This is a genomic window from Pseudomonas sp. DL, from assembly GCF_047199225.1.
GTDB lineage: Bacteria > Pseudomonadota > Gammaproteobacteria > Pseudomonadales > Pseudomonadaceae > Pseudomonas > Pseudomonas aeruginosa.
In genome coordinates this window covers 4,882,165-4,939,835 of the sequence record NZ_CP178323.1, presented here as the reverse complement: position 1 = coordinate 4,939,835, position 57,671 = coordinate 4,882,165, and the positions used below count along the sequence as shown (strand labels likewise).

At 65.9% G+C, this 57,671-nt stretch carries 49 protein-coding genes and 1 pseudogene (2 of these 50 only partly in view); 38 read left to right on the top strand and 12 right to left on the bottom strand.

Going from position 1 to position 57,671, the window contains the following annotated elements; genetic code table 11:
* Positions 1–7: the beginning of a type II secretion system minor pseudopilin GspI gene (gene gspI, locus ACI766_RS23110; protein ID WP_003085347.1), read on the bottom strand. Its footprint begins 368 nt before the window's first position; the window shows 7 of its 375 coding nt (coding positions 1–7); the start codon lies at positions 5–7; the stop codon falls past the left edge of the window.
* A gap of 233 nt (positions 8–240) precedes the next feature.
* Between gspI and gspG the strand changes: the two genes are divergently transcribed.
* From gspG to ACI766_RS23000, 22 genes are all read left to right on the top strand, one after another.
* Positions 241–690 (top strand): type II secretion system major pseudopilin GspG, encoded by a 450-nt coding sequence (gene gspG, locus ACI766_RS23105; protein ID WP_003085349.1) that lies wholly within the window; start codon positions 241–243, stop codon positions 688–690.
* Between the two features lie 7 nt (positions 691–697).
* A complete protein-coding gene (gspK, locus tag ACI766_RS23100) occupies positions 698–1,663 on the top strand; it encodes a type II secretion system minor pseudopilin GspK (RefSeq protein WP_003106847.1) in 966 nt (321 codons plus the stop codon).
* Positions 1,660–2,871: a type II secretion system protein GspL gene (gspL, locus tag ACI766_RS23095; RefSeq protein ID WP_016253830.1), complete on the top strand. Its 1,212-nt coding sequence runs from the start codon at positions 1,660–1,662 to the stop codon at positions 2,869–2,871. Before gspK ends, gspL begins: the two co-directional genes overlap by 4 nt.
* Positions 2,858–3,451, top strand: coding sequence for a type II secretion system protein M (locus ACI766_RS23090; protein WP_003123065.1), 594 nt, complete (start codon positions 2,858–2,860; stop codon positions 3,449–3,451). Before gspL ends, ACI766_RS23090 begins: the two co-directional genes overlap by 14 nt.
* The gene (gspD, locus tag ACI766_RS23085) at positions 3,448–5,859 is read left to right on the top strand and encodes a type II secretion system secretin GspD (RefSeq protein WP_087823984.1); all 2,412 of its coding nucleotides are present in this window, start codon (positions 3,448–3,450) and stop codon (positions 5,857–5,859) included. The genes ACI766_RS23090 and gspD overlap by 4 nt, the downstream gene beginning before the upstream one ends.
* The gene (gspE, locus tag ACI766_RS23080) at positions 5,856–7,265 is read left to right on the top strand and encodes a type II secretion system ATPase GspE (protein WP_003112722.1); all 1,410 of its coding nucleotides are present in this window, start codon (positions 5,856–5,858) and stop codon (positions 7,263–7,265) included. Before gspD ends, gspE begins: the two co-directional genes overlap by 4 nt.
* Positions 7,265–8,479: a type II secretion system inner membrane protein GspF gene (gene gspF, locus ACI766_RS23075; RefSeq protein WP_003141142.1), complete on the top strand. Its 1,215-nt coding sequence runs from the start codon at positions 7,265–7,267 to the stop codon at positions 8,477–8,479. Before gspE ends, gspF begins: the two co-directional genes overlap by 1 nt.
* Before the next feature lie 512 nt (positions 8,480–8,991).
* Complete coding sequence (gene lapA, locus ACI766_RS23070; RefSeq protein ID WP_003112123.1) at positions 8,992–10,098, top strand: alkaline phosphatase LapA; 1,107 nt, start codon at positions 8,992–8,994, stop codon at positions 10,096–10,098.
* An 85-nt stretch (positions 10,099–10,183) separates the two neighbouring features.
* Positions 10,184–11,296 (top strand): substrate-binding domain-containing protein, encoded by a 1,113-nt coding sequence (locus ACI766_RS23065; RefSeq protein WP_003112720.1) that lies wholly within the window; start codon positions 10,184–10,186, stop codon positions 11,294–11,296.
* Positions 11,297–11,478: 182 nt separating this feature from the next.
* The gene (locus ACI766_RS23060) at positions 11,479–24,021 is read left to right on the top strand and encodes a filamentous hemagglutinin family protein (protein ID WP_087823989.1); all 12,543 of its coding nucleotides are present in this window, start codon (positions 11,479–11,481) and stop codon (positions 24,019–24,021) included.
* 390 nt (positions 24,022–24,411) lie between these two features.
* The gene (locus ACI766_RS23055) at positions 24,412–25,014 is read left to right on the top strand and encodes a transposase (RefSeq protein WP_003098455.1); all 603 of its coding nucleotides are present in this window, start codon (positions 24,412–24,414) and stop codon (positions 25,012–25,014) included.
* Positions 25,015–25,177: 163 nt separating this feature from the next.
* On the top strand, positions 25,178–26,812 hold the full coding sequence (locus tag ACI766_RS23050) for a ShlB/FhaC/HecB family hemolysin secretion/activation protein (protein WP_087823985.1): 1,635 nt from the start codon (positions 25,178–25,180) through the stop codon (positions 26,810–26,812).
* Positions 26,813–26,835: 23 nt separating this feature from the next.
* Positions 26,836–28,683 (top strand): DUF2341 domain-containing protein, encoded by a 1,848-nt coding sequence (locus tag ACI766_RS23045; protein ID WP_003085365.1) that lies wholly within the window; start codon positions 26,836–26,838, stop codon positions 28,681–28,683.
* 10 nt (positions 28,684–28,693) lie between these two features.
* The gene (locus ACI766_RS23040) at positions 28,694–29,113 is read left to right on the top strand and encodes an ExbD/TolR family protein (RefSeq protein WP_087823986.1); all 420 of its coding nucleotides are present in this window, start codon (positions 28,694–28,696) and stop codon (positions 29,111–29,113) included.
* Between the two features lie 8 nt (positions 29,114–29,121).
* A complete protein-coding gene (locus tag ACI766_RS23035; RefSeq protein WP_003098450.1) occupies positions 29,122–29,868 on the top strand; it encodes an energy transducer TonB in 747 nt (248 codons plus the stop codon).
* Positions 29,869–29,935: 67 nt separating this feature from the next.
* A complete protein-coding gene (locus ACI766_RS23030; RefSeq protein WP_003110840.1) occupies positions 29,936–31,642 on the top strand; it encodes a putative porin in 1,707 nt (568 codons plus the stop codon).
* A gap of 34 nt (positions 31,643–31,676) precedes the next feature.
* Complete coding sequence (locus ACI766_RS23025) at positions 31,677–32,339, top strand: hypothetical protein (RefSeq protein WP_015648138.1); 663 nt, start codon at positions 31,677–31,679, stop codon at positions 32,337–32,339.
* 28 nt (positions 32,340–32,367) lie between these two features.
* A complete protein-coding gene (locus tag ACI766_RS23020; RefSeq protein ID WP_003098446.1) occupies positions 32,368–32,847 on the top strand; it encodes a YbjN domain-containing protein in 480 nt (159 codons plus the stop codon).
* 4 nt (positions 32,848–32,851) lie between these two features.
* Positions 32,852–33,796: a peptidylprolyl isomerase gene (locus ACI766_RS23015; RefSeq protein WP_003120806.1), complete on the top strand. Its 945-nt coding sequence runs from the start codon at positions 32,852–32,854 to the stop codon at positions 33,794–33,796.
* Positions 33,796–34,221, top strand: coding sequence for a hypothetical protein (locus ACI766_RS23010; protein WP_003455027.1), 426 nt, complete (start codon positions 33,796–33,798; stop codon positions 34,219–34,221). Before ACI766_RS23015 ends, ACI766_RS23010 begins: the two co-directional genes overlap by 1 nt.
* Before the next feature lie 9 nt (positions 34,222–34,230).
* Complete coding sequence (locus ACI766_RS23005; RefSeq protein ID WP_087823987.1) at positions 34,231–35,217, top strand: LysR family transcriptional regulator; 987 nt, start codon at positions 34,231–34,233, stop codon at positions 35,215–35,217.
* A gap of 71 nt (positions 35,218–35,288) precedes the next feature.
* The gene (locus tag ACI766_RS23000; RefSeq protein WP_003163355.1) at positions 35,289–35,954 is read left to right on the top strand and encodes a helix-turn-helix transcriptional regulator; all 666 of its coding nucleotides are present in this window, start codon (positions 35,289–35,291) and stop codon (positions 35,952–35,954) included.
* On the opposite strand, the gene ACI766_RS22995 is transcribed toward ACI766_RS23000, so the two are convergent.
* The 8 genes from ACI766_RS22995 to ACI766_RS22960 all read right to left on the bottom strand — a co-directional run bounded on the left by ACI766_RS22995 (position 35,937) and on the right by ACI766_RS22960 (position 44,290).
* Complete coding sequence (locus ACI766_RS22995; protein ID WP_003163354.1) at positions 35,937–36,842, bottom strand: sterol desaturase family protein; 906 nt, start codon at positions 36,840–36,842, stop codon at positions 35,937–35,939. The genes ACI766_RS23000 and ACI766_RS22995 overlap by 18 nt on opposite strands.
* Positions 36,843–36,920: 78 nt before the next feature.
* Positions 36,921–38,237, bottom strand: coding sequence for an MFS transporter (locus ACI766_RS22990; protein ID WP_023086604.1), 1,317 nt, complete (start codon positions 38,235–38,237; stop codon positions 36,921–36,923).
* A gap of 70 nt (positions 38,238–38,307) precedes the next feature.
* Entirely contained in the window at positions 38,308–39,702 is a 1,395-nt protein-coding gene (locus tag ACI766_RS22985; protein ID WP_023086603.1) for an amidase, read from the bottom strand.
* A gap of 126 nt (positions 39,703–39,828) precedes the next feature.
* Complete coding sequence (locus tag ACI766_RS22980) at positions 39,829–40,449, bottom strand: CatB-related O-acetyltransferase (protein WP_003116522.1); 621 nt, start codon at positions 40,447–40,449, stop codon at positions 39,829–39,831.
* Positions 40,450–40,482: 33 nt separating this feature from the next.
* On the bottom strand, positions 40,483–41,385 hold the full coding sequence (gene migA, locus ACI766_RS22975; RefSeq protein ID WP_003098436.1) for an alpha-1,6-rhamnosyltransferase: 903 nt from the start codon (positions 41,383–41,385) through the stop codon (positions 40,483–40,485).
* Between the two features lie 254 nt (positions 41,386–41,639).
* Positions 41,640–42,278: a type B chloramphenicol O-acetyltransferase gene (catB, locus tag ACI766_RS22970; RefSeq protein WP_023086602.1), complete on the bottom strand. Its 639-nt coding sequence runs from the start codon at positions 42,276–42,278 to the stop codon at positions 41,640–41,642.
* Positions 42,279–42,370: 92 nt separating this feature from the next.
* Positions 42,371–43,150, bottom strand: a complete 780-nt coding sequence (gene toxR, locus ACI766_RS22965) for a toxA transcriptional regulator ToxR (protein WP_003120800.1) — start codon at positions 43,148–43,150, stop codon at positions 42,371–42,373.
* Between the two features lie 285 nt (positions 43,151–43,435).
* Positions 43,436–44,290, bottom strand: a complete 855-nt coding sequence (locus ACI766_RS22960) for a LysR family transcriptional regulator (protein ID WP_003098432.1) — start codon at positions 44,288–44,290, stop codon at positions 43,436–43,438.
* A 115-nt stretch (positions 44,291–44,405) separates the two neighbouring features.
* Between ACI766_RS22960 and ACI766_RS22955 the strand changes: the two genes are divergently transcribed.
* On the top strand, positions 44,406–44,702 hold the full coding sequence (locus ACI766_RS22955) for a putative quinol monooxygenase (RefSeq protein WP_003085421.1): 297 nt from the start codon (positions 44,406–44,408) through the stop codon (positions 44,700–44,702).
* Between the two features lie 44 nt (positions 44,703–44,746).
* A complete protein-coding gene (gloA, locus tag ACI766_RS22950; protein ID WP_023086601.1) occupies positions 44,747–45,142 on the top strand; it encodes a lactoylglutathione lyase in 396 nt (131 codons plus the stop codon).
* A gap of 43 nt (positions 45,143–45,185) precedes the next feature.
* On the opposite strand, the gene ACI766_RS22945 is transcribed toward gloA, so the two are convergent.
* Positions 45,186–45,692 (bottom strand): GNAT family N-acetyltransferase, encoded by a 507-nt coding sequence (locus tag ACI766_RS22945; protein ID WP_023086600.1) that lies wholly within the window; start codon positions 45,690–45,692, stop codon positions 45,186–45,188.
* Positions 45,693–45,751: 59 nt separating this feature from the next.
* Positions 45,752–46,009, bottom strand: coding sequence for a YjhX family toxin (locus ACI766_RS22940; protein ID WP_003085431.1), 258 nt, complete (start codon positions 46,007–46,009; stop codon positions 45,752–45,754).
* 339 nt (positions 46,010–46,348) lie between these two features.
* On the opposite strand from ACI766_RS22940, the gene ACI766_RS22935 reads away from it, so the two are divergent.
* Both ACI766_RS22935 and ACI766_RS22930 read left to right on the top strand, forming a co-directional pair.
* Entirely contained in the window at positions 46,349–46,642 is a 294-nt protein-coding gene (locus tag ACI766_RS22935; RefSeq protein WP_020750424.1) for a DUF2845 domain-containing protein, read from the top strand.
* A 231-nt stretch (positions 46,643–46,873) separates the two neighbouring features.
* The gene (locus ACI766_RS22930) at positions 46,874–47,350 is read left to right on the top strand and encodes a hypothetical protein (protein WP_025324727.1); all 477 of its coding nucleotides are present in this window, start codon (positions 46,874–46,876) and stop codon (positions 47,348–47,350) included.
* Between the two features lie 311 nt (positions 47,351–47,661).
* Here the strand turns inward: ACI766_RS22930 and ACI766_RS22925 are convergent, their stop codons facing one another.
* Positions 47,662–48,651, bottom strand: a complete 990-nt coding sequence (locus tag ACI766_RS22925) for an STM4504/CBY_0614 family protein (protein WP_412828471.1) — start codon at positions 48,649–48,651, stop codon at positions 47,662–47,664.
* A gap of 1,005 nt (positions 48,652–49,656) precedes the next feature.
* Here ACI766_RS22925 and ACI766_RS22920 point away from each other — a divergent pair.
* The 12 genes and pseudogenes from ACI766_RS22920 to ACI766_RS22865 form a co-directional block, all read left to right on the top strand.
* Entirely contained in the window at positions 49,657–49,872 is a 216-nt protein-coding gene (locus ACI766_RS22920) for a hypothetical protein (protein ID WP_023086597.1), read from the top strand.
* A pseudogene (locus ACI766_RS22915) lies at positions 49,869–49,952 on the top strand (hypothetical protein); the annotation flags it as partial. The gene ACI766_RS22920 and the pseudogene ACI766_RS22915, both read left to right, overlap by 4 nt.
* Positions 49,953–50,016: 64 nt before the next feature.
* Positions 50,017–50,301 (top strand): lysogeny maintenance protein PflM, encoded by a 285-nt coding sequence (gene pflM / locus ACI766_RS22910; protein ID WP_412828514.1) that lies wholly within the window; start codon positions 50,017–50,019, stop codon positions 50,299–50,301.
* 7 nt (positions 50,302–50,308) lie between these two features.
* Entirely contained in the window at positions 50,309–50,953 is a 645-nt protein-coding gene (locus tag ACI766_RS22905; protein ID WP_003133746.1) for a DNA cytosine methyltransferase, read from the top strand.
* 515 nt (positions 50,954–51,468) lie between these two features.
* Entirely contained in the window at positions 51,469–51,903 is a 435-nt protein-coding gene (locus ACI766_RS22900; protein ID WP_076939020.1) for a DNA-binding protein, read from the top strand.
* Positions 51,904–52,023: 120 nt separating this feature from the next.
* Positions 52,024–52,275, top strand: a complete 252-nt coding sequence (locus ACI766_RS22895) for a hypothetical protein (protein WP_003124954.1) — start codon at positions 52,024–52,026, stop codon at positions 52,273–52,275.
* A 13-nt stretch (positions 52,276–52,288) separates the two neighbouring features.
* Positions 52,289–52,507: a hypothetical protein gene (locus ACI766_RS22890; protein WP_019725828.1), complete on the top strand. Its 219-nt coding sequence runs from the start codon at positions 52,289–52,291 to the stop codon at positions 52,505–52,507.
* A gap of 109 nt (positions 52,508–52,616) precedes the next feature.
* Positions 52,617–53,759 (top strand): hypothetical protein, encoded by a 1,143-nt coding sequence (locus ACI766_RS22885; RefSeq protein ID WP_232001777.1) that lies wholly within the window; start codon positions 52,617–52,619, stop codon positions 53,757–53,759.
* Between the two features lie 9 nt (positions 53,760–53,768).
* On the top strand, positions 53,769–54,119 hold the full coding sequence (locus tag ACI766_RS22880; RefSeq protein WP_003159569.1) for a DUF2523 family protein: 351 nt from the start codon (positions 53,769–53,771) through the stop codon (positions 54,117–54,119).
* A 1-nt stretch (position 54,120) separates the two neighbouring features.
* Positions 54,121–55,383, top strand: a complete 1,263-nt coding sequence (locus tag ACI766_RS22875) for a zonular occludens toxin domain-containing protein (protein WP_412828470.1) — start codon at positions 54,121–54,123, stop codon at positions 55,381–55,383.
* Between the two features lie 258 nt (positions 55,384–55,641).
* The gene (locus ACI766_RS22870) at positions 55,642–56,934 is read left to right on the top strand and encodes a hypothetical protein (RefSeq protein WP_015503465.1); all 1,293 of its coding nucleotides are present in this window, start codon (positions 55,642–55,644) and stop codon (positions 56,932–56,934) included.
* Positions 56,934–57,671, top strand: partial view of a tyrosine-type recombinase/integrase gene (locus tag ACI766_RS22865; RefSeq protein ID WP_171959174.1) — the 5' portion only. The gene runs 258 nt beyond the window's last position; 738 of the gene's 996 nt are visible here — the first part of the coding sequence; its start codon is at positions 56,934–56,936; its stop codon lies off the right edge, out of view. The genes ACI766_RS22870 and ACI766_RS22865 overlap by 1 nt, the downstream gene beginning before the upstream one ends.

Here is a 57,671-nt window from a genome sequence, read left to right as displayed (position 1 = left end):
TGGACATCGCGGAAAGGTCGGCGAAAGGGGACTTCCAGGCTAGCCGGGAAATCTGACCGATCCCTGACAAAAGCTCGGGAGGGCGCCCCCGCGAGCCATCCCCGGCGCCTGCCGGAAAGCCCGGCTCCAGGGCCTTGCGGGCGCCTCCGGAAGAGCGGCGCACCCGAGGATTTTCAATATCGTTGACATATCTTCCTGAAACAATCCGCGGCGAATCGAACCATGCCGAGGAGTGTCGAGATGGATGTCGTGCAGTTCAGCTCCAGCCCGAAAGGACATCGGGGACAGCGGGGCTTCACCCTGATCGAGATCATGGTGGTGGTGGTGATCCTCGGCATCCTCGCCGCGATGGTGGTGCCCAAGGTGCTCGACCGTCCCGACCAGGCCCGCGCCACCGCGGCGCGCCAGGACATCTCCGGGCTGATGCAGGCGCTCAAGCTCTACCGCCTCGACCAGGGCCGCTATCCGAGCCAGGCGCAGGGCTTGAAGGTGCTCGCGGAGCGCCCTGCCGATGCCTCGGCGAGCAACTGGCGCTCGTACCTGGAGCGCCTGCCCAACGATCCCTGGGGCAAGCCCTACCAGTACCTGAATCCCGGCGTGAACGGTGAGATCGACGTGTTCTCCCTCGGCGCCGACGGGCAGCCGGGCGGCGAGGGCATCAACGCCGACATCGGCTCCTGGCAGCTCTGAGCGCGCCATGAACGGTCATCGCCAGCGCGGCATGGCGATCATCAGCGCGCTGCTGATCGTCACCGTGGTCGCGGTCATAGCCGCCGGCCTGATCGCCCGCCAGAGCGCATTCATCCGCGCCCTGGAAAGCGAGCAGCTACGCATCCAGGCCGGCTGGATGCTGCGCGGCGGCCTGGAATGGAGCCGCCAGTTGCTGCTCGAGGACAGCCGCCGCGACCCGCTGACCCGCCTCGACCAGCGCTGGGCGCAACCGATGCGTGGCTTGCGTCTGAGCAGCGCCGAATTGCCGTTCAACGGCCAACTGGAAGACGAGCAGGGCAAGTTCAACCTGCGCAACCTGTTGGTCGACCAACGCCCCGATCTCCAGGAGCGAGCGAACTTCGAACGCCTCGCCGGTCTGCTCGGCGTGCGCCCGAAGGAGACGCGGCTGATCGTCGAGCGGGTACTCGATTCCTATGCACGGCTGCCCGCCGAAGCGCCGCCGGCCGAGACGCAACCCGCAGGTTTCGACAGCGGCCGCGAGACTTCGCCGGGCGCCGTGTTGCGTGCGCTTCCGGCGCGCATGCCGGCGCTCAGGCGTCTCGACGACCTGGCGCGGCTGGGCATTCCGCCGGCGACCCTGGAACGCCTGCGACCCTACGTCACCATCCTGCCCGAAACCACCTGGATCAACGGCAACACCGCGCGCGCCGAAGTGCTCGCCGCCTGTGTCCCCGGCCTCGGGCTGGACCAGGCGCGGCGGGTGCTCGGCGAGCGCGACCGGGGCCGCTGGTTCCTCAATCGCGGCGACTTCGTCAACCGCCTGAACATGCCGCAATTGCAGGCGCAGTCGGTGAAGGTCGGGATCACCAGCGACTGGTTCCTGCTCACCGCCTATGCCCGGCGCGACCGGCAAGAGGTGCGCCTGCAAGCCCTGGTGCAGCGCAAGGCCGGTGAAAGCACGGCGGTCAACTGGATGAGGGTGGGCTCATGAAGGCCGCCTGGCGTTGCCTGCTGCCGCCGCTGAGCGAGTTCGCCGAGGCGGCGCCGCTGCATTGTTTGCGCCTGGATGCGCGCGGCGCGGTGCAGGAACGAATCGAGGTCTCGCTCGCGGAACTGGCGCGGCGGCGCCAGGGGTTGCCGGTGGCGCTGTTCCTGCATCCGCGCGATTGCCGCCTGGTCAGTCTCGAACTGCCGGCGCTGCCTGCGGCGAAGCTTGCCGCCGCGGTGAACTGTGCGGCCGAGGCGCTGGTCCTCGGCGATCCGGCGCAGCTACGCCTGGCCCACGGCCCGCGCGGCGCCGACGGGCGCCTGACCTTGGGGTGGCTGGAGGCGTCGGCGCTGGCCTCGCTGGAGCAGGCCGTACAGCGGCTGCGGCTCGACGTGCGGGAGGTGCAGGCCGCGCCGTTCCTCCTGCCGTTGCGCGATGACGCTTGGGTGGCCGGCGAGTGGGACGGCCATCTGCTGTTGCGCCGCTCGCTGAGCGACGCTGTGGTCCATCCCTTGCCGGAGCAGGGCCTCGCTGAGGTCCCGCAGGAGTTGCGGCTGTTCTGGCTGGGCGAGCGACCGGCGTGGCGCTCCGCAGCCCTGGAGCGGGCCGAGGCGCTGGACGAAGCGCTGCGCTGGAGCGGGCCCGCCAGTCCGTGGGGATTGGCGCTGAAAGCGCCGGCGACGAGCGCCGGCAACGGCACCTGGAAGATGCCCCTGTTCTGCGCTGCCCTGGCCTTGCTGGTGTGGGTCGCCGGTCTGAACCTGTACGCCGGGCAACTGGCCGAGCAGGGCCAGTCCTTGCAACGGCAGAGCAGTCAACGCGTGCAGCAGGCCTTCCCGGAACTGCCGGTGGTGCTCGATCCGCTGCGCCAGGCTCGCGAGCGACGCGACGCCTATCTGGCCGGCAAGGCCGATGGCGATGCCGCACCGGGACTGGCCGCGCTGCTGCATGGCGCCGGCGAGGCGATGCCGTTCCTCGCCGGGCGCCTGCAACGACTGGACTACCACGCCGGCGAACTGGACCTGGAGCTGCTGCCGGGACCGCCAGGCGGCGATGCCGCTGCCTGGCAGGGCGAGTTGGGCAAGCACGGGTTGCAGGCCGATGCCTCCGACAAGGGCTGGCAGGTGCGCGCCATGGAAGCGCCGCCAGCGCCGGCCGCTGGCGCGGCAGACAGTGGCACTGCCGAGGCGGCTGCCGATGAAGATGAATAAGCGCCTGGCGGGCCTGCTGAATACTCCGGCGCAGCGCTGGAGTCCCCTGCTGCTGCGATTGCAGGCCTACTGGCGGCAACTGGCGCCGCGCGAGCGCAAGATTCTCGCCGGCGGTGGCCTGGCGCTATGCCTGGCGCTGACCTGGCAAGTGTTCGTCGATCCGCCGCTGGCGCGGATCGAGCATTGGCAAGCCGAACTGCCGCGCCTGCGTGCGCAGGCTGCGGCGGTGGACGGCGTGTTGCGTGAGGTCGAGGCGTTGCGCGGTCCGACCCTGAGCGGTACGGCGGACGCCGAGGCGATCCGTCGCAGCCTGCGCGATCAGGGACTCGACGGTTTCCAACTGGACGCCCCGCAACCGGGCCAATGGCAACTGGACTTCGCCAGCGTGTCCGGCGAGGCCTTGCTGCGCTGGCTGGCGCGCAGCCCGGCAGCGTTGCGCCTGAGCGTCAGCGAGGCGCAGGTGACGCGTCTCGATGCTCCTTCCGAGGAGCGCTCCGGCTCTTCGAACGAGCCGTCCGGCGGGCTGGTGTCCGCCTCGATCCATTTGCAGTCGACTTCCGCTCCCAAGGATTCCCCATGAGGCAATCAGCTTTCCACCATGCCCGGCGTCGTTGGCCTGTACTGGGCGTGGCGCTGGGCGCGCTACTGGTCGCGGCGTGTAGCGAGACGCCGAAGGTCCCCGGCGTGCCCCCGGCCGACGAGGAAGTCGGTCGGCCGCTGAGCAGTGTCCGCTCCGGTGCGCCGTTGCGCAGCGCCGACGTCCGCGAGCGGCCCCAGGCCGAGCAGGCCCGCCGCGCGCTGAGTGCCGGACGCGGCGTGGCGCGCTCCGGTGGCGTGGCTCCGGTCTCAGCGACAGCGGCCGAACTCGGCGAGCAGCCGGTCAGCCTGAATTTCGTCGATACCGAGGTGGAAGCGGTGGTGCGCGCGCTGTCGCGCGCCACCGGCCGGCAGTTCCTGGTCGACCCGCGGGTGAAGGGCAAGCTGACCCTGGTTTCCGAAGGCCAGGTGCCGGCGCGCACCGCCTACCGCATGCTCACCAGCGCCCTGCGCATGCAGGGCTTCAGCGTGGTCGACGTCGACGGGGTCAGCCAGGTGGTGCCGGAGGCCGACGCCAAGCTGCTCGGCGGGCCGGTCTACGGCGCCGACCGGCCGGCGGCCAACGGCATGGTCACGCGGACCTTCCGCCTGCGCTACGAGAACGCGGTGAACCTGATCCCGGTACTGCGCCCGATCGTCGCGCAGAACAACCCGATCAATGCCTATCCGGGGAACAACACCGTGGTGGTCACCGACTACGCGGAAAACCTCGACCGGGTCGCCGGGATCATCGCCAGCATCGACATCCCCAGCGCCAGCGACACCGACGTGGTGCCGATCCAGAACGGCATCGCGGTGGACATCGCCAGCACCGTCTCCGAACTGCTCGACAGCCAGGGCAGCGGCGGCGCCGAGCAGGGCCAGAAGACCGTGGTGCTCGCCGACCCACGCTCCAACAGCATCGTGATCCGCTCGCCGAGCCCCGAGCGCACGCAATTGGCGCGCGACCTGATCGGCAAGCTGGACAGCGTGCAAAGCAATCCCGGCAACCTCCATGTGGTCTACTTGCGCAACGCCCAGGCGACCCGCCTGGCCCAGGCCCTGCGCGGGCTGATCACCGGCGACAGCGGCGGCGAGGGCAACGAGGGCGACCAGCAGCGCGCGCGCCTGAGCGGCGGCGGCATGCTCGGTAGCGGCAACAGCGGTACTGGTAGCCAGGGCTTGGGAACCAGCGGCAATACCACGGGCAGCGGTTCCAGCGGGTTGGGCGGCAGCAACCGCAGCGGCGGCGCCTATGGTGCGATGGGCAGCGGCCAGGGCGGCGCCGGACCCGGTGCGATGGGCGAGGAGAACTCGGCGTTCTCCGCCGGCGGGGTCACCGTACAGGCCGACGCCACCACCAACACCCTGCTGATTTCCGCACCCGAGCCGTTGTACCGCAACCTCCGCGAAGTCATCGACCTGCTCGACCAGCGCCGCGCCCAAGTGGTGATCGAAAGCCTGATCGTCGAGGTCAGCGAAGACGACTCCAGCGAGTTCGGCATCCAGTGGCAGGCCGGCAACCTCGGCGGCAACGGCGTGTTCGGCGGGGTCAACTTCGGCCAGTCGGCGCTGAACACGGCCGGCAAGAACACCATCGACGTGTTGCCCAAGGGGCTCAACATCGGCCTGGTGGATGGCACCGTGGACATCCCCGGGATCGGCAAGATCCTCGACCTCAAGGTGCTCGCCCGGGCGCTGAAGAGCCGCGGCGGCACCAACGTCCTGTCGACCCCGAACCTGCTGACCCTGGACAACGAGTCGGCGAGCATCATGGTCGGCCAGACCATACCCTTCGTCAGCGGCCAGTACGTCACCGACGGCGGCGGTACCAGCAACAACCCGTTCCAGACCATCCAGCGCGAGGACGTCGGCCTGAAGCTGAACATCCGTCCGCAGATCTCCGAGGGAGGAACGGTCAAGCTCGACGTCTACCAGGAGGTCAGCAGCGTCGACGAGCGCGCCAGCACCGCCGCCGGGGTGGTCACCAACAAGCGCGCGATCGATACCAGCATCCTCCTCGACGACGGCCAGATCATGGTCCTCGGCGGCCTGTTGCAAGACAACGTGCAGGACAACACCGACGGTGTTCCCGGACTCTCCAGCCTCCCCGGCGTCGGTTCGCTGTTCCGCTACCAGAAGCGCTCGCGGACCAAGACCAACCTGATGGTCTTCCTGCGTCCCTACATCGTCCGCGACGCCGCCGCCGGCCGCAGCATCACCCTCAACCGCTACGACTTCATCCGCCGCGCCCAGCAGCGCGTGCAGCCGCGCCAGGACTGGAGCATCGGCGACATGCAGGCTCCGGTGCTGCCGCCGGCGCAGCAGGGCATTCCGCAGGCCGCCTACGACTTGCGCCCGAGCCCGCGGCCGCTGCGCGCGGTACCGCTGGGCGAGGCGGCGCCGCTATGAGCCTGCTGCCCTACGCCTGGGCCAAGGCGCAGCGCGCCTTGCTGCGGCCGGGCGAGCATGGCGCGACCCTGCTGGTCAGCCCGCGCACGCCCGGCTGGGCGATCAGCGAGGTGCGCCAGCGGCATGCGCCGGCCAGCCTGGAGAGCGTCCGCGACGACGAGCTCGACACCCTGCTGGCCAGCGCCTACTCCGATACCGGCAGCGCCGCGGCGGTGGTCGGCGCGGCGGAGAGCGAGGTCGACCTCGACCGCCTGATGGACGATATCCCCGAGGTTACCGACCTGCTCGACACCCAGGATGGCGCGCCAGTGATCCGCATGATCAACGCGCTGCTGACCCAGGCCGCGCGCGATGAGGCCAGCGACATCCACATCGAGCCCTTCGAGACCCATTCGGTGGTGCGCTACCGCGTCGACGGCGCCCTGCGCGACGTGGTCGCGCCGCGCAAGGCGCTGCACGCGGCGCTGGTGTCGCGGATCAAGATCATGGCGCAGCTGGATATCGCCGAGAAACGCCTGCCCCAGGACGGCCGCATCGCCTTGCGGGTAGCCGGGCGGCCGATCGACATTCGCGTCTCCACCGTGCCCACCGGCCACGGCGAACGGGTGGTGATGCGCCTGCTGGACAAGCAGGCCGGACGCCTGAGGCTGGAGACCCTGGGCATGGCTCCCGGCGTGCTGGCGCCGCTGGACAACCTGATCCGCCAGCCGCACGGCATCGTGCTGGTCACCGGGCCCACCGGCAGCGGCAAGACCACCACCCTCTACGCCGCCCTGGCGCGGCTCGACGCCAGCACCAGCAACATCCTCACCGTCGAGGACCCGGTGGAGTACGACCTGCCGGGGATCAGCCAGATCCAGGTCAACGCGCGCATCGACATGACCTTCGCCGTAGCCCTGCGGGCGATCCTCCGGCAGGACCCGGACATCATCATGATCGGCGAGATCCGCGACCTGGAGACCGCGCAGATCGCCGTGCAGGCCTCGCTCACCGGGCACCTGGTGCTGGCCACGCTGCACACCAACGACGCGGTGTCGGCAGTGACGCGGCTGGTGGACATGGGCGTCGAGCCGTTCCTGCTCGCCTCGTCGATGCTTGGCGTACTCGCCCAGCGCCTGGTGCGGCGCCTGTGCACGCATTGCCGGGTCGAAGAGGACGGCGGCTGGCGCGCGGTCGGCTGCCCGGCTTGCAACCAGACCGGCTACAGCGGGCGCACCGGCATCCACGAACTGTTCGTGATCGACGACGAGATCCGCCGCCTGGTCCACCAGGGCCGCGCCGAGCAGGATCTCCGCGAAGCCGCCCGCGCCGCCGGCATGCGCAGCATGCGCGAGGACGGCGAGCGCTGGATCGCCAGCGGCTCCACCACCCTGGAGGAAATCCTCCGCGTGACCCGGGACGCCTGATGCAGACCTTCCGTTACGAAGCCGCCGACGCCCAGGGCCGGATCGAGACCGGCACCCTGGAGGCGGACAGCCAGCGTGGCGCCCTCGGCCAACTGCGCGCCCGCGGCCTGACCCCGCTGGAGGTCCGCGAGCAGGCTGGCGGCGGGACCGGGCAAGGGGCGGGCGCGCTGTTCGCCCCGCGCCTGTCCGACGGCGACCTGGCCTGGGCCACCCGCCAGCTGGCCAGCCTGCTGGCCGCCAGCCTGCCGCTGGAGGCGGCGCTGAGCGCCACCCTCGACCAGGCCGAGCGCAAGCACATCGCCCAGACCCTGAGCGCCGTGCGCAGCGACGTGCGCGGCGGCATGCGCCTGGCCGACGCCCTTGCCGCACGGCCGCGGGACTTCCCGGAAATCTACCGGGCGCTGGTGGCTGCGGGCGAGGAGTCCGGCGACCTGGCCCAGGTGATGGAGCGCCTGGCCGACTACATCGAGGAACGCAACGCCCTGCGCGGCAAGATCCTCACCGCGTTCATCTACCCGGCGGTGGTCGGCGTGGTCTCCATCGGCATCGTCATTTTCCTCCTCGGCTACGTGGTGCCGCAGGTGGTCAGCGCCTTCTCCCAGGCGCGCCAGGACCTGCCGGCGCTGACCCGGGCGATGCTCCAGGCCAGCGACTTCGTGCGCGCCTGGGGCTGGCTCTGCGCCGGCGCCATCGGCGGCGCTTACTGGGGCTGGCGCTTGTACCTGCGCGACCCGCAGGCGCGGCTCGGCTGGCACCGGCGAGTGCTGCGCCTGCCTCTGCTCGGACGCTTCGTGCTCGGGGTGAATACCGCGCGCTTCGCCTCCACCCTGGCGATCCTCGGCAGCGCTGGCGTACCGCTGCTGCGCGCGCTCGATGCGGCGCGCCAGACGCTGGCCAACGACTGCCTCGCGCAGGCGGTGGAGGAGGCCACCGCGCAGGTTCGCGAAGGTGTCTCGCTGGCCTCGGCGCTGCGCACGCGGCAGGTGTTCCCGCCGATCCTCACCCACCTGATCGCCAGCGGCGAGAAGACCGGTGCGCTGCCGCCGATGCTCGACCGCGCGGCGCAGACCCTGTCGCGCGACATCGAGCGCCGCGCCATGGGCATGACCGCGTTGCTCGAGCCGCTGATGATCGTGGTCATGGGCGGGGTGGTGCTGACCATCGTGATGGCGGTGCTGATGCCGATCATCGAGATGAACCAACTGGTCCAGTAGTCCGTGCCTGAACAAGCCCTTCCCGTGCTGGGCGATTAACCGCTCGCGGCTATCCGCCGTGGGGATGGGGCGTCTCAGCAATCTTCCGAAGAGAGGTATCGGCGGATAACGCCGCTGGCGTAATCCGCCCTACGGGTGGGCTTGTGCAAGCCGGCCTTCCTCTCGCTGTCATCAACCCGTGTGGCCCCTCGCCAGGGCTCGGGTGCATGTTTCAGCGAGGTTGCCCCGAGGGCGCGCCATGGCCGTCGCGGGCCGGCCGCCGGGAGGCGCTCGCGGAACCTCGCAGGTCCCGCGAAAAGGCCCGGCGCAGAGCCTGCGAACACCCGAGGAAAGGCTGCGAAAACAATTCGATGCTCCCGAGATTTTTTCCCCGATCTGTCACCGGAACTTGCGAGTTTTATCCCCAGCGGCCCCTTCGACCGGCTAGGGATGCAAAGCCCGGCAAGCACGGCGCCGCCTCATGCAAGACGACTTCCTCAACGTACCAACACCACGATGAAAGGAGATTCTTCATGTTCAAGCGCTCTCTGATCGCTGCCTCGCTGAGCGTGGCCGCCCTCGTATCCGCCCAAGCCATGGCCGTCACCGGCGGTGGCGCTTCCCTGCCGGCCGAGCTGTACAAAGGCTCCGCCGACAGCATCCTGCCGGCCAACTTCAGCTATGCCGTGACCGGCAGCGGCACCGGCAAGAACGCTTTCCTGACCAACAACTCCTCGCTGTTCGGCACCACCGGTACCGTTCACTATGCCGGTAGCGACTCGGTCCTCAGCGGTAGCGAACTGACCACCTACAACAGCAACTACAACGGCACCTACGGTCCGCTGATCCAGATCCCGTCGGTAGCCACCTCGGTCACCGTGCCCTATCGCAAGGACGGCAACACCACGCTCAACCTGACCAGCGCCCAACTCTGCGACGCCTTCTCCGGCGCCAAGACCACCTGGGGTCAACTGCTGGGCACCACCGACAGCACGCCGATCCGCATCGTCTACCGCACCGGTAGCAGCGGCACCACCGAACTGTTCACCCGCCACCTGAACTCGATCTGCCCGACTCGCTTCGCCACCAACTCGACCTTTACCAACGCCCGTCTGCCGGCCGGCGGTACGTTGCCGAGCAACTGGGTTGGCGTCGCCGCCACTTCCACCGTGGTGTCGACCGTCAAGGCAACCAACGGCTCCCTCGGCTATGTCAGCCCGGATGCGGTGAACATCAACAGCAACGCCGAGGTTTCCCGTGTGAACGGCAACCTGCCGACCCAGGCTAACGTTTCCACTGCCCTGGGCAGCGTGGCTCCGCCGGCCAACGCCGCCGACCGTGCGGACCCCAGCAAGTGGGTTCCGGTGTTCACCAATCCGAGCGCCGGCTACTCCATCGTCGGTTACACCAACTTCGTCTTCGGCCAGTGCTACAAGGACGCCAGCGTTTCCACCGACGTCCGCGCCTTCATCAACAAGCACTACGGTGGCACTACCACCAACGCCGCAGTTGCCGCCCATGGCTTCATCCCGCTGACTCCGGCCTGGAAGAGCGCCATCGTGAGCGCCTTCTACACCGGCACCAGCGAAAACCTGGCCATCGGCAACACCAACGTCTGCAACACCAAAGGCCGCCCGTAAGCGCTTCGCCTAGGCGAATCGATACGAGGACCGGCAGCCCTATGGCTGCCGGTCTTTTTTCTTGTGGGGAACCCAGGAGGTTTTCATGCTCAAGCCAATGTTTGGCGTCGTTGCTCTGACGCTCTTGACCAGTCATACAACGCTGGGCGCTACGGTGACCGGCGGTGGTGCTTCCATGCCGGCCAAGTTGTACAAAGGTTCTGCCGACAGCATCCTGCCAATCAACTTCAGCTATGCCGCAAGCGGCAGCGGCATTGGCAAGACCGCTTTCCTGATGAATAACCCCATGCTGCTTGGCGCTACTACCGGCACCGTCCACTACATTGGTAGTGACTCGATCTTGAGTAGCAGCGAACTGAGCGCCTATTCAACCAACTATAGAGGCGCATATGGTCCACTGATCCAGATTCCATTGGCGGGTACCGCAGTAACCATTCCTTACAAGAAGCCCGATATTACCGACCTGAACCTGACCAGTGCCCAGCTCTGCGATGCCTTTTCCGGCGCCAAGGTCACTTGGGGGCAACTATTGGGGAACCCCGCCGACCGTACGCCGATTCGTATCGTCTACCAGCGGGGCGGCAGTGGAGCCACCGAGTTGCTGACCCGCCACCTGAACTCGGTCTGCCCGACTCGCTTCGCCACCAACTCGATCTTCACGAACGCCCGTCTGCCGGCCGGCGGTGCGCTGCCGAGCAACTGGGTGGCAGTACAGCCTTATGAAAGTGTCAGGAATGCCGTCGACAATGTGTCAGGCTCGATCGGCTATGAGGGGCCTGATGGTGTGGACCTGAGCGACAATTCAAAGATCGCGCGAGTGAATGGCTTGCTCCCTACTCTAGCCAATCGCGTGATCGCTGTTCGTAGCGTGGCTCCGCCGGGTGTCGCTGCAGATCGCGCCGATCCGAGCAAGTGGATACCGGTCTTCGTCAACCCGAACGCAGGCTACTCCATCGTCGGCTATACCAACTTTGTCTTTGGCCAGTGCTACAAGGATGCCACTGTTGCCGCCGACCTGCGTGCCTTCCTTACCCAGCATTATGGCGGCACCACTACAAATAGAGCGGTAGCTGACCACCGTTTCGTACCCCTGGTCGCTTCCTGGAAGAGCGCCATCATGAGCGCCTTCATCACTGGTACCAGCGAAAACCTCGCGATCAACAATCCCTCCGTCTGCAACGGCAAAGGGCGTCCATGAGTGACCTGTCATGACGGTGGCTGAAATCCGGCTGCCGTCGTGTTTCCGTTCGCCCAGGCTCCTCGCTCCGCTCCATGAACTTTCCATGACAAGTCTTCGGCCCACCCTCCGCCAGGCCGTCTACCAGTAACGGGCGTCGTTGCGGGCGCCCGACCGACTTCATGCTCAAGGACCCCTTCGCCATGCCGTCCCGTTCGCCGTCGTCCGCCCGTTCCTCCCGCGCGCTTTACGCGCCGCGCCTGAAGCCGCTGGCCCAGGCCATCGCCCTGCTGCTGGTCGCAGGGGGCGCCCAGGCCGCCGGGCAGCCGTTCAGCGCCGCCTGGTTCGCCGCCAAGGGCGCGGCTCAGGGCGGCGCTGCCGGGGCGCCGCGACCGGGAGCGCAGTTGCCGGGGGCGCCGCCGCCGCTGGCGCAGCAGCAGCGGGTCAACCAGCAGTTGCAGCGTTCGATGGCCAACCTGAACAACACCGTCGCCGCCATTGCCGCCCAGCAGGCCGCCCAGGCCGCCGGACGCCAGGCGGCGCCGAACCTCCCGCAGGATGTTCCGGACGGGCTCGGCGAGGGCGGCCTCAAGGTCGACGCCTCGCTGCCGTTCGAGCAGGCCTGGCAGAACGCCAAGGGACCGGTGCAGACCCAGGCCGCCGGCAAGACCACGGTGAGCATCGAGCAGACCGCCGACAAGGCGGTGCTCAACTGGGAGACCTTCAACGTCGGCCGCAACACCACCGTGGACTTCCAGCAGCACGCCGACTGGGCGCTGCTCAACCGGGTCAACGACCCCAGCGCGCGGCCCAGCCAGATCCAGGGGCAGATCAAGGCCGACGGCACGGTGATGCTGGTCAACCGCAACGGCGTGGTGTTTTCCGGCAGCAGCCAGGTGGACGTGCGCAACCTGACGGTGGCGGCGGCGAACATCTCGGACGAACAGTTCCGTCAGCGCGGCCTCTACTACGACAACGCCGGCAGCCGTCCGACCTTCACCGACGCGGCCGGCGCCGTGCGCGTGGAGCAGGGGGCACAGTTGCGTACGGCAGCGCCGTCCGGCTCGACCAGGGGCGGCGGCTACGTCCTGCTGCTCGGCAGCGAGGTGGACAACGCCGGCAGCATCGTCACACCGAAGGGGCAGACGGTCCTGTCCGCCGGCGACAGCTTCGTCATCCGCCGTGGCCAGGGCACCGACGGCAACCTGACCTCCACCACCCGCGGTAACGAGGTGCTGCCGGGCTTCGCCGCCGACAGCAGTGCCGGCCGGGTGCGCAACAGCGGCCTGGTGCAGGCCGCCACCGGCGATATCAGCCTCAGCGGCCGCGAGGTGGAGCAGGCCGGCGTATTGCTTTCCAGCAGTTCGGTGGACAGCCGCGGCACCCTGCACCTGAAGGCCAGCGAGCGGATCACCCTGGCCGAAGGTGCCACCAGCGCCATCCTGGTGGATAGCAGCGGCAGCGCCGCCCTCGACAGCCAGCGCGAGGCCTTGCTCAAGCCGTTGAACGGCTCCAGTGCCGCCGTCAGTCGGGGCGACGACGACCGCCGCGACCTGTCGCGGGTGGAGATCGACTCCGCCGGCAGCGTCGATTTCCGCGACGGCTCCATCACCCTCGCCAGCGGTGGCCAGGTGGCGGTCAACGCTGGCCAGCGCGCGCTGCTGCGCGACGGCGCGGTGATCGATGTCTCCGGCGCGCAAGGCGTGCAGGTGGCCATGGAGACCAACAACATCAAGGTCAACGTGCGCGGCAACGAGCAGCGCGACGCCTCGGTCAACCGCGAGGGCGGCGGTCTGAACAGCCAGGACGTGTGGGTCGACGTGCGCGACCTGGTACGGGTGCCTGCCGGCACCAACGGCTATGCCAGCGACCGCTGGTACACCGCTGGCGGCCTGCTGGAGGTCGGTGGCTACCTGGGCACCCAGGGCCACTCGGCGGGCGAGTGGATGGCCCAGGGCGGCATCGTCAGTTTCACCGGCAACGACGTGGTGACCCAGGCCGGTTCACAGATCAACCTGTCCGGCGGAACCCTCGATGTGCAGGGCGGCTACATCCGCCAGACCTGGCTGAAGGGGTCGGACGGACGCCTCTACGAACTCGGCTCGGCGCCGGGTGACCTGCTCTACGACGGCATCTACCGCGGCTACGAGGCACACAGCGAGCGCTGGGACCAGACCCGTTATTTCTACAATCCGCTGATCGCGCCGACCCAGCGCTACGAGAACGGCTACAGCGTTGGCCGCGACGCCGGCAGTCTGGTGATCGGCAGCGCCAATGCGCGGCTCGACGGCCAGGTGGTCGGCGATACCTATCGCGGCGAGCGGCAGACCGAAGCGCCACAGGCCGGCCTGGACGGCTACAACCAGTCGCAGAATGCCGTGGCGCGCGGCGCGCAGCTGGTCGTCGGGCGCTACACCCCCTACTACGTGAAGAGCAGCGGCCTGCTGGAGTACGCTCTCGGCGCCGATGCCGGCAGCCTCAAGCAGGTGGTCATCGGTGCCGGCGAGGTGGCGGCCGAGGAGCCGACCCTGGACGCTCCGGTGGCCGCCGAGCGCCAGGGCCGCCTGAGCCTGGACAGCGAACTGCTCAACGGCTTCCAGCTGGGCGGCCTGAAGGTGGCGGCCGGCGAGAGCATCCGCGTCGACAGCGCGCTGACCCTGGCCAATGGCGGCGAGGCGATCCTGTTCGCCAACGACGTGGCGATCGACGCCGACATCACCGCTCATGGCGGCAGCCTGCAGGCCGGCAACGTACTGGCGCAGATTTCCCCGAACGGGACGATCGATGGTTTCGTCGATGCCGGCCGCGAAGCCGGCATCTTGCGCGTGGGCGATGGTGTACGACTGGATGCCAGCGGCTTGTGGAGCAACCTGCTGCTGGCGCCGGAGGACAACGATACGTTGGCCTACCGCGACGGCGGACGGATTTCCCTGCGCAGCGGCGGCGACCTGAGCCTGGGACAGGGCAGTCTGCTCGACGTGTCGTCCGGGGCGGCGCTGCTGGCCGACGGCAAACGACTGGGCGGACGCGGCGGCGACATCGCCTTGCACGCCAGTGCCGGGCTGGCGCAGGCCAGCGATGGCCAATTGCAGTTGGGCGGCACATTGAATGGTCTCGGCACGAGTGGCGCCGGCACGCTGTCGCTGCAGAGCGGCAAGGTGCGGATCGGCGGCGACGACCTCGGGGATGGCAGCCTGCAACTGGCCGAAGATTTCTTCCAGCAGGGCTTCGCCAGCTACCGGGTGGTCGGTCGCTCCGGATTGACGGTAGCCGAGGATGCCCAGGTGCGGGTCGCGCGGCCGGTCTACCGTTTCGCCAGCGGGGCCGGCGAGGTCGCGGCTGGCGAGGCGCCGCGAGAGGCGCTGGAGGCCTGGATACCGCCGCTGTACCTAGAGGATGCCTTGGCCGGACGCTTGGTCCAACGCGAAGGGGCGGACCTGTACCTGCAGGCAGGCGGCGACGGCAATATCCTCGGGCAGCTCGATCCCGCCAGCCAGACGCTGGAGCTGGGGCGCGGTTCGCTGGTCGAGGTCGATCCGGGGCGCGCCATCGTCCTGCGCGGTCCCGGACAGATCACCTTGGATGGCATTCTGAACGCTTGGGGCGGACGCATCGACGTGCGCCAGCAGCAGTTCGGCGCGCTCGACGTTACCCAGGACAATCAGCCCAAGGCGCAAGGCCAGCCCCATGCTCGCTCCATCTGGATTGGAGAGCAGGCATTGCTGGATGTTGCCGGCCGCGCTGTCACTGCCGTGGATGGGCGCGGTCGCCGCTATGGAGAAGTACAGTCCGGCGGCAGCATCGTCATCGGCGGCGAGATCGATCCGGGCAAGGCGATCGCGACCTCGGCGGATGCGTTCGTCATCGTACGCCCCGGTGCACGACTGGAGGCCTCCGGCAGCCAGGCACAGCTGGATGTACCGGGACTGGGAAGGGTTTTGCTGACCGGCGACGGCGGGCGCATCGCTCTCAGTTCCTACAATGGGCTGTATCTTGACGGTTCGTTGCGCGCCGCAGCCGGCGGCTCGGGAGCGGCGGGCGGCAGCCTGGAGATCATTGCGGACGCTCCCCTGTACCAAGGTTTTACTGTCGTGGATGACCGGGTATTGGCCATGCGCGAGCTGATCCTGACGGCAGGGCATGCCGATTCGGGATTACCGACCTTGCTGCAACCGGGAATGGACGATTCGGCTCTGCGCTATGGCCAGAGCCGAGTTGGGACGCAGTCGCTGACGGGCGGCGGATTCGACCAACTTTCGTTGTTCAGCAACGGTCCGCTGTCGTTCGAGGGGAACATCGATCTTGCGATGGGGCGCAGCCTGAATCTGTACGCGGGGACGATAGCCGCCACAGGTGGCGGGCCGAGCGAGGTGAAGTTGCAGGCGCCCTATGTCCGCCTTTCCGGCATCGGGATGTATGGGCAGCAGGCCTCTGGCGAGTTTCGTCCGCGTCTCACGTACGGGCCGACCGCGACAGCGGAGCAGGTTCGCTTGCAGGTTTCTGCCGGGCGCCTGCTGGATATCGCCGGGCGCTTGTCATTCGGTAGCGACGGGGTGATCAATGGGGTCAACGCAGAGGCTGTCCGCTATCAGCGACCAGGTTTCGAGAAGGTAACGCTGCGCAGCGAGGGCGACCTGCGTTTCGCTGGCGACTATCCAGAGAATGGCGATCCGTCGGGGCGCTTGATAACCCACGGCGATCTGCAACTGACTGCGGCCCAACTCTATCCGGTGACGGGAGCGAGTTCGACCCTCTATGCCGGGTATGGACTGGATGAGAGGGGGCAGGCCGTCTTCGATGCCGAACGGCATTTGGCTATCGAACGTAGCGGCGAGTCCTTGCCGGACACTCCGCTGTCGGTATTCGGCAGTCTGGCGTTCATGGCATCGAATATCGAGCAGGGTGGCGTGGTGCGTGCGCCGCTGGGGCTCATCCAGTTCGGCAGCAATCTGGATCGTGCCCCGGGCACGGTAAGGTTGTTGCCGGGTAGCCTGACCTCGGTCAGCGGCGCTGAGCTGGTCATGCCCTATGGAGGCACGACCGATGGGATCAACTATCTGGTCAACCAGGTCCCCATTCAACTGACCGGTGCCGGGGGCGCTCTCGCTGCTGGGACACTGGTTGCGGGAGTCGGCCTTTATGCCAGCGAGGTCGATGTGCAACAGGGCGCGCGGCTGGACCTGTCCGGCGGCGGCGAACTCGCGGGGGCTGGATTCATCTCCGGCAGAGGGGGTTCGACCGATGCGCGTTTTCATCCCCTGGTGCAGCAGGACAATGATGGGTTCCGTCTGCCGGAGCTGTCCAGCAACCCGGTGTATGCCATCGTGCCTGGACACCAGGCCGTTAGTGCGCCATTGGGCGGCGAGGCGGGCGCCATCCAGCCGTTGGTCGGGCAACAGGTCACCATCGGGGATGGCGTTCCCGGCCTGGCCGCCGGTACCTACACCTTGCTGCCTTCGACCTATGCCCTGTTGCCGGGCGCTTTCCGCGTCGAGATCAACGGTCTGGCGGGGCAAGGCGCGCCCATGGCGACGCAGGGGTTGCGCAATGGCTCCTGGGCGACGTCCGGGCAGTTGTCGATTGCCGGCACGTCCATCCGCGACAGTCTGAGCCGTCAGGTCATCCTGTCTTCCGCCGATACGCTGCGCCGCTACTCGCAGTACAACGAAATGAGCTATGCGGATTTCATTCGCGCCGATGCCGCGCGCAAGAACATCCCCAGAGCGATGTTGCCAGTGGATGCCAGATCCCTCTACCTGGGATTGCGCGCGGATGAGGAGCTTCGGGAAAACGCCCTGAGCTTCGAGGGGAAGGTCGACTTCACGCCGGAAGAAAGCGGATATGGCGGCAGCCTCATCGTGGATGCCGAGGCGGGCATCGAGATTCTGCCTGAAGGTGGGCTGCCCGACTCCGATTTCGCTGGCGTGTCGTTGGTTGCGGACGATCTGAATGCAATAGGCGCCAGCCGTATCGCCATTGGCACGCTGCCCTACGTCGAATACGGCGAGCAAGGAAACTTCGTCCAGTTCGGCGGGAGCAACCGGCTCTTTCCCGTTGTGCTGCGAAAGGGCGCGCACCTTTCCGCACCGGAGGTGATCATTGGCAGGGATATCACCCTTGAAGGCGGGAGTGGCATCAGCACTCTGGGGAAAGGCAAGACTGCATACGATTCGTCCGATGGTTTCATCTATCAACCCGGCGGCCGTAACCTGCTGCTCTTGTCCAACGGATGGCTGAACCTGCTGGCACCCGCAGCGGATAGCTCGTTACCGGTTCGTCTCGGAGGTTGTGCGGAAGGGGCGGGCTGCGCCGACACCGAACTCTATTCGGAGGGCACTCTGGGTATCGCCACCAATGGTACGGTGACGTTTGGCGACAACGTTCGTTACGGGACACGCAATCTCAGCCTGGCGCTGAGTACGATCAATATCGGCTCCAGCCAGTCGCTGGCCGACGCGGCCGCTCGCGGCGTGTTGCCGAACGGCCTGGCGCTGGACCAGACGGTGCTCCAGCGCCTGCTGCGCGGCGAGCGCGGGGCGGGTATTCCGGCCCTGGAAAACCTGATCCTCAGTGCCCGCGATGCGGTCAACATATACGGTAGCGTCAGCCTCGACACCTACGACCCGGCCACCGGCAAATCCAGCCTGGCCAACCTGGTGCTGGGCACCCCGGCCATCTACGGCCATGGCACCGGCGAGGATGTCGCCAGCATTCGCACCGCCAGCCTGGTCTGGAGCGGCTCCAGCCAGCCGGCCGCAGCACCGGTCGCCGGCGGCGCCGGTAGCGGTAGCGGAACCCTGCGGGTGGATGCCGAGCGCATCACCCTGGGCTACGGCGCGAATACCCAGCCGGCCGGCGAGACCGACGAGGCACGCCTGGCGCTGGGCTTCGCCGAGGTGCAACTGAACGCCAGCGAGCGGATCAGCGCCAACCACAAGGGCAGCTTGCGGGTCTACCAGCGCCTGGACGGCTACGTCGCCGGCGAAGGCCTGCGCTACAGTGGCGGCGACCTGCGCCTGAGCACGCCGTTGCTGACCGGCGAGGCCGGCTCGCTGAGTCGGATCAGCAGCGGCGGTAGCCTCAGCCTGGCGGCGCCGGCGGGCGCTGCCGCGGTGACCTTCGACAGCGGCACCGCCGGGCTTGGTGCCGAGTTGTCCCTCAGCGCCCGCGAGATCCGCCTGGATAGCGCGGTCTCGCTACCCAGCGGCAAGCTGAGCCTGAGCGCCGAAGACGACCTGGAGCTGGGCGATGGCGCGCGCATCGATCTGGCCGGACGCAAGGCCAGCTTCAACGATGTGGATAAATACAGCTGGGGTGGCGACCTGCTGCTGAGCAGTCGCGCCGGCGACATCCGCCAGGCCGCCGGTTCGCTGATCGACCTGTCGGCGCGCAACAACCGCGGCGGTACCCTGAGCGCCGTGGCGTTGGCCGAGGACGCCGGGGTGGTGGACCTGCAGGGCCGCATACTGGGTGGCGCCAGCGGCGACTACGATGCCGGCGGCACCCGCGTGCCGTTCCTCGGTGGCGAGCTGGAGATCCGCGCCCAGCGCCTGGGCGATGGCGGCAGCCTGAGCGAGCAGTTCACCGCCTTGAACCAGCGCCTGAACCAGGGCGAGGTCTTCGGCGCCCGGCGCTTCCAGCTCAAGCAAGGCGACCTGCAGATCGGCGACGGCCTGAAGGCGCATCGCATCGAGGTGTCCCTCGACAATGGCCAGCTCGGCGTGAGCGGAACGGTGGACGCCAGCGGCGCGCAGGTCGGCGAGATCCGCCTGGCCGGCGGCCGCGGCCTGAGCCTGGGTGGCAACGCGCTGCTGGATGCGCATGGAAGCCTGCTGCGGCGCGACAGCTACGGGCAGATCATCGACAGCCCGAACCGGGCGATGGTCGAGCTGAGTTCCGGCAGCGGCACCTTGGTCCTGGCCGGCGGCGCGCGCATGGACCTGCGCCATGGCACCGCGGCGCCAGCGGAACAGGTTGATGGCGTCGCCCGTGGCACGTTGGAGTTGAACGCGCCACGCCTGGGCGGGGTCAGCGCCGGCGACATCGCCATCGATGCCAGCGGCGCGCTGGATATCCGCGGCGCCGGCAGCATCGCCCTGAACGCGATGCAGCGTTACGACGATGCGCCCTGGGGCAACGATCCGGCGGCCGGCGGGCGGTCCTACCAGGTGATCGACCAGGCTTACCTCGATGCGCGGCATGCCGAGAGCAGCGCGTTCATCGCCGCGGCGCTGGCCAACCGCGAGTTGCTCGACGGCAAGCTGGCCGGACTGACCAATGCCACCTACGCGGATGCTTTCCACCTGCGTCCAGGGGTGGAGATCGTCAGCGCAACGGCGGACGGCGATCTGGTGGTGCAGGGCGATCTCGATCTGTCCGGCTACCGCTACGCCAGCCTCAATCCGAACACGCCGCTGACCGAGGTCTACGGTTCCGGCGAGGTCGGCGCGCTGGTGCTGCGCGCCGGCGGTGACCTGAACCTCTACGGCAGTATCAACGACGGCTTCGCGCCGCCGCCGGACTCGCCGGACGACAAGGGCTGGATCCTCACCCCGGGAGTGCAGCCGTTCGGTGGCGACCTGGTGGTTCCCGGCCCGGGCGTGGTGCTCGGCGACGGTACCGCGTTCCTCGGCGGCCGCACCCTCAACTACGACCTGCCGATCAAGGGCACCACCCTGGCCGCCGGCACCCGTCTGGCCACCGAGGCGGTACTCGAACAGCCCTATACCCTGGCCGCCGGCAGCGTGCTGGTAGCGGACATCCACGATGCCGCCGGCAACCTGCTGTACGCCGCGGGCAGCCTGCTGCGCGACGGGGTGACGCTGGAGGTCGGCAGCCGGCTGGGTGCCGGTACCCTGCTGGCTGCACCGGCCAGCGTGCAGGCGATGACCTGGCCTGCGGGCGTGCCCTTGCCGAGCATCCTGCGCGAGGGGCCAAGCAGACCCAATGTCCTGCTGCTCAATGGAGAGCTGGCCTTGGCACGTGGTTCTCTGATCCCTTCGCAGACCGAGGTGGTACTGGCTGGCGATGCGCCTTTCATCGAGTTGCGGCCCAGCGACGGTGTCCGCCAGGGACGCAACTGGGCATTGGCCGAGATGCTGCCGGCCGGTAGCCAGTCCTGGTCCATGCGCCTGGTCGCCGGTGCCGATCTCGCGGCTGCCGACAACCGTCTGGTGCGTCCGGACTCCTCGGCCAGCCTGAACCTGGCCGATACGCACTATCAGGCGAAGATCGAACAGAGCTCGGGAGGGCTGGTGTTCACCGATCAGGCTACCGACTGGGGGATCACCCCGGGAACTCCGGTCGACGAGAGCAATGAATGGATCTGCGGGCTGGGGCCGTATTGTGCCGAGCCTCCCCGCTGGACCTGGGCGCCCGGCAATTACCTGGGCATGCCTGCTGGTACGGCGATCGGCGAGGGCGATCTGTGGTGGTGCAGTGTCGATCCGTCCCTGTGTATCGAGAATCTCGGCAAAACCGTGGTCACACCGCAGAACCAGTTGTTCAGTGTGCTGCGCACCGGCACTGGCGATCTTGACCTGGCCAGTGCCGGTAACCTTACGCAATGGTCGCCGTACGGCGTCTATACCGCCGGAACGCAGGCCGCCGATGTCGCGACGGGATTCAATCAGCCTCGCGGTCTGTTCAATGGGTCGGTACTGGGCGCCGGTGGCGCGGATTACGAAGTGCTCTCAACCAGCCAGTACCAGGCCTGGTATCCGGAACATGGCGGCAACCTCGATATCGCCGTTGGCGGTGATGTGGTTGGCGATCAATGGGCCGAGAAACTGACAAGTAGCGATCCCATTCGCCCCTTGCCCCCCAGCGCTGCAGTCGGCAACTGGCTCTGGCGCCAGGGCAGCGCCGACAGGGAAGGAGTGCCGACGGCCTGGTGGGTCAATTTCGGCAGCTATGTGCGTGGCGCGGAGGGAGATGCTCCCTATCTGGTCGGCTTCACCGGTTTCGGCACTCTGGGAGGCGGCAATCTCAGCATGCGAACCGGAGGTGATGCCGGCAATATCGCGCCACGCGGAGATGGTTCGATACCTTCGTCCGGTAACCTTAATCCGCGCAGCCAGGGACTGGTCTTGGCGGTTGCCGGCACTGGCCGGCTCACCTCCGACGGCGCGCTGCAACTTGGCGGCGGCGGTGACCTGAATGTGAGAATTGGCGGGGAGGTGAACCCGAGCCGGGAGGCGCGGGCTACCCAGACCTACTCGAGTTCGGGGTTTGACGGTCTTTACAGCGGCGGCACCATTCACGATCTGCAGGGGGCCCTCATCAATCTGCGCGGTTCCGCGAGCTTGTACAGTGGTGCGCTGGGAGGCATCGATCCTCGCTACGACACTCTACTGCGGGACCCCGCCGAAGTGCGCAGCAGGGATGCGTTCAGCCCGACGCTGGCTAGCTCCACGGGCGGCCTCACCCTGGTGGCCGGAGATACTGGCATGCGTCTGGAAACCCGTGGCGACCTGGTCCTGGGCGGGGTGACTGATCCCGGTAGGGTGGGGGTGCCGAATACCGTTGGCTTCACGGCTCCCGATGGCAGCGTCTACCAAGGGGGCGGGATCGCTTGGTTCAGTCTCTGGACTGCACACACCTCGATCGATCTGTTTGCGGCGGGCGGCAACCTGACGCCCAGCACCCAATTGGTCGAGGCAACCAACGCTATTCCCATGGCAGGCCGAAACCTGTCGCCTAGCGATGGGCGATTCATCTATCCATCGATAGTACGTGCGGCGGCCCCGGAAGGAAGTATCTATCTCGGTCCTTCCAGCGGTTACATGGGAGGCGTGAGCCTGAATGTCTCGACCACTCCCTACTCCTTGTTACTGGCACCGTCGCTCAACGGTGAACTGGAGTTGCTGGCTGGAGACTCCATTTATGCCGGTGGCTATTCGGTGCAACGCTCAGGTGCCGATCCTGCGAACCTGCCATCGATCTGGACGCCGGCATTTGCCGGCTACTCCGATGCCGCGCTGCTCAACCCGATAGCCGGCAACGGCAGTCCGGACGGGAATCCGGCCGTCATTGGCGGATTGCCTCTGTTCTACTTCGGCCCCGATAGCGCTGCGAGCTTGGCGCGCGATCTGCAACCGGCGCGTTTCTATGCGTTGACAGGAGATATCGTCGGGCTCAATAGCGGTGCGCAGATTCGTTTCGGCGAGCAGGCGGGGAACCGCGCCGGGCAAACCTGGTATGAAGGTGCGGGTCCCGTCTGGATGCGCGCCGGGCGCGACATCGTAGCCTCCGGAACCCCATTGGGACAGCGTATCAGCGCTCCCAGTCAGATCAGTACGGATGCCTCGTTCACCGGCAACCTCTTCGTCCACGACGACCCCAACGACCTCTCGCTGGTCCAGGCCGGCCGCGACATCCTCTACGGCAACTTCAACGTCGCCGGCCCCGGTACCCTGGAGATCAGCGCCGGGCGCAACATTCTCATGGAGGATCGCGCGGCGATCACCAGTCTCGGCGCGGTGGTGCCGGGCGACAGCCGGCCGGGTGCCGATATCGTGCTCCAGGCCGGCGCGGCGGGGGCCGACTATCAGGCCTTCCTCGAGCGCTACCTGGATCCGGCCAACCTGGCGCAGGGCGGCACCCCGCTGGCCGAGCAGCCGGGCAAGGTGGTCAGGACCTACGAAAGCGAGTTGGCCAAGTGGTTGAACGAGCGCTTCGGCTTCGCCGGCGACGCGGAACAGGCCCAGGCGTTCTTCGCCGGCCTGCCCGCCGAGCAGCAGCGGATCTTCGCCCGCCAGGTGTACTTCGCCGAACTCAGGGCCGGCGGCCGCGAGTACAACGAAGTCGGCGGGGTACGCCAGGGTAGCTACCTGCGCGGGCGCAACGCGATCGCCGCGCTGTTCCCCGAGCGCGATCCGGCGGGCAATCCGATCAGCTACGAAGGCGATATCGTCATGTATGGCGGTGCCGGCGTGCACACCGACTTCGGCGGCGACATCCAGTTGCTCAGCCCCGGCGGGCGCCAGGTGTTCGGTATCGAGGGCGAGGCGCCGCCGTCCACCGCAGGCATCGTCACCCAGGGCCAGGGCAATATCCAGGCCTATTCGCGGGACAGCATCCTGCTCGGCCAGAGCCGCATCATGACCACCTTCGGCGGCAGCATATTGGCCTGGTCGGCGGAAGGCGACATCAACGCCGGTCGCGGTTCCCAGACCACCGTGGTGTACACCCCGCCGCGGCGCATCTACGACGCCTGGGGCAACGTCAGCCTGTCGCCACAGGTGCCCAGCACCGGCGCCGGTATCGCCACCCTCAACCCGATTCCCGAAGTGGCACCGGGCGACATCGACCTGATCGCCCCGCTCGGCACCATCGATGCCGGCGAGGCGGGCATCCGGGTTTCCGGCAACGTCAACGTGGCGGCGCTGCAGGTGGTCAACGCGGCGAACATCCAGACCCAGGGCCAGTCCAGCGGCATTCCGCTGGTGGCTTCGGTGAATACCGGGGCGTTGACCTCCGCCAGCGCCGCGGCGAGTTCCGCGACCCAGGCGGCGGAGGACGTCAGTCGCCAGCAGCAGGCCGCCGCGCGGCAGCGCATGCCGTCGGTGATCACGGTGCAGGTGCTCGGGTTCGGCAACGAGCGCCTGGAGCCTTCGCGCGACGGCGCCAGTCGTTCGCCGGGCTACAACCCGGACAGCGCCGTGCAGGTGCTCGGCGCCGGAGCCCTCGGCGAACAGGCGCGCAGCCAATTGACCGATGAAGAGCGCGGCAACCTGATCCTGTAAGGCACCGCCGCGGAGGCACGATACCCGCCAGGCCCTCCCCACGGAGGGCCCTTTTTTTGCGAACTTCCGAGGCGCTGGTCGATTCTCGGGTGAATGCCCGTTCGTCCCCGCCGGTGGCGCGCGAATGGCCGGCCGCATGAAGTTTTCATGACAAAAGTTCGGTGGTGCGGCGGGGTTGCCGTCAAACAGGTGTGAATGAGGAAAACGGAATTCAGCGGTGAAAGGCAGGGACGGGAACGAAAGGAATCGGCCATTTCCCGGTTGCGCTGACCGGTTGCTGGAAATGAGCGTGTCGTTCGAGAAAGACGCGTTCCGCTCTGAAACAAGAGAACAGTATCCGCTAACGGCCGTGGTCACTCCGGTGAATACGGCGAAGGACGGTGAGTATTGATGGAAAGTTACTCGAAAGTCGGTATGCAGGAACTTGACCAGCGCCTATCGAAGATCGTCGAAGCCGCACGCAAGAAACCGGTATCGGTTTATCGATATGGGGCGCCATGGGTCTGGATAGTGTCCCAGGAAGATTGGCAGGGTGCGCTCAAGGAAGTGTCCAGCTATATACCGCCGGGACATTCCCTGGCGTTGCTGAAACCGCAAATAGAAAGTCTCCTTGGCGAAGAGGCGAAAGTCCTCTCGGCGCTCGCCCGCGAACATGGCATGCAGTTGGCCCCGGAGCCGCTGATCCACGCGCTGCTGCTGCAACTGCTGTACGCGATTCCCAGCGAGCAGCAGTTGTACGAGCAATTGAACTACAACCTGCTGTATCGCTGGTTCGTCGGCCTGGAAATGAAGCAGAAGATCTGGAATTTTCCGGTTTTCGTCAGCGATATAACCGTCCTGCTGAACAGCGCGGAGGCGGTAAGGATAATAGGCAGGATTATCGGGGAAGTGATTTCCGGGGATCTCATGCAGATGCCGGAGTTCTCCCTGAACTTCGCCTTGTTGCATACATGGCAAGCGCGCCATGGCGGAGCGCGACGGCTGAATATCTAGCACGAAAGTGAAAATAGAAAAGAACGAGATTTCATAAGGGCGGGCGCCGTTTTTAACAGGTTGTTCATGCGTCGCCGCTAGTTTGTTGTCTTTCACAGAACTGTTCGATGAACGGACTTGTTGCATTAGAACAATAAGTCCCGATGGAACTTCGGGGGACCGTGTGAAGCGTTCGCTGTTCAATTGTGCGCACCCGTTTCGCCAGCGCTGGTCGATCGGTTGCCTGGCTGTCGCATTGTCGTGCGCTTCGCTGGCCGACGAGGCCCCTCCCGCCGCGGCGGGAGCCGAGACCCAGCGTCTGGTGGACATCAACGAGTACGTGGTACGCGGCAACACCGTGCTGGACAACCGCGCCATCGAGGCGGCGGTGTATCCCTTCCTCGGACCGCAGCGCAGCCTGGGCGACATCGAGGGGGCGCGCGATGCGCTGCAGGCCGCCTACCAGGAGAAGGGCTACCAGTCGGTCTACGTCGAGCTGCCGGAGCAGCAGGTTAGCGGCGGGGTGGTCTACCTGCAGGTCACCGAGACCACTGTCGGTCGCGTCCGGGTGGTCGGCGCCAAGCACTATTCGCCGGTGGAGTTGCGCGAGGAAGTGCCGGCCCTGGAGGAGGGCAAGGTGCCCGACTTCGCCCAGGTCCAGCGCGAGCTGGCGCAGGTCAACCGCACCCCCGGCCGCCAGGTGCTGCCGATGGTGCGCGAGGGCCAGCGGCCCGGCACCATGGACGTCGACCTGCAGGTGGAAGACAAGAATCCTTGGCACGCCAGCATCGGCCTGAACAACGACTACAGCGCCGACACCCGTCACTTGCGCTCGGTGGTTTCGCTGGGCTACGACAACCTCTGGCAACTCGGCCACGCCATCTCGCTGACCTATTTCACCGCGCTGCAGGACCAGGACAACGCCAAGGTCTGGTCCGGCTCCTATACCGCGCCGCTGAGCCAGCGCTGGAGCGTGCAGCTGTCCGGCTACCAGTCCGACAGCGACGTGGCCACGGTGGGCAGCATGAATGTGGTCGGCCAGGGCCATTCCTATGGCGTGGCGGCGATCTACAGCCTGCCGGTCACCGGCCTCTGGTCGCACTCGTTCTCCTTCGGCGTCGACTTCAAGGACTTCGAGGAACAGACCCGGATCGGCGGCAACAACGACAGGGTGCCGATCAAGTACGCCCCGCTGACCCTCGGCTACAACGGTTTCCGCTACACCGAACGTTCCCAGTTGGCCCTTGGCCTGAGCCTGGTGGCCGGTACCGGCAGTCTCCTCGGCTACGGCGACGACGACGAGGAATTCGACCGCAAGCGTTATCGCGCCAAGTCCGGCTTCGGCGTGCTCAAGGGCGATCTCAACCACACCCTGACCTTCGGCGGCGACTGGCAGGTGGCGACCAAGGCGGCCTTCCAGCTCGCCTCCGGGCCGCTGATTTCCAACGAACAGTTCGCCGCCGGCGGTGCCACCAGCGTGCGTGGCTACCTGGCGGCGGAGAACACCGCCGACGACGGCTACCTGCTCTCCCAGGAATGGCGTACGCCGTCCCTCGGACGCTTCCTCGGCAAGCGCGCCGGCGGCTACGTCAACGACTGGCGCTTCTACGTGTTCGCCGAGGGCGCGCAACTGCGCCTGCAGGATGCGCTGCCCGAGCAGGACGACGACTTCAGCCTGGCCAGCGTCGGCATCGGCACCCGCGCGCAACTCGCCGACTGGCTGTCCGGCAGCCTCGACTGGGCCTTCCCGCTGCTGGAAGGGACGAACACCGACAAACACGACTCGCGCCTGCATTTCAGCGTGCAGGCGAGCTTCTGACGCTGACCCCGGAGTAACCCCACATGTATCGCTTATTGCTGACATCGCTGATCTGCCTGGGCCTGCTGGCCCCGGCCAGCGCCAGTGCCTGGTGGCAGGACGACTGGCAGTACCGCAAGCAGGTCTCGGTCGATACCACCCCGCAAGGCGCGGCGATCAACGAGAGTCTCGGTCGCCTGCCGTTGCTGGTGCGCCTGCATACCGGCAACTTCACCTTCGACGGGGTCAACGAGAACGGCTCGGACATTCGCTTCGTCGCCGCCGACGACAAGACCGTGTTGCGCCACCAGGTCGAGAGCTTCGACCCGCTGATGGGCATGGCCCTGATCTGGGTCGACGTGCCGCGGGTGGAGGGTGGCCAGCGCCAGGACATCTGGATGTACTACGGCAACGCCAAGGCGCCGGAGAGCGGCAACGGCCAGTCGGTGTTCGACCCGGACTACACCCTGGTCTATCACTTCGACGGTGCGCCGGGCACTCCGCCGCGGGACTCCACCGCCTACGCCAACAATGCGCAGACCGCCGCCGGCAGTCCGGTGGAGGGCGTCATCGGTCGCTCCGCGCAACTGCTGGGCCAGCCGCTGCTGCTGCCGGCCAGCCCATCGCTGGCGGTGAGCGCCGGTGGCACCTTCAGCTTCAGCGGTTGGGTGCGTCCCGACCAACTGGCCGGTGAACAGGTCCTGCTGTCGCGCCGCGAAGGCGGCAACGCCCTGTTGGTCGGCTTGGCCCAGGGCGCGCCCTTCGTCGAGCTGAACGGTCAGCGCGCTGCCGCCAGCCAGGCCCTGGCGCAGGGGCAATGGCAGCATCTGGCGCTGGTCGCCGACGGTACCCGGCTGGCGCTGTATCTCGGGGGGCGCGAAGTCGCCAGCCTGGCGGCGGCGCTGCCGGCGTTCAGCGGTGCGATCGCCATCGGCGCGGAAGGCCAGGCCGCGCCTGCGGTCGCCACCGAAGCGGCAAGCGGGGAAGGTGAGGCGAGCGCCGCGGCGCCGACCCTGCAACCCTTCCAGGGCGCCATCGACGAGTTGCGCCTGTCGAAGATCGCCCGCCCGGCGGCGCTGCTCCTCGCCGACGCCACCGCCCAGGGCGCCGAGTCGCGCCTGGTGGCCTACGGGGTCGACGAGAAGCAGTCCGGCTTCGGCTTCGGCAAGCTCGGCTTCCTGCTCAACGCAGTGCCGCTGGATGCCTGGGTGATCATCGCGATCCTGGCGCTGATGATGGTCCAGTCGTGGGTCATCATGTACCGCAAGAACCAGAACGTCGGCCGTGTCAGTCGCGCCAACGGGCTGTTTCGCGAGCGCTTCGCCGAGGTCGGCACGCGCCTGGAACTGCTCGCCGACGACCGCGAGCTGGCCGCCCGCCTGCAACACTCCTCGCTGTGGCGCCTGTACCAGGTGGCGGTGAAGGAGATCCGCACCCGCCGCGAGCAGGGCGCCGACACCTCTTCCGTCTCCGCGGCCACCATCGAGGCGATCCGCGCCTCCATGGACGGCGTGCGCACCAAGGAGAACCAGCAGCTCGGCTCGCGCCTGTCGAGCCTGTCCAACGCCATCGCCGGCGGCCCCTACATCGGCCTGCTCGGCACCGTGCTGGGGATCATGGTGGTGTTCCTCGGCACCGCCATGGCCGGCGACGTCAACATCAATGCCATCGCCCCGGGCATGGCCGCCGCCCTGCTGGCCACGGCCATGGGCCTGTTCGTCGCGATCCCCGCGTTGTTCGGCTACAACCGCCTGGTCACGCGGAACAAGGAAGTCAGCGCGGACATGCGGGTGTTCGTCGACGAGTTCGTCACCCGCCTCGCCGAGGTGCATGGCGAAAGCCAGCTCAGCGAAGTGGCCCATCGTCGCAACGGCCAGCCGTTGCCGGCCTGAGGAGAACGCCATGGCTTCCGTGAACAGCAGCCACGACGATGACGACGACGGCGCCGTCGACAGCATCAACATCACCCCGCTGGTGGACGTGCTGATGGTGGTGCTGGTGATGTTCATCCTCACCGCCACCGCCCAGGTCGCCGGGATCCAGATCAACCTGCCGAAGGCCAGTGCCACCGTGGTGCTGTCGCAGCCCAAGACCAAGGCGATCTCGGTGAACGACGCCGGCCAGGTGTTCCTCGACGCCTACCCGGTGACCCTGCCCGAGCTGGAGGACCGCCTGCGTACGGAGAAGGCCCTCAACCCCGACTTCCCGGTAGTGGTCCGCGGCGACGCCACGGTGCAGTACCAGAAGGTTATCGAGGTCCTCGACCTGCTGCGCCGCCTGGAGCTGTCCCAGGTCGGCCTGGTCACCGGCAAACCGACCTGAGGCCCGGGATGAACATGTCCGCCGATCCCAAACACACCCCCGAGCCGAAAAATGCCGCGCCGCTGTCCATCGACGGCCGCCCGGCGAACCCGACCCTGCGCTACCTCAAGTGGGGCCTCGGCGCGCTGCTGCTCGCCGGCCTCGCCTGGCTGGTCTGGGAGTGGGCCAACGACATGAGCGGCGTGCGCCGCGAGGCGCCCAAGGTGCCGGCGATCATCCCGCTGCCGCCACCGCCTCCGCCGCCGCCGGAAAAACCGCCGGAACCGGAGCAGCCGGTGGAAGAGGAAAAGATCGTCGAGCCGGAACCGCAACCCGAACTGGAGGAGGTCAAGCCGCAGGAGGAAGCGCCGCCGTCGCCGGCCGACGACCTGGCCGACCCGATGCAGATGGATGGCGACGCCCAGTCCGGCTCCGACGCTTTCAACATCGGCGCCGGCAAGGGCGGCGGGATGGCCGGTTCCGGCGGCGGTCGCGCCGGCAACGCCAGCTATAGCCAGTACCTGGCCTACGCCTTCCAGCGCCTGCTGCGGGACAACCCGGAGCTGCGCAACCTGGCGTTCCGCCTGCAGGCGGAGATCTGGCTGAGTTCCTCGGGGGATATCACCCGGGCCGAACTGACCCGCTCCAGCGGCGACCCCGAGACCGACCAGAAGGTGCTGGCCGCGCTGCGCGCCGCCGGCCGCCTGGAAGAACGCCCGCCGGCTTCGCTGACCCTGCCGGTGCGCATCGCCCTGCAGGGCAAGCGGCCGGGATGAGAAGACGCCAACCCAGAACGATTTCCGGCAGGCGACTGCCTTGAAGGACCTTAGGAGCCGTACACAGATGAACGCGAAAGTGAACCGACTGGCGCTGGGGATGGGCGTCATGCTCGCCGCGCTGGCCGGCCAGGCGCAGGCCCAGCCGCCGGCGCCCTCGGAGAACGCCACGATCAACCTGATCCGCCTGTTGGTACAGCAGGGCGTGTTGAAGAAGGAACAGGCCGATGCGCTGGTCAGGCAGGCCGAGGCCGAGGCGTTGCAGGCCCAGCAGGCGCGCCAGGCCGTGGCGCCCGCGGCGGCCGTCGCCGCGGTCCCCGGGGAGGTCCGCGTACCCTATATCCCGCAGGTGGTGCGCGACCAGATCCGCGACGAAGTGAAGGCCGAGGTAATGACCCAGGCCAAGGCGGAGAACTGGGCGCAGCCCAACGCCTTCCCGGACTGGGCCTCGCGCATCAGTTTCGACGGCGACGTGCGCCTGCGCTACGAGTCGCGCTCCTTCGGCAACGGCAACAGCAACCAGATCACCGACTTCGCCGAACTCAACGACGACGGTCCCTATGACGTCAACCCGAATACCAGCTCGGGCCTGCCGCCGCTGCTCAATACCCGCGAGGACCGCGACAGCCTGCTGCGCCTGCGCGCGCGCTTCGGCCTCAAGGCGGCGCTGTCGGAAAGCTGGAGCGCCGGCATCCGCATCGGCACCGGTTCGGACAACAACCCGGTGTCGACCACCCAGACCCTCGGCGGCGGCTTCGGCAAGAAGGACCTCTGGCTCGACCAGGGCTACCTGACCTGGAAGCCCAGCGAGCGCCTGAGCCTGACCGGCGGGCGGATCGCCAATCCGTTCCTGTCCACCGACCTGTTGTATTCCAACGACCTCAACTTCGACGGCGTGGCGGCGATCTTCAACCAGCCGCTGAGCCGCGATGTCTCGCTGTTCGGCACGGTCGGCGCGTTCCCCGTGGAGTACAGCTCGGACACCGCCTCGTCGAACGGTTTCGACAAGGAAGACAGCGACAACAAGTGGATGTACGGCGCGCAACTGGGCGCCACCTGGAAGATCAACCCGCAGCACAGCCTTACCGGCGCGCTGGCCTACTACCGCTTCGACGATATCGAAGGGCGGCGTTCCAGCCCCTGCCGGCCCTGGGCCGGAGATCCGGAGTGCGACACCGACGGCAGCCGACCGACCTTCATGCAGAAGGGCAACACGGTGTTCCTCCTGCGCGACATCGTGCCCAACCCGGCCGACCCGGCGAACACGCCGAACCCGCAGTACGTCGGCCTGGCCTCGGAGTTCAACCTGCTCGACCTGAACCTCGGCTGGGATGCCGAGCTGCCCAACGACTTCAAGCTGCGGGTGGCCGGCAACTACGTGCACAACCTGGGCTACGACGAGGGCGACATGCGCAAGCGCGCCGGCGGTGTGGCGCAGATCGCCAACAACCTCGGCTCCGATGGCGACATCAAGAGCGGGGCGAACGCCTGGATGCTCCAGTTCACCCTGGGTAACGCCCTGGACATGCGCGACGCCGGCGACTGGCAGGTCTTCGCCGCCTACAAGTACATCCAGCCGGATGCCCTGCCGGACGGTTTCAACGATTCCACCTTCCACCTTGGCGGGACCAACGCCAAGGGCTACATCCTCGGCGCCAGCTATGGCTTCGACAAGCGCGTCTACGGTACCGCGCGCTGGCTCAGCTCCGACGAGGTCTACGGCGCACCGTTCTCCATCGACGTCCTGCAACTCGAGGTCAACACGCGCTTCTGAGCGCTCCTCGAGGCAGACCATGAAGAGGCAGACCATGAACACGCGACCTTTCTCATTACCGATCTGGGCCCAGGCGCTGCTCGCCGGGGCCGCCTTCGCCGCCTACGCCAGCCAGGCGGCCTACGCCGACAGCCTGGAGGAACGCCTGCGCACCCAGTTGCGCAGCACCACCCAGCAACTCCAGGCGCTGCAGACCGAACAGGCCCAGGCCACCGCGGCGAAAGCCGCGCTGGAAAGCCAGCGCGATGCGGCGCTGGCCCAGGTCAAGCAACTGAGCGCCGAGCTGGCCCGGGCCAAGGGCCAGGCCGAGCAGCTCTCGGCCCAGCAACAGGGCTTGCACGACCGGGCGCGGCAGATGGTCGAGGCGAGCAACGAGCAACTGGGCAAGTACAAGCAGGCCTACGACGAGTTGCTGGTCATGGCGCGAGCCAAGGAGGCCGAGCGGCAGAAGCTCGACCTGGCGTTCCGCGAGCACGACCAGCAGTTGCAGCAGTGCACCGCGAAGAACCGGGAAATGTATGGCGTGGCCAAGGAGATTCTCGACGCCTACGAGAACGTCAGCGTCGCCGAGGTGATGAAGATCCGCCAACCGTTCGCCAGCGGTGCGCGGGTGAAATTCGAAGAGATGGCGCAGAAGCTCGGCGACGATCTCTACAAGACTCAGGTCGAGAACCGCCAGGCGGCGCTCGCCCAGTGAAATCCGATAGCAAACCAGGAACCCGGACATGAACGACATCACCCTGATCGAACACCTTTCCGTCGACAGCCTGACCGAGGCCTTGCAGGAGGCCGGCTATCGGGTCAACCGCAGCGAGCAGAACGGCGTCGTGCAACTGCTCAGCGCCAGCCAGGGAATCGGCTACGCGGTGCGCTTCGGCAATCCGGCGGCGACGCCGGCGAGCTACCTCGACTTCACCTTCAGCTGCGCCCTGCGCGTGCAGGGCGAATTGCCCGCCGGGCTGACCGAGCGCTGGAATCTCAGCCGGCGCTTCGGCCGCCTGTCGCAGCAGGGCGAGTTCCTGGTGATGGAAATGGACGTGATCGTCGCCGGCGGCGTCAGCCCGGCCAACCTGCGTAGCCATATCGAACTGTGGGATCGCCTGCTGCAGGAGTTCATCGCCTATCTGCGCGACTACAGCCGCCTGGCCGCGGAGCAGCAGGGCATGGCGCAGGATGCCGGTCAACCCGTCGATGGCGAGGCCTGAGCCGATGCGGCCGGCATTTCGTTGCGGCGTCCTGGCGTTCGCGCTTGCCGTTCTCGCCGGCTGTGGCCAGCGCGAGGACGGCGGCGCGGGCCAGGCCCAGGCCGCGCTTGCCAAGCCATCTGCCAGCGCCGCCGCGGAACCCGCGGTGGCCCGCCTCGGCGCCTTGCAGGTGGCGCCGGACGAACTGAAGGCGCTGCTGGCCGAGGTGCCGGCGGAAACCCGCGCGCAGTTGAGCGAGAACCGCGACGCACTGGAACGCTGGATGCGTGCGCGGCTCGCCGAGAAGGCGCTCTACGAACAGGCCAGCGCCCAGGACTGGCAACAGCGTCCGCAGGTGAAGACGTTGATCGATGCGGCGGCGCGGCAGATCGTCCTGCGTACCTACCTGGAGTCGGTGAGCACGGTGCCTGAGGACTACCCCAGCGATGCCGAACTGCAGGCCGCCTACCAGGCGAACAAGGCGCAACTGGCTGTACCGGCGCTGTACCGGGTCAGCCAGATCTTCATCGCCGCCTCTGCGGCCGGCGGGCTTGCCGAAGCGCGCAAGCGCGCCCAGGAACTCTACCGGCAGGCCGCGGACGGCGACTTCGCCGAACTGGCGCGCAAGCATTCCGACGACCCGCAGACCGCCCGCAACGGCGGCGACATCGGTGGGTTGCTGGCGCAGGCGCAACTGCTGCCGGCGATCCGTCCGGCGCTGGAACGGCTGAAGGTCGGCGCGGTGTCCGAGCCGATCCAGGGCGCCAACGGTTTCCACCTGGTCAAGCTGACCGAGCGTCGCGACGCTCGCCTCGCCACCCTCGACGAGGTCCGTGGTCGCCTGCGCGAAAGCCTGCGCGCGCAACGCCAGGAGCAGATTGCCAAGGCCTACCTGGATGGCCTGGTGAACAACGCTACCCTGAGCATCGACGGCGCGTTGCTCGGCAAGACCCTGGCGGAACTGCACTGATGGGCGGCACGCCGGAGGCCAGGCGTGGGCCGCGCGCGAGCCGCTGGCGGCACCTGCGCAGTTGGCTGTTCGGCGAGCCCGAGCGGTTCCGCGACGAACGCCAGCGGCTCTGGGGCGCCTATGCCGCATGGCTCGGCGAGCAGGTCCAGCAGCGCCTGGGCGAAGACGCCGAAACCGCGCCGCGGCTGCTGGCCTTCCTGGAGTCGCGGCGCGCGGCGGGGCAGTTGCCGAATACCGACATCGACCTGCGGGTCTGGCTCGACGAACGCGGCTGGATCGTCCGTCTCGCCTGCCTGCGCAGCGACGCCGAGCCGATCGAGAATGAACTGCGGCGCGCGCTGATGGACCGTTCGTTGCGCCTGCCGCCGCCGGAACACATGCCGCAGCCGATCGAACTGCGGATTCGCCTCATGCCTGGACGCTAGCGAGGAAGCATGGCCCTATCGGAGTCCGCCGGGCAGCGCCCGGCACTGCTCAGGCCCGCGCAGGGACGCGACGACCGTGCCTATTGGCACGAGCTGTTCGGTTCTCTGGAGGTGGTGCATTTCTTCCTGGTCACCGCCCGTTGCGGCTGTTTCATGCAGGCTGCGCGCAGCCTGGACGTCAAGCCGACGCTGCTGCGCAAGACCCTGGCCCGGCTCGAGGAGCGCCTCGGCCTGCATCTGTTCGTGCATGAGGGCAACGCCCTCTCGCTGACCCGCGAGGGCCGCATCGTCCAGGCCGCCGGGCAGCGCCTGGTCGAGGACAGCCAGAGCCACGCCGATCTTCACCGGCAACAGCCGCTGGTGCGCCTGGCGGTGGCCGAAAGCATCCTGCACGATGTGCTCAGTCGCGAGCTGTGGGGCTACCTGCGCAAGAACGCCAACCTGCGCGTAGCCCTCGCCGAGTTGCGCGAGGGCTGGCCGGAAAGCGCAGGGCCGGCGGAGATCGCCATCTGGATCGCCGATCCGGGGCAGCCGCATCCGGCGATGGAAGGCCACTTCGCCGCACCGGCGCGCATCGCCGAGCTGGAGTACCAGCCGCACATCGGCAAGCGCTATTCGCGCGAGCGCACGCGGCCGGCCAGCGAGGACGAGCTGGACGACTACCTGCTGGCGCAGCTCCACGGTCACGCCGCCAGCGCCGCCCTGGCGCCCTGGAACCGGCGGGTGGCGGCTCGCCAGTCGGGAGTGATCGAGGTACAGAGCCACGACCTGCTGCTACAGGCGATCCTCTGGGGCGCCTGCATCGGCCTGCTGCCGCATTACGCCGGACGCCTGGAGCGCAACCTGGCGGCGTTGCCGCAGGTCTTCGACGAGCCGATGCGGCGGGAAGTCTGGATGAGCGTGCAGCCGGAAGCGGAGAACCGCGTGGAGGTGCGTGCCTTGCTCGATCTGATCGAGCACGCCTTCGACGATCGGCGCGACTGGTTCGGACGCTGACCTTGCGGGCTTGACGGCGGTCGCCATAGCCGACACCGTTTCGCCACGGAACGGTTGACGGAAGGTACGCGATGACGGAGCGGCATTGGCAGGGCGAGGTCTGGCTGGCGCGGGACCACGCGCTGTTCGCCGGGGTCAACGGCGATACCCGCGAGCACGCGCACTATGCCCACCAGTTGCTGCTGGCGGAGACGCCGCTGCGAGTGCGCGTCGCTGGCCAGATACTGGAGGCCCGGCGCTTGCTGGTGCCCTCGCTGCAAGCCCATTGCGTCGAAGCGTCGCAGCCGTTGCTGGCGCTGTACGCCGAGCCGCTGGCGTTCGACAGCGACGACCTGCGTCAGCTTCTCGAGGACGCTCCCGGCGAGCCCGAGGCGTTGCTGGGGCGGCTTGCGCGGCTGCCTCGTCGACGGCTCGACCGCCGCGTCGAAAAGGCCCTGGCGGCGCTCGACGAGCAACTCGCGGCGCGGGTCGAGGCGGAAAGACTGGCGCGCAGCGCCAGTCTTTCGCTGAGCCAACTGGAGCGGCTGTTCGCCGTCCAGGTCGGCCTGTCGGTACGCCGCCTGGTGCTCTGGCGCCGCCTGTACCTGGCCTTCGCCCTGGCCTTGCAGGGGCGCAGCCTGACCGAGGCGGCCCATCACGCCGGCTTTGCCGACGCTGCGCACCTGTCGCGCAGCGTACGCAGCCTGCTCGGTATCCGCGCCGGCCTGTCGCTGCCGCACCTACGCCTGGCCGGCTGAACGTCCCAATCCTTCCGGCGGCTGTGGGACGTGCCTGCTGCGTGGCAGGTCGCGGAATGGCGCGAGCAACTGGCCGGCATAGTCGCGGGGATAGTCAGGCTGGTCGCCGATGCCCATGTCGGTGCTGTCCAGGCGGTAGTCGGGACGATGGAGGGCGGTGCCGAGCAGGCGGTCCCAGACGCTGAAGAACAGCGCGAAGTTGACGTCGCCGGCGCGCCCGTAGCGGATGTGGTGCAGGCGATGCAGCGGTGCCCAGGCGAACACATGGCGTAACCCGCCGATGCGCATGTCGACGTTGCTGTGTTGCAGCAGCAACTGGATGCCGATGGCGAAGGCGAGCAGCGCGGCGACCGTCTGCGGCACGCCGAGCAGCAACAGCGGCAGGGTGCCGCCGAGCGCTTCCAGGCCCAGGTGCAGGGGATGCTTCATCAGCCCATTGAAACCGTACAGGCGCTGCACGCTATGGTGCACCGCGTGCAGCCGCCAAAGCAGCGCCGAACGGTGGCTGGCGTAGTGCACCAGGGTGATGCCGAGATCGGCCAGGACGATCGCCAGCAGCAGTTGCAGCCACAGCGGCCAGGCCTGCGGCCATACCGGCCAGAAGCCCAGGACTCCGGCCAGCAGTGGCAGGGCGAGGATGCCAAGTGCGTTCAGGCTTTCGTTGACCGACGCGTGCAGGACATCGCGCAGGCGGTCGGCGTGCGGCCGGTTCCAGCGTGGCTGGTAGGGCAGTCGTCGTTCGGAGAGAGAGGACAGGCCGAGCGCCCCGAGGAACAGGGCGACCAGCCAGGCGTGGGAAGCCTGGCGATAGCCGACCTGCCAGGTCGCCAGGCCGATGAAGCCGGACCAGAAGAGGGGCGCGTAGGCGTAGCGCAGGAAGAACTGCATGGTGGGACCTCCGGATGAATGAGGTCCCCAGCGTCGCTCGCGACAGGCCGGCGGCGCTTGAACGAACCGCGCAAGTTCTCAGTCGCGCAGCACCAGCGGCGCGCCTCCCATGTCCCCGCGACCCGGCCAGGTCTCGCGGGCCAGCCAGGCCCCACCCAGGCAGACCAGGTTGGCCAGCAGCAGGTAGCCCAGCGGCGACAGCGGATTGCCGGTGACGCCGATCAGCCAGGTCACCACGATCTGCGCGGTGCCGCCGAACGCGGCGACGCCGGTCGCATAGACCAGGGAAAAACCGGTGGAGCGCAGCGCCCGGGGGAAGCTTTCTACCAGCAGCACGATCAGCGCCGCGCCGCTCATGCCATGCAGGGCCGAGAGCAGGGCGAGGACTGCGAGGAAGACTGCCGGCTCGGGGTGACGGGTCATTGCCTGCAGTGCCGGGAACAGCACCGCGAGCAGCGCCAGGCGCGGCAGGATCAGCACGGCGCGGCGCCCGTAGCGGTCGCAGAGCACGCCGCCGAGCAACGCCGAGAGCGCCAGTGCGGCGCCGGCGACCAGCGTCGAGAGCATCGCGATGCCCGCCGGCAGGTGCAGCTCGGTAAGGGCGAAGGTGGTCATGTAGTTGAGGAAGTACTGGGTGATGGTGCTTCCGGAGAGGATCAGCAGGCCGAGCAGCAGGGCCCGTCGATGATTGCCGAACAACTCGCCGAGCAGGTTCCGGGTGCTGGCCTGGCGGCCGCGTCCGGAAAAGGTCTCGGCCAGGTTGAGGCGGATGTACAGGCCTATCGGCAGGACCAGCAGGCCGGCCGCGAAGGGAATCCGCCAGCCCCATTCCTGCAGTTGGCGCTCGTCGAGCCAGAGGGTGAGCAGGTAGCCCATCAGCCCGGCGGCGACCGCCGCGATGCCTTGCGCCACGACCTGCCAGCAGGCGTAGGTGCCGCGCTTGTGCGGCGGTGCCGCCTCGAGGATGTAGGTGGTCGCCGGCCCGGCCTCGCCGCCCCAGGCCAGGCCTTGCAGCAGGCGGGTCAGCACCAGCAGCAGCGGCGCAGCCGGGCCGATGCTGTCGTAGCCGGGGAGCACCGCGATGCCGCCGGTGCCCAGCGCCATCAGGAACAGGGTAAGGAGCATCGCCGGCTTGCGCCCGGCGCGGTCGGCGTAGGCGCCGATAAGGATCGCGCCGAGGGGGCGGATGATGAAGCCGACGCCGAACGCGGTGACCGACAGGAGCAGGCTGACGAAGGCGCTGTCGGAGGGGAAGAAAGTCCGTCCGATCATCACCGCGAAGGTGGCATAGACCCCGAAGTCGAAGAACTCCACGGCGTTGCCGAGGACCACGGCAAAGACGCTGCGGCGGCTGGCCGGATCGGCGGCCGCCGGGGGACGGGTGGGGGAGCGCATGGCGAAGGCCCTCTCGGAGTGACGACTGAAACACTCAGGCCTGGAGCCGAGCGACGAGCGGCCGCCGGCTTCAGTCAGCCGGCGGCCGGGGCCAGCCGTGGATCGGACCGCGCCAGCCTTCGTAGGTCTTGCCGATGCGCAACAGCCAGGTATCGGCGAAGCGCGGCGCGACCAGTTGCAGGCCGATCGGCATGCCGGCGGCCGTGAAGCCGCAGTTTATCGAGAGCGCGGGCTGTTCGCCCATATTCCACGGCACGGTGAAGACTATGTGCTCGAACGGCCGCTGCGGATCGTTCAGCGGCGAGGCCCAGTCGGCGGGGAAGGCCTCGACCTGGTTGGTCGGCGTCAGCAGCAGGTCGATCTCGCCGAACAGCCGGGCGGCGCGCCGGCGCATCTCGAAGGTCTGGTTGAAACCGCGCACCGCATCGACCCCGCTGACCCGTGCGCCGCCCTCGGCCCAGGCGTGGACATAGGGCAGCACCCTGGCCCGCCGCGTCTCGTCGAGGAGCAGCAGTTCGCTCCACAGGCGGGCGCGCCAGAAGTCGTTCAGGCCGTCGAGCAGGCTCCGGTCCATCAGCGGTTCGACGATCCTGAGCTGGGCGCCGTGCTCCTCGAACAGCTGCGCTGCGGCCTTGATCGCGGCGCGGATTTCCGCGTCGGGCTGCAGGCCGCAGCCGGGGTCGAGTTGCAGGCCGACCCTCAGGCCGCGCACCGACAGCGGCTCGGCGCTCCAGTCCAGCGCTTCCGGCGGCAGGCTGGTGGCGTCGCGGGCGTCGGGCTGCGCGAGGTAGCGCATCAGCAGCAGGCAGTCGTCCATGCAGCGGGTCATCGGACCGGCGCAGCGACCGGTGTAGTAGGGGTCGATGGGGATCCGCCCGAGGCTTGGCTTGAAGCCCACCAGGCCGCACCAGCCCGCCGGCAGTCGCACCGAGCCGCCGATGTCGGTGCCCAGGTGCAGCGGTCCGTAGCCGGCGGCGGCCGCCGCTGCCGCGCCCGAACTGGAGCCGCCGGTATTGTTGGCCAGGTTCCAGGGATTGCGGGTGACTCCGTGGAAGCTGGAGAGGCCGGATGAGAGCATGCCGAAGTCCGGAACCGTAGTCTTGGCCAGGACGATCGCGCCGGCTTCGCGCAGCCGAGCGGCCGGCGGCGCGTCGCAGGGCGCGGGTTGCAGGGCGGTGGCGGCGCTGCCCAATGGGATAGGTTCGCCAGCGGTGGCGATCAGCTCCTTGATGGTTACCGGCAGCCCGTCCAGCGGGCCTTTGGGCTGTCCCTTGCGCCAGCGCTCGGTGGCCGCCGCGGCCTGTTCGCGAATCCGTTGCGGGTCGAAGCGATACAGCGCGTTGAGATGCGGTTCCCAGCGCTGGATGTGGGCCAGCAGATGCTCGTAGTACTCGCCAGGCGAGAGTTCCCGGCGGGCGAACAGTGCCAGCAGGCGGGTTCCCGGGAGGTCGTGCAGCGCGGTCATTCAAGCTCCCTCGAAGAACGGCCGCGGGCGTCAAGCGGCCGGCCTACCCGTTGTCGGGCGGCGATTCGAAACCAAGGTGTATCGGGGAGGTATAGCCCATGACCGGCGATCATTCCCGCCGGGGAATCAGCCCTTGCGTTGCTCGATGTAGCGCAGGAAGGCTGTCATGTCGGTACTGCACAGGGTCCGGGCGACCTGCTTCACCTCGTCCACCGGCCAGTCCCACCAGGCCGAAGCCAGCAGGGCTTCGCGGATGTCTTCCTCGAAGCGCCAGCGGATCTGCCGGGCCGGGTTGCCGCCGACGATGGCGAACGGTGGCACGTCGCGGGTCACCACCGCGCCGGCGGCGACTACCGCACCATGCCCGATGGTGACCCCGGAGAGGATCAGCGCGTTCGTGCAGATCCAACAGTCGCTACCGATGACCACGTCGCCGCGGGTCGTGGTGCTGTCAGGGATGTCGGCGACCTCATCGATCATCTTCGGGAAGGGGTAGGTGGTGAGCCAGTCGGTATGGTGCTCGCCGCCGAGGAGGATCTTCACGCCGGCAGCGATCGAGGTGTAGGCGCCGATCCTTAGGGTGGCCTTGTCGCCGAACTCGGTGACCTCCGGGATCCCGTAGGTGCCCACGCCGACCTCGTAATGTGGGTAGGCAAGACGGATCTTCTCCGGGGCCTTGAAGATCTTTTCCCAGCCACGGAAGTACTTCCGCTCTTTGCGTTTTTTCAGTTTTTCCAGGAATTTCATCGAATTACCTTGCCACCTTGGAGTCCACGGGGCTCAGGTGGTCTCGTGATGGAGAAGGAAGCGCTTCAACCGGCGGAAGGTGGTGCGGTTCCACTGCCGCAGCGGCAGCGAGCGGAGCAGTTGCCAGGCATGCCGCTTGTCCGCGACCACGGCGTACTTCAGGGCCTTGTTGACCAGCTCCGTGCGGCCGCGCTCGTAGGCGGGATGCGACTGGTAGGGCGCGATGGTGCGCAGGTCGGCATCGAGCAGCACCTTGTAGCGCCGCGACAGGTTGTCGGGGTGGCGCCGGTAGCGGGTGACCAGCACCGGCAGCTTGTGGATCTGGTAGCCCTGGCTGGCGATGCGCAGGGTCATCTGGAAGTCCTGCACCTTGATCTCGGGATCGTAGAAGCCGGCGGCGCGCAGGGCCTCCATGCGGTACAGGGACACCGGGGCGCCGCAGACATAGGCGTTGCCGAGCAGGTAGTCGAAGTCCAGCTGGCGGATGCGGTTGCCGTTCTGCCGCTTGGTTTCCTGGCCTTCGCTGTCGATGTAGATCACCAGGGCGCCGACGCAGCCGACTTCCGGGTGCTGGTCGAGGTACGCGGCGCGCACGCTCAACGAGTGCGGCAGCATGATGTCGTCCAGGTCCGGCGTGGCTACGTAGTCGCCGCGGGCGTGTTGCAGACCGAAGTTCAGCGCTGCGCTGACGCCCTGGTTCTGCTGGCGGTAGAGCTGGAAACCGTGGACTTTCTGCAACTGCTCCAGCATGGCGTAGCTGTTGTCGGTGGAACCGTCGTCGACGATGATCACTTCGAAATTCGGGTAGTCCTGCTCGTAGATGCTGCGCAGGGCTTCTTCCAGGTACTTTTCCGCGTTGAAGCAGGGCGCTACGACGGATACCAGCGGGGCGTCCGTCGTGCCTGAGTGCTTGCTGGAAGTGGCTTCTTCAATCATGTGTCGTTCTTGTCACTCGTCTTGCCCGGTAGCCGTTCCAGGGGGCCGTCGGTCATGAAGTCCTGCGATCGTTCCGGCGATCGGTGCTCGGCGCGGGCTGTCGGAAACACAGCGTTTCGCTCCGCCGGTACGGTCGCTGGAGTGGCTCTGGCACGCATGCCTGGATGGCCAGGCATCGCGACAGTATACCGTCGGAAGCATAGAGGGTAGGCCATCGGGCCCGAGAAAAATCCTCGACCTCCTTCGTCCAACCGTCAGGCCGTGGCCTGGCGCTGTTTCCAGTGCCGGTACAAGGCGGGGATATCCCCGGCACACAGCAGTGGCATGGCTGCCTCGATATCGGCCAGTGGCCAGTCCCACCAGGCCATTTCCAGCAGGTTCTGGATATCGCCATCGGAAAAGCGCTTACGAATGGTCCGGGCCGGGTTACCGCCGACGATGGCATAGGGCTCGACATCGCCGGTCACCAGCGCGCGGCTGCCGATGATGGCTCCGTGGCCGACCCGTACGCCTGGCATGAACATCGCCTCGGTACCGATCCAGACGTCATGGCCGATCAGCGTGTCGCCGGCTGGCTGATAGCCGTTCACGGCGCCGGCGAAGACAGGCTCTTCGTGCATGAAGTGGAAGGGGAAGGTCGACGCCCATTCGGCGCGGTGTCCCTGGTTGCCGGCCATGATGAAGGCGGCGCCACTGCCGATCGAGCAGAAACTGCCGATGACCAGCTTGTCCACGTCGTCGCGGTCCGGCATCAGGTAGCGGGCGCAGTCGTCGAAGGAATGCCCGTGATAGTAGCCGGAGTAGTAGCTGTAGCGCCCCACCCGTATGTTCGGGTTGCTGACCTGTTCCGAGAGCAGCTTGCCCCTGAAGGGGCTCTCGAAATAGTTGCCCATGACCGTCGTCCCTGTCCGTCGAAACCGCCAAGGGTAGCGCCTGGTGGGATAGCGGGCCAGCCTGGCGTGACGGCTGGCAGCCGCGTCGGCGTTCAGCAGGCCGGACTGCTGAACGGCCAGGCCTGGAAAGGCTCCGAATAGTGCCTGCCGTGACGGAAGGCGAAGGGGAGTGCGTTGGCTTGTTGGTGCAGTTCCTCATTGTCGACGTTGAGGCAAAGCATCTGGATGTCCTGTGCCACCAACAGCCGGTTCAGGTACTCGATGCTCTTGCGCTGGCGCAGGTTACGCGTCAGCGGGCCGGGGGCAAGCAGGCGCGCGTCCAGGCCCAGGTAATCGCAGAGGCCGGCGTCGACTTCGGCGAAGCACTGGCGAGCGTCGGTATCGATGCGTTGCGGGTGCAGCGCGATGCGCACGCCGCTGTCGCGTAGCCGGGCGAGGGACGCCAGGTACTCCGCCGAGGCGGGTTCCTGCTCGTCGATGGCCAGCAGCAGGCAGAGTTCGACCTGGTGCTGCTGCAATTGCCTGGCCGAGGCCAGGATCCGCTCGCAGACCCCGGCGTTGCCCAGGCTGCTGGCATGCAGGGGAATGAAGTTCTTGCCGAGCAGTTCGAGGTCGGTGTTGTGCCGGTGCACGCACAGGAGGCGTGCCAGCAGGTGCTTGACCGCCGCCTCGGCAAGCAGCGGCGGTGCGCCGGAAAGGAAGGCCGACAGGTCGACGCGCTGGCGCCGTTCGCGCAGGGAGAGCTTGCTGCCGACCAACGCGCCGTTCCTCGCATAGATGCCATGGGCGAAGAGCTCGAATCCGTCGTTCGCATCACGGTTGCCGAGGCAGAGCCATTTCAATGGCGGGGGCGTTCTGTCTGTCGCAGTCATAAGTGATGGCTCTATGGGCAAATCTCGCCAAGGCGCTCGGGCATGGAGCCCGCACGCAGGGTTGAGGGGTATCTAGCGGAGACGACCCTACCTCCCACGAATCAAGGTCTTTCGTCGGAAAACCCAGGGGGCAGGTAGGGGATCGGCTCGGTAATCGGCCGCCGAGGGTACTTCCGGTGTCGCCGCCAGGCCTGGTTGGTGGCGGCTTTTTCTCTGGTCTGTGCAGTGGTTCCGCTGTTACCGATTTTTCCGAGTGCGTTTGTGTTGCGGCATCGATCATTGGCGTCAGTCGGCGCCGATGCTGTCGATGAAGCCCTGGATCAGCGGCGAGGCTTGCTGTTTGCGCCAGACGAAATGGATATCGCTGGAGTCCAGGCCGGCTACCGGTTCGGCATGGAAACCCCGTCGCGCGGAGGGCATGCGTGCAACGAAGCTCTCCGGCACGCAGGCGAAGCCGAGACCGGCCTCGATGCAGGCGAAGAGGCTCGGGTAGGACTCGATTTCCAGGGTTGCACGCGGCTGGATACCGCTTTCCGCCAGCCAGCGGTCGACCTGGCGGCGGTAGTGGCAAGTGTGGCCGAACACATAGAGTTCGAGGCTGGCGAGGTCCTCGGGAGTGGGTGCCGGCAGGTCGGCGGGAGTGACCCGCAACAGGCGCTCGCGGAAGGCCAGGCGGCTGGCCAGCAACGGGTGTTCGATGGGGCCGTCGGTGACGATCAGGTCCAGCTCTCCCTCCATCAGCAGGCGCTCGAGCAGCAGCGAATGCTCCGGGCGGATGTGCAGTTCAACGCCCGGCGACTCGCGGCGGTAGCGGGCCAGGCGCTGGGGCAGATGATTGGCCAGGGCCACGTCCAGTGCGCCGACCCGTAGCGCGCCGTGCGCCTGGTCGCCGGCGAACAGCGCAGCGGTCTCGTCGGCCAGCGCCAGCAGGCGCGTGGCGTGGCGGTACAGCAGGCGGCCCTCGGGGGTGACCAGCAGGCGATTCCTTTCGCGATTGAACAGGGCTACGCCGAGTTGTCCTTCGAGTTCGCGCAAGCGGGTAGTGATGTTCGACGGCACGCAATGCAACTGTTCGGCCGCGGCTGCGATGGTGCCGCGTTCGACCACCGCGCAGAAGAATCCGAGTTGGGAGAGTTTCACATCATTCTCTTTAAGTGAGTACTTTGCTGATTATTGATTACTTTTAATGAGTGAAAGGCCACCCTAGCATGGACCTCGCGATCGCTTCCAACCCCATTTCACGAGGAAAGATTCCATGACCTACCACGTACTGGTTCAGTTCGACGTTCCCTCCGACAAGCGCGAAGCGTTCGCCGCGGCAGGCCTGTTCGATGCCAATGGCTCGTTGCAGAATGAACCGGGCACCCTGCGCTTCGAGGTGATCCGCGACGAGAACAACCGCAACCGCTTCTACCTCGACGAGGTGTACGAAGACGAGGCGGCGTTCCTCCAGCATTGCCGCAACGAAACCATCGCGCGCTTCTATGAACTGATCGACAGCTATGCCTTCGGTCCGCTTTTCCTGTTCAAGGGCTACCGCGTCGAGGGTTGATTCCCGCTCCGGCGGCTCGCCGCCGGATTCCACGGAGAATTTCCATGCGAATCCTGCACAGCATGCTCCGCGTGGCCGATCTCGAGGCCGCGCTGGAGTTCTACACCCGCGCCCTGGACATGCGCCTGCTGCGGCGCCGGGACTATCCCGAAGGCCGCTTCACCCTGGCCTTCGTCGGCTACCAGGACGAGTGCGCGGCCGCTGCCCTGGAGTTGACCCACAACTGGGACCGGGACGGCTACACCCAGGGCGACGGCTACGGCCACCTGGCCATCGAAGTCGGGGATGCCGCCGTCACCTGCGCCCGGGCCAGGGCGCTGGGCTATCGGGTCACCCACGAGGCCGGGCCGATGCAGCACGGACGCAGCGTGATCGCCTTCCTCGAAGACCCGGACGGCTACAAGGTGGAACTGATCCAGAAGGGTACCCAGTTCGATTGAGCCCGCGACCAGGGGGCGACATAGCGGCTGCTGTCGTTCCGGCTCAGTCGCTGGCGTCGAATGCGGCGTGGAAGGCCACTATTCCTCGCGCCATGCGCCCACTGAAGGACTGTGCCTGGAAGTATTCGGCGGGAACGCCGGGCAACGCCAGGCCGCTTTCCACCCGAAAGCCGAAGCGCGAGTAGTAGGTCGGTTCGCCCAGTACCACGCAGCCACCCGCGGGCAGCAGTCGCAACTCGGTGAGCAGGCGCCGGACCAACTGCGAACCGAGACCCTGGCGCTGTCGCCCGGGCGCCACCGATAGCGGCGCGAGGCCGTACCAGCCGCCCGCTTCGCCATCGATGGTCACTGGTGAGGCAGCGATATGGCCGATCACCTGGCCGTTCGCTTCGGCCACCAGCGAAAACGTCAGCGCGCCGGCACGGCGCAGGGCATCGACGATGTACTGCTCGGTATGGCTGCTATGCGTTTCGTTGCGGAACGCGGCTTCGGTCAGGCGGGCGATGGCGTCGATGTCGCCGGGCGTCTCCGCACGGATGGAAATATTCATGCAAGCACTCCTCGGAACCCCCGCCTTGTCCCGGCGGGGGCAATGGAAAAGGAAGGGGGTCAGCGATTGTCCGCCTGCGGGCGCACGGCTTTCAGCCCGGCCATGGATATCCGGTAGGGCCTGCCCTGGCGGGAGTGGACCAGGCCCTTGTTCTTCAGCCTGGAGAACACCGCCAGGGTGCAGTCGAGCAGCAGGTGGCCGTCGCGGTTGTAGCACTCGACGCGGGTGATCTTGCCCGAAGCGTCGCGAAGGAAGGCGATATGGCCGCCCTGGGCCAAGGCGTGAAGCGTCCGTTGTTCCGGCTTGGAAACGTTCATGTCGGTAGAACCTGTAATCATCGGTGTGACAACGCGGCCGCACGGCGCGAAAAGGCGCGTGCGAGCCATGGCGAAGGCAGATAACCGGCGACACCTCGTGCGGGATGACGAAGTGGCGGTTATCGGATGATTACTATCTCCAACATACAAGCCTCGGATCGGGGAGGGCGCAGCCACGAAAGCGTGCTGCGATGCGGCAGTCTAACGAAGCTGGCGAAGCGACGGCAAGGAACTGCCTGCGTCGCCATGCCGCTGTGCGACGCTTGCGCCTTTGTGAGGGAGTTCGCCTCGCCCCGCGGCGGTCCGCGCTTTCATTATCGGGGGAGGCGGGAGGTATCCATGTTTCGCACGGCGCTGATGCTGTTCATGTCTTCGTTGGCAATTCCTGCCCTCGCCTCGATGAGATGCGGCACGCACCTGGTGGACGAGGGCGACAGCGTCGAGCAAGTCCTGGAAAGGTGCGGGCAACCGCTGAGCAGGATCGTCAACGAGCCTGCCCTGCGCAACAACGGCGTGCCCAAGTTGAATGCCGCACGCACCGAATTCTGGGTGTATGGCCCCAGTGGAGGCGTCTACCGACACTTGCGCTTCATCGATGGCAAGCTGGTCGAGATTCGGCTCGAGCGGAAGTGATACGAGGCTGTTGAGGAGTTATTCCTACAGATAATTACTAATTTGCTGCGGAACACCGTGAAAGAGCGCTGAGAGAGAAGACGAGCCGGGTGCGGGCCCAGGTGGATGCGTCTTCCGTCGTGTAGGAATTGCCCGATATCGGGCGGCGGGGCGGAAGGTTGCGGGCCACCCTGATCGCATACCTGAAAAGTTGGCGGCGTAATCTCCGCGATTTTCAGGCGAGGACGCGTCGTGTTGAAGTTATTGGTCGTGGTTGCTTCCCTTTTCATCTGTGGAGGCATGGCCATGGGAGAGCCAGGGGGGGCGGATGGGTTTTCCGCTGTCGCAGCGGTCGATCCGGGAGCGAACCCCGAAGCGCAACTGGACGAGGAGCCTCAGGAGGTCAGCGAAGCGCCGGCCTATCGCGTGGATGACCTCACCTTCCTGTACCTCACCCATGAGGTCTATCTGGAACCCTACGTTTCCTGCCGTCCGAAAGTCCTGGGCGAACGTTCGTACGTCGCCTGCTGGAACGAAACCTATTCCGGCCGCTCCCCGCTGAATTTCTGGGAATACGACGGGGGCGACTTCCTCGCCCTCAACGACCCGGCACGTGTGTTGGCCGAGGGAAAGTTCGCCAGCGAGCAGCGCATCGGCGAAGCGCCCCTGCCGCTGCCCTTGGATATCGATCTGGACCAGTTGGAGCGGGCCTACTCGCTGATGATGTAAAGGAGAGGAACCTTCCGGCTGCGTCTCCGCCGAAATCCATGGGGGCGCTTCCGATCTTTCCCGGGCTTTACGCGGTAAAGCCTGAAAACAGAAAGCCCCTGGCACTGGTTGGTGTCAGGGGCTTTTGCATTGGGATCTGGAGCGGGCGAAGGGAATCGAACCCTTTAGAACAGCGCTTTAATGCGTTGCTATGCGTGTCAATTATACTGCTTCCGTCGCTTCGGAGACTCGTTCCGTATCTTTACGTGTCATTGATTTCGACACATTTTCGACACTAGGCCCGAAGTTCCACAGTCGTAGCAGTCTTCACATTAATCCTGAGATGTGGGCTTGCTGGACTTCTTTTCCAAGCTACACAACATAACAATGGCGGAAGCGGTCATGTGCAAGACGTAGGCAGCAACCTCAGGCTCTACTTCTGAAACCTCCGAACCTTGCCCGTGCCCACCTTCCTTATTGCGGATAGTTGGGACACTGCTCTCCAGCAATGTAGACAGAGCGTTCAGATGATTTTGATGATATGACGGAAGGAACTTATTGGCCAGCAGTGCCGCCAAAAGTCTCTTCGCAGGAGATGTCTTGTCATACTCCCATCCTCGTAACTCCAAAACCACTTTGATAGTGCTTTCAAATGCCTTTAGTGCATCATTGAGAGCTTCTTTTATGTTGCCATGTCTGTAATGTTCGTATGCACTAAAGAACTCATCCCTGGGCCCAGCATACTCAACTTGGTTTAGGAAGTTTATGGCGGGCTTGACTATTTCATTATGAAGAAGCTCGGAGTCAATCCTCAGCACCTTTCCACTGCTTATTTCGTATCCCTTGCCGTGCTCTTTAAATCTGGAATTTATCTCTGAGACACACTCGTCGAGGTAGGCGCTGGGATCCCCCTTGGAGTAGCCATAGACATATGCTCTGCCCCTGTAGCTTTCGGCGACTAAGAAGCTGAGTTCAACGGCATCGAGAACTCGATCTATATCCTGCTCGCAAGATATAAAATTAAGCAATTCTTGCGGCGCCTTTGTCCGAGGATGGAGGTCACTTACAAGCCTGTAGACTCCATACTCCCGTCGAAGTACTTCGCAAATGGATTCGTAGTTTATTTCTTTTTCGTTTTGATCTTGAATGCCGAGCGCATCACTAATCACGTAACATATTTGAGTGCGAAGACTTGAAGTAAAGTTGTCGTAGGTGTAAACGTCAGGCAGCAGGCCGAGCTCACGCTTCCTACGCTTTGAATACAAATCGATTACTGGCATATGCCCTCCCTGGATCTGGAGGTGGGTATCATAGCTAATCATGGGCCTTTTGACATCAAAACAGCCGACGATGTGCTCAGTTTTAGCCGATCCGCGATGTCCTTTCGAGATGGATCGTTGCGAAGGGCATCCCCCGACGCTTCAGCTTAGCAAGCTGCGAAAGCGGACCACACGGAAACTCTGCTTTAGGTAATTAGAGCGAAGAGCTGCTTTGGTCCGGCAAATTCCGTTCAAAGAGGTGCTGCAGCTGGAACTCAATGCCCGTGATCACCAGGGCATTGGTTGCCATGCCGTGAATCTGTACGTTGTGGAGCGTTGGCAGTATCGATTCGCCGGGGCTGGTTTTGGGGATTTCGGCGATGTGGGTAGGGCGGTTGAGTGGTGAGGTTGAGGGCATCCTGATCCACACGTCTCCCCCCTCCCCCTCCCCCCCGGAGTGCAGGAGCTTTGTCGAAGCTCGCACGTCCAAGGGATAGTGGCGCATGCGCGAATATTAAAAAGCATGGCGTAAAACTGTTTAAATAAACAGTGTTTTTGCTGTCGCTTGGCGAGGTGGCACTCGTCATTGGTCGGATTGCCATACTAGCCACATCCTTTGCTGAACCAGCGCAGTGCCACCTTCCTGGTTAGCTCTATCCCGCGCTGGGTTTGGCTAATTTGGCATCCGCCTCCTCATAGCCAGGTGCTACCTGACCACGGGCAGGGTCTACCTCGCCCTTCCACAACCAGAGCTCGTATTGAGGGAACGCTTTTAGCAGCTCCTCCAAGTCCTCAATTCTGGTCTTCACCTTTAGATCGGTCGCAACTGTTTGCCAGCGTCGGCGATTTTTTATAGCGGACGCTTCTGCAAGCCTTGCGGCGCCTAGATGGCGCACAAGAGTTCTAAGCCTCTCTTCGATCATTCCCAAAAGCTCTATAAAAGTCTGACGAAATATTTGTCAGACGAAATATTCGTCATTAATATTGCTGTCGATGACGAATATTTCGTCAGTATGGATGCTTAAATGCATACCGGCACGCATAGCGACGAATAGTGACGGAACGAGCATGGAACTGGAAGAGCTTAACCCCGGCGCCCTGATAGGGCCGCAACAGGATGTGGAGTCCATCGAACGGTGGGCGGAGCGCAACGGCATTAGCTATGGCACCGCTCGCGCCTGGGTTTACCGGGGCGTGCTGCCGTCCGTGAAGCTCGGAAAGCTGCGCATGGTGAATAGCGCGCTGCTTCGCAACTGGCTGTTGGAACAGGAGTGGACGGCATGAGCCGCACCGATCCGCAATTCAAGCTCCGTATGCCTCCAGCCCTTTGCGCTCGGGTTGAACAGGCTGCGAAAGCCTCGTTGCGCTCGCTGAACGCTGAACTGGTTCTCCGTATTCAGCAGAGCTTCGAAGGGGAGGGAGCTACTGATGCATCAGGGCAACTACCTACGCCAAACCCACGCCCAGGACTGCGCCTGCTCTGTGTGCTGGTCTGCAAGGCAGGCCATCCCATTGCACAGCCCGTCGCCGTGTCCGGACTGCCGGCCCCCTGGGCTGCCCTATCGGGAAGGTGGCCGCTGGCTCTGCCGTCCCCGTTCCTTCTGCGCGAAACACGACCCGTCCCGGCGTCCGCCGAAGTACTGGCACGTTGTGTACGACAGCGGGAAACCCACGCCCGGCGTTCGACTGCACAAACCTTTCGTCTTGGAGTGACTGCCTTATGAGACAGCCAACCGCACTGATTGCCTGCGAGTTCTCCGGGCGTGTCCGCGATGCACTGGCCCGGGTTGGTTTTTACGCCGTGAGCTGCGATCTGCTGCCTTCGGAAACCGAAGGGGAACACGTCCAGGGGGATGTCCTGGAAATGCTGGACTGGGGGTGGGATCTGCTGATTGCCCACCCGCCCTGCACTGACCTGGCTACCTCGGGTGCCCGCTGGTTTCCCGAGAAGATTGCTGACGGTCGTCAGGCACGTGCCCTGGAGTTCGTTCGTACCCTGCTGTCGGCGCCTATTCGATTCAAGGCACTGGAGAACCCCAAGTCTGTGATCTCCAGCCATATTCGCAAGCCGGACCAGATCATCCAGCCCTGGATGTTCGGACATGGCGAGCGCAAGGAAACGCACCTCTGGTTGCAGAACCTGCCGCTTCTGGAGCCGACCCGTATTGTCGATGGACGTTCTCCGGTCGTGCATTACATGGCGCCAGGCCCTGACCGCTGGAAGGACCGTAGCCGGACCTATATCGGTATCGCCGAGGCGATGGCCGAGCAGTGGGGCCGTTATGTGATGCGGGCCTTGGCGGAACCAGAATCTGTGAGTTTTCACCCCGAGCAGCAGGACCTGCTGCGTGTCCTGGAGGGCTGACCCATGCTCGCTGACACCCTGAAAGCGCTGCTCCTGCTCTGCCTGATCCAGGCCGCCCGCACCGTGGCCGATCCGGTCAAGGGCCGCGCTCCCGGCTCGTCGGAACAGCTTCACCGTTCCGGCGAACGGAAGCACGGGCGGAGCGCACCCTTGAACGCTTCCCCCCTGAAACAGCCTTCGCTGGGGAGTGTGGGGCAGCTTCTCCGCCCCGCGCTCCCGAGCCCTCGGCGGCAAGAGCGGGATGACAAGGGCAGAGCCCTTGGTGTTGCTCTGCGGGTTCCAAGGGGAAGCGTTCCCCTTGGCCGTCGGCGGCGACGTTGCGATAGGGACCGTTACTCGAATGGGCTGAGACGAACACCCGTGGTTGGCTTGGTTCGCTAGCGAATAGAGCCCGGCCCGAAGGGATCGCCCGACAAATCACTTTCACCCAACACCGCTGAATGAAGGCGAAACAGCCGAATTTGCAGCAGCGGGACAACTCACGCCGAAAAAGGCGAATTGAAGGAGAAACACCGATGAACATGTTTGCAACCCAAGGCGGCGTCGTCGAACTGTGGGTCACCAAGACCGACACCTACACCTCGACCAAGACCGGGGAAATCTACGCCTCGGTCCAGTCCATCGCCCCGATCCCGGAAGGTGCCCGTGGCAATGCCAAGGGCTTCGAGATCAGCGAATACAACATCGAGCCGACCCTGCTGGACGCCATCGTCTTCGAAGGCCAGCCGGTGCTCTGCAAGTTCGCCAGCGTGGTCCGCCCGACCCAAGACCGTTTCGGTCGGATCACCAATACCCAGGTCCTTGTGGATCTGCTGGCCGTGGGCGGCAAGCCGATGACGCCGACCGCCCAAACCCCGGCCCGCCCGCAAGCACAGGCCCAAGCCCCGCGCCCGGCCCAGCAGCCGCAGGGCCAGGACAAACAAGACAAGTCTCTGGACGCCAAGGCGTAAGCCCTAGGAGGCCGCGATGCTCCGCTATCTCTCGCTGTTCGCGGTAGGTCTGGCCACCGGCTACGCCTGGGGCTGGATCGACGGCCTAGCGGCCTCCCTGGCTGTTTGAGGACTGCACGAATGGAAGGCTCTGTATCGGTTCAAGTGTGCAAGACCTGGGTCCAGAACGCGGACGGCACGGTTGGCTGTACGCACCTTGAGTGGATACAGACCTACCTGCTGCCGCCTGAGGCAGAGGGCTATTTGACTCTGCTGATGGGTGGTTTCGACCCGTCGGCCTTCCGCCTCGGCTTCGCCGGGACCATCGGGCTGTTCGCCGTTGGTTTGGGGGCTGGCTTGATCATTTCCGCCATGCGCAAAGCGCGCAATTAATGAGGTTCCAATCATGGAAAAAATGAAAACCCTGTTCCGCAACGCTTCCATCGCCACCGTCGGCCTGGCCGTGGCCAACGTCTCCTTCGCCGAATCGCTGCTCGACGAAACCACCAAGGGGGTTCTGGCGCAAGCCAGCACTGATGGCGGGTCCGTGGCCAAGCTGGTGATCGCCGCCGTGGCGGTGCTGGTCGGCCTTGCCCTGGTCATCGGCGCGATGCGCAAGGCCTGACGTGATCTGGTCCCTGATGCTGGGCGCATTCATGGCGTCCGCGCTGCTGACGGGATTGAAAATCGGCCAGTATCAGTGACAGGAGGAGGGGCCGAAAGGCCCCTTTTTTATGCCTCGCTTCGTACTACTCATTTTCGCCCTGGTGCTTGCATCGGCGGCCCACGCGGACTTCTACCAATGGAAGATTTCCATCCCCGGAAATCCCACGGCCTTCTTTCCATCCTATACAGCGGCATGCCAGTACTACTTCGATAACACGTCGGCCAACTGGCTAAAGGAAATCAACAAACTGAGCTACAAGGAAGTTCAGTGCAATGTTTCGGGTACTGGAGGAATCACTTGGCAGACGTCGTCCGCCATCTTGACCGGCGACAGTTGCCCGGAAGGCACGGACTTCAATAAAGAGATCGGCGAGTGCAAGGAAAACAAGTGCGAAATCCTGGCCGGCTCGCTCTACGAAAAATCCCACCAAGCGCCGATCTCCCGCTTCATCAATTACCTCGGCTGCGAGATCGCCGTCAGTTCGATTGACGGCTGTATCGGCCCCGCTGAGGGTCAAGCCGGCGCGACGTACTGCAAGGTCATCGGCTCGTTCACCGGTAACTGGTTCACCTCCAATGGTTCCTGTGCCTTTGGCTGCGACGTGGGCCCGGGGGACGGTCCGCCTCCGGGTGGGGACGGCGGCACCGGGGGCGATGGTGGCAGCAACCCGCCCGGCGGCGACGGTGGAAGCGATGGCGGCACCAAGCCCGGTAACGGCGGTGGCGATGACGGCTCCAGTGGTGGCGGCGGCGGTGGGGGCGGTGGCGGTAACAACCCCTGTCAGGGCCATGTTGGCAGTGACTGCGGCACCTCGCCCGGCGGTGACGGCAGTAGCGGCGGCGATGGCGACGGGTCCGGCTCCAGCGGCGGGACCGGTGGCGATGGTGGCGACGGCTCCGGCGGGGGTGGCCTGAAAGAGCCGAAGCAAGGCTCCTTCGACAAGACCATCAAGGAATACGACGACGCCATCGCCAAGGCGCAAAAGGACTTCCAGGAACTGCAAGGCAAGTTCGAAAGCGTCCTCGCTTCCAAGTTCGATATTCACCTGGGCACCGGCGGCGGCTCTCTGCCGTGTTGGGACTTTACCGCCCTCGGTCAGCGCTACGACGTCTGCCTCACCCAGTACGCCCAAGAACTCTCCGTCATCCGCTACGTGGTGCTGTTCATCGCCGCGATCCTGGCCGGATGGATCGTTTTCTATCGCTCCTGAGGAAACGCCATGGACATTCCCTTTCTCTCCGACATTCTCGCCTGGATGCAATCCCTCTGGGACTTCCTCTACAGCGGTGTCTATGACTTCGTCACCGACGCCTTTGTCCTGCTGACCAAGATGGCCATCAAGGGCTGGTTCGAGATGCAATTGTTCGTCGCGGAAATCGGCTACAAGGCGTTCCGCGAAGTCGTCGGCGGCATCGGTATCGGCTCGACCATCACGTCCTATTACTCGTCCCTGGACGGCGACCTGCGCTCGCTGCTGGCGTTCTTTGGCCTGCCGGACGCGGTGAACATGATCTTCGCCGCCATCGGCACGCGCTTCTCCATGTCCTTCATCCCCTTCATAGGTAAGTGATATGGCGATCAAGATTCATCACGGCCCGAACGGCTCCTACAAGACCTCCGGCGCGATCCAAGATGACCTGATCCCCGCGATCAAGAAGGGCCGCGTCATCATCACCAACGTGCGCGGCCTGACCCGCGAACGGATCTTCCAAGTGATGCCGGAGACGCCCTCCAGTTGCGACGTCATCAACCTCGACCTCGAGGACCTGGATGACATGGAAAAGATGCGCACCTGGTTCATGTGGGCGCCGCGTGGCGCGTTCATCATCTTCGACGAAACCCAACTGATCTTTCTGAAGTCCTGGCGCGAAGCCGACCTCAAGCGCTTCGACTTCCCGGACGGCCCGGAAGCGGCCAAGGCAGCCGGGCGGCCCATGGGCTGGCTGGATGCCTGGACCCGGCACCGGCATTTCAACTGGGACATCATCCTCACCACGCCGAACATCGCCTATATCCGCGACGACATCCGCATGACGGCGGAAAAGGCCTATCTGCACTCCAACCTCGCCGTCATCGGCATTCGGGGCCGCTACAAGGAAAGCCAGCACTCGGCGCAGGACAACAAACCGCCGGCCCGCGACGTGATCGTCGAGATCAAGAAAATCCGCCAGGAGACCTTCGCCCTCTATGAATCGACAGCCACCGGCTCCGTCACCGACACCATCGCCGGCAAGAGCCTTTTTAGACAACCTAAGATTCTTCTATTCATGGCAATTCCGGCCCTTGCTATTGGGTCTGTGGTTTATGACGGTGGACCTCGTTTGCTCATGGGCGACCCTGTATCGCCGCCTGCTGCTGGAACTGCTGCGCCTGCTCAAGCCGGCCCTGCTGTGGGTGCTGCGCGTGCTACTGGTGCGGCTGGTCCTGATGCTGCTGATGATGTACCTGGGCACGCAGGCGTTCCGGGCGCTGCTCCTGTAGGCCATCCCTTCGCCGGCCGCGACTTCATCGTCAAGGCAACCCTGCTGTCCGCCTCCGGGCGCCGCACCTATCTGTTCGCCGTCCGGGGCCAGGACGGCAGCGAATTCACTCTCACCGATCGCGACCTGACCGACACCGGCTATGCCGTGGTGCCGCGGGGCAACTGCGCCGCGGAACTGAGCTTCAAGGGCGGTTGGTCCGGCTATGCCGCCTGCGCCGGGCGTAGCGCCTTGGGCAATGCGCCGCCGGCTCAGGCCGCCGCGCCGAACGTGCCGCCCGCCGCCGCGAACGGCGCCGCGGTGCGGGTGACGGTGGTTCCTGACACCAGCCGCTTGCCGCGCTCGATCAACTGAGGGGGAGCCGATGAACTGGACAAGCTATTTCGCCGCTCTGGGGCTGGCGTTCCTGGCCTATCTGGCGGGCTTTTTCTTCGCGGTGGCGGTGACGCCGACGGGGCCGGTATGGCCGCTGTAGCCGGCCTGGCCGGGGCGCGCGCGAACGGCTCGTCTCGGAGTGAGCAAGCGCCACGGCGGGGCCGGCTGACGCCCCTGTAACACGTCGGATAAGCCACCTATTGCGGTTTCAATTCGTACTAATTTGGATCGTTGAAGATGAAGAAAATCAGCCATCAAATTCGCGTCAGTATCGAGTCGGACGGTCAGGTCTTGGAAAGCCCGAAAGGGCGGTTGTTCTTCGACGACACCACAGCTCAATTCACCGACCTGTCAGGCGTGCGCATTCTGCGGTGCGGCGTGGATACGGTGCGGCAGTTGTACAACGGCAAACTCCGGCCGGAAGTCATGGCGCTGTTTGACCTCTCGGTGGATGTGGTCGAGTTCGCCGGCTACGAGTGGTCCAAGGGCCGCATCGGTCGCGACTCCGGCTATCAGTACCGCCTGCAGAACGCTGAAATGGGTCTGATCCTGCTGATCAAGAACCACAACATCAAGGTCGACACCATTGGCTCGCACCTCAAGATCGAGGTATCGCCTCACGCCCTCGATGGCGCCGATCCGCGCATCCTCCAGGGCGTGCTGGATGATTTGGCCGCTGCCGTGCTGAGTCACTGCGAAACCAACCAAGCCGCTGTGCATATCGCCTTGGACGTGCAGGGCTGGAAACCGCCTCGCGATCTGGTGGACCGCATGCATTGCCGCTCGCGCCGGGTACGGCAAATCAGCGGGATCGAGCGTATCGAGTTCGACGGCAACGCCTCGGTCTACGGGCGTGGCGAGACCTTCATGTTCGGCTCGGCCAACGGCCTGCAACTGTCGATCTATAACAAGACCCTCCAGGCTCGGGCCACCGACAAGCTCGACTATTGGGAAAGCGTGTGGGCGACCCTGAACGGGGATCCGTTCGGCGATGGCGACCCGGCCTATAACCCCCTGGAAACGGTGTGGCGGCTCGAATTCCGTTTCCACCACTCCATCGTCCAGCAATTCTCCGAAGGCTCGCGTATGGCCTCGGGGGAGGTCATTGGCTGCCGCACCTACGAGGGCCTCTGCCCGCACCTGCAAGGGCTGTGGAACTACGCCTGCGAAAGCTTCAAGCTGCTGAGCCGGACGGCGGTCTACGATCCGTTCTGGAGCCTGATCAGCCAGGACGCCCGTGTACAGGTCGAGTGCGATCCGCTGATCGAGCGTACCGAGTACCGGCGCTATTACAAGACCGCCAAGGGCTTCAGCGGGCGTAACTGCGAGATGTTCCTTGGCCAGTTCGTGAGCCTGATCGCGCGGGAGCGTGTCCCGGCAAAAAAGGCTATTGAGTCCGCCCGCAAATTGGAGTTCTGGCACGTTATCGAAGACCACTATCTCGCCAAGGGTTGGACTCGTCGCGATCTGGAAAGGCATATACACAAGCTGATGTGTGATCGGTATCTGCGGCGGGGGTATGCCGTCTAATGTCGATCACCAAGCTCCCCGATGGCCGTTGGTTCGTCGATGTAGAACCGATCAAGGGCAAGCGCTTTCGCAAGCGGTTCAAGACCAAGATGGAGGCGCAGCAATTCGAGGCCACTGCGCGTCAGAAGTGTGCGGAGAACCCCAGCTGGACGCTCAAGCCGAAGGACCGTCGGCGTCTCTCCGAGTTGGTCGAACTCTGGTATGAACTGCATGGCCAGACCCTGAGCAACGGGCATCGTTGCGTGGCGATTCTGCGGTTGGTGGCAAAGGACCTGGGCGACCCGGTCGCTGTCTCCCTGGAGCCTGCGAAAGTGGCTCGGTTGCGTAGCCGGCAGATAGCCAATGGCATGTCGGGCAAGACCGCGAATAACCGTCTTGGCTACCTCAAGTCCATGTACAACGAATTGCGCCAACTCGGCGTCATTGACTATGAGAATCCTGTAGGGCGCATGCGGCCGCTCAAGCTTCAGGAAAGACCGCTGTCGTACCTGACCAAGCAACAGGTGTCCGAACTGCTTACGGCCCTGGATGCGCGCACCACGTCGCCACATCCGAAGATGGTCGCTCGTATCTGCCTCGCGACAGGGGCACGATGGGGTGAGGCTCAGGCGCTGACGCCGGAACGTCTGAAAGGTAATACGGTGATCTTCGCCAACACCAAGTCCAAGCGTGTGCGCTCGGTGCCGATCTCGGAAGAATTGGCCGCCGACATTCGCCGGCATTGGCAGACCCACGGG

Excerpts from the sequence above, each read along its gene's own strand:
- gspG (WP_003085349.1), top strand. The coding sequence starts at position 241 with ATGGATGTCGTGCAGTTCAGCTCCAGCCCGAAAGGACATCGGGGACAG.
- gspK (WP_003106847.1), top strand. The coding sequence starts at position 698 with ATGAACGGTCATCGCCAGCGCGGCATGGCGATCATCAGCGCGCTGCTG.
- gspL (WP_016253830.1), top strand. The coding sequence starts at position 1,660 with ATGAAGGCCGCCTGGCGTTGCCTGCTGCCGCCGCTGAGCGAGTTCGCC.
- ACI766_RS23090 (WP_003123065.1), top strand. The coding sequence starts at position 2,858 with ATGAAGATGAATAAGCGCCTGGCGGGCCTGCTGAATACTCCGGCGCAG.
- gspD (WP_087823984.1), top strand. The coding sequence starts at position 3,448 with ATGAGGCAATCAGCTTTCCACCATGCCCGGCGTCGTTGGCCTGTACTG.
- gspE (WP_003112722.1), top strand. The coding sequence starts at position 5,856 with ATGAGCCTGCTGCCCTACGCCTGGGCCAAGGCGCAGCGCGCCTTGCTG.
- gspF (WP_003141142.1), top strand. The coding sequence starts at position 7,265 with ATGCAGACCTTCCGTTACGAAGCCGCCGACGCCCAGGGCCGGATCGAG.
- lapA (WP_003112123.1), top strand. The coding sequence starts at position 8,992 with ATGTTCAAGCGCTCTCTGATCGCTGCCTCGCTGAGCGTGGCCGCCCTC.
- ACI766_RS23065 (WP_003112720.1), top strand. The coding sequence starts at position 10,184 with ATGCTCAAGCCAATGTTTGGCGTCGTTGCTCTGACGCTCTTGACCAGT.
- ACI766_RS23060 (WP_087823989.1), top strand. The coding sequence starts at position 11,479 with ATGCCGTCCCGTTCGCCGTCGTCCGCCCGTTCCTCCCGCGCGCTTTAC.
- ACI766_RS23055 (WP_003098455.1), top strand. The coding sequence starts at position 24,412 with ATGGAAAGTTACTCGAAAGTCGGTATGCAGGAACTTGACCAGCGCCTA.
- ACI766_RS23045 (WP_003085365.1), top strand. The coding sequence starts at position 26,836 with ATGTATCGCTTATTGCTGACATCGCTGATCTGCCTGGGCCTGCTGGCC.
- ACI766_RS23040 (WP_087823986.1), top strand. The coding sequence starts at position 28,694 with ATGGCTTCCGTGAACAGCAGCCACGACGATGACGACGACGGCGCCGTC.
- ACI766_RS23035 (WP_003098450.1), top strand. The coding sequence starts at position 29,122 with ATGAACATGTCCGCCGATCCCAAACACACCCCCGAGCCGAAAAATGCC.
- ACI766_RS23030 (WP_003110840.1), top strand. The coding sequence starts at position 29,936 with ATGAACGCGAAAGTGAACCGACTGGCGCTGGGGATGGGCGTCATGCTC.
- ACI766_RS23025 (WP_015648138.1), top strand. The coding sequence starts at position 31,677 with ATGAACACGCGACCTTTCTCATTACCGATCTGGGCCCAGGCGCTGCTC.
- ACI766_RS23020 (WP_003098446.1), top strand. The coding sequence starts at position 32,368 with ATGAACGACATCACCCTGATCGAACACCTTTCCGTCGACAGCCTGACC.
- ACI766_RS23015 (WP_003120806.1), top strand. The coding sequence starts at position 32,852 with ATGCGGCCGGCATTTCGTTGCGGCGTCCTGGCGTTCGCGCTTGCCGTT.
- ACI766_RS23010 (WP_003455027.1), top strand. The coding sequence starts at position 33,796 with ATGGGCGGCACGCCGGAGGCCAGGCGTGGGCCGCGCGCGAGCCGCTGG.
- ACI766_RS23005 (WP_087823987.1), top strand. The coding sequence starts at position 34,231 with ATGGCCCTATCGGAGTCCGCCGGGCAGCGCCCGGCACTGCTCAGGCCC.
- ACI766_RS23000 (WP_003163355.1), top strand. The coding sequence starts at position 35,289 with ATGACGGAGCGGCATTGGCAGGGCGAGGTCTGGCTGGCGCGGGACCAC.
- ACI766_RS22995 (WP_003163354.1), bottom strand. The coding sequence starts at position 36,842 with ATGCAGTTCTTCCTGCGCTACGCCTACGCGCCCCTCTTCTGGTCCGGC.
- ACI766_RS22990 (WP_023086604.1), bottom strand. The coding sequence starts at position 38,237 with ATGCGCTCCCCCACCCGTCCCCCGGCGGCCGCCGATCCGGCCAGCCGC.
- ACI766_RS22985 (WP_023086603.1), bottom strand. The coding sequence starts at position 39,702 with ATGACCGCGCTGCACGACCTCCCGGGAACCCGCCTGCTGGCACTGTTC.
- ACI766_RS22980 (WP_003116522.1), bottom strand. The coding sequence starts at position 40,449 with ATGAAATTCCTGGAAAAACTGAAAAAACGCAAAGAGCGGAAGTACTTC.
- migA (WP_003098436.1), bottom strand. The coding sequence starts at position 41,385 with ATGATTGAAGAAGCCACTTCCAGCAAGCACTCAGGCACGACGGACGCC.
- catB (WP_023086602.1), bottom strand. The coding sequence starts at position 42,278 with ATGGGCAACTATTTCGAGAGCCCCTTCAGGGGCAAGCTGCTCTCGGAA.
- toxR (WP_003120800.1), bottom strand. The coding sequence starts at position 43,150 with ATGACTGCGACAGACAGAACGCCCCCGCCATTGAAATGGCTCTGCCTC.
- ACI766_RS22955 (WP_003085421.1), top strand. The coding sequence starts at position 44,406 with ATGACCTACCACGTACTGGTTCAGTTCGACGTTCCCTCCGACAAGCGC.
- gloA (WP_023086601.1), top strand. The coding sequence starts at position 44,747 with ATGCGAATCCTGCACAGCATGCTCCGCGTGGCCGATCTCGAGGCCGCG.
- ACI766_RS22945 (WP_023086600.1), bottom strand. The coding sequence starts at position 45,692 with ATGAATATTTCCATCCGTGCGGAGACGCCCGGCGACATCGACGCCATC.
- ACI766_RS22940 (WP_003085431.1), bottom strand. The coding sequence starts at position 46,009 with ATGAACGTTTCCAAGCCGGAACAACGGACGCTTCACGCCTTGGCCCAG.
- ACI766_RS22935 (WP_020750424.1), top strand. The coding sequence starts at position 46,349 with ATGTTTCGCACGGCGCTGATGCTGTTCATGTCTTCGTTGGCAATTCCT.
- ACI766_RS22925 (WP_412828471.1), bottom strand. The coding sequence starts at position 48,651 with ATGATTAGCTATGATACCCACCTCCAGATCCAGGGAGGGCATATGCCA.
- ACI766_RS22920 (WP_023086597.1), top strand. The coding sequence starts at position 49,657 with ATGGAACTGGAAGAGCTTAACCCCGGCGCCCTGATAGGGCCGCAACAG.
- pflM (WP_412828514.1), top strand. The coding sequence starts at position 50,017 with ATGCATCAGGGCAACTACCTACGCCAAACCCACGCCCAGGACTGCGCC.
- ACI766_RS22905 (WP_003133746.1), top strand. The coding sequence starts at position 50,309 with ATGAGACAGCCAACCGCACTGATTGCCTGCGAGTTCTCCGGGCGTGTC.
- ACI766_RS22900 (WP_076939020.1), top strand. The coding sequence starts at position 51,469 with ATGAACATGTTTGCAACCCAAGGCGGCGTCGTCGAACTGTGGGTCACC.
- ACI766_RS22895 (WP_003124954.1), top strand. The coding sequence starts at position 52,024 with ATGGAAGGCTCTGTATCGGTTCAAGTGTGCAAGACCTGGGTCCAGAAC.
- ACI766_RS22890 (WP_019725828.1), top strand. The coding sequence starts at position 52,289 with ATGGAAAAAATGAAAACCCTGTTCCGCAACGCTTCCATCGCCACCGTC.
- ACI766_RS22885 (WP_232001777.1), top strand. The coding sequence starts at position 52,617 with ATGCCTCGCTTCGTACTACTCATTTTCGCCCTGGTGCTTGCATCGGCG.
- ACI766_RS22880 (WP_003159569.1), top strand. The coding sequence starts at position 53,769 with ATGGACATTCCCTTTCTCTCCGACATTCTCGCCTGGATGCAATCCCTC.
- ACI766_RS22875 (WP_412828470.1), top strand. The coding sequence starts at position 54,121 with ATGGCGATCAAGATTCATCACGGCCCGAACGGCTCCTACAAGACCTCC.
- ACI766_RS22870 (WP_015503465.1), top strand. The coding sequence starts at position 55,642 with ATGAAGAAAATCAGCCATCAAATTCGCGTCAGTATCGAGTCGGACGGT.